The sequence below is a fragment of the Marivita sp. genome, assembly GCF_051859345.1.
Taxonomy (GTDB): domain Bacteria; phylum Pseudomonadota; class Alphaproteobacteria; order Rhodobacterales; family Rhodobacteraceae; genus Marivita.
Window position 1 is genome coordinate 112,328 of sequence record NZ_JBHYFV010000004.1, and the last position, 56,068, is coordinate 168,395.

At 61.0% G+C, this 56,068-nt stretch carries 54 protein-coding genes (2 of these 54 cut by a window edge); 21 read left to right on the plus strand and 33 right to left on the minus strand.

Annotation, left to right across the window (positions count from 1 at the left end; translation table 11 throughout):
* The 4 genes from ACTIEN_RS04570 to ACTIEN_RS04585 all read right to left on the minus strand — a co-directional run.
* Positions 1-130, minus strand: the 5' portion of a protein-coding gene (locus ACTIEN_RS04570) for an orotate phosphoribosyltransferase (RefSeq protein ID WP_439521926.1). Its footprint begins 545 nt before the window's first position; 130 of the gene's 675 nt are visible here — the first part of the coding sequence; the start codon lies at positions 128-130; its stop codon lies off the left edge, out of view.
* Positions 131-336: 206 nt separating this feature from the next.
* Positions 337-1,377, minus strand: coding sequence for a dihydroorotase (gene pyrC, locus ACTIEN_RS04575; RefSeq protein ID WP_439521927.1), 1,041 nt, complete (start codon positions 1,375-1,377; stop codon positions 337-339).
* Positions 1,378-1,409: 32 nt separating this feature from the next.
* Positions 1,410-2,360: a phosphoadenosine phosphosulfate reductase gene (locus tag ACTIEN_RS04580; protein ID WP_439521928.1), complete on the minus strand. Its 951-nt coding sequence runs from the start codon at positions 2,358-2,360 to the stop codon at positions 1,410-1,412.
* Between the two features lie 101 nt (positions 2,361-2,461).
* Positions 2,462-3,517 (minus strand): glycosyltransferase family 2 protein, encoded by a 1,056-nt coding sequence (locus tag ACTIEN_RS04585; protein WP_439521929.1) that lies wholly within the window; start codon positions 3,515-3,517, stop codon positions 2,462-2,464.
* A gap of 152 nt (positions 3,518-3,669) precedes the next feature.
* Here ACTIEN_RS04585 and ACTIEN_RS04590 point away from each other — a divergent pair, with 152 nt between their 5' ends.
* A complete protein-coding gene (locus tag ACTIEN_RS04590; RefSeq protein WP_439521930.1) occupies positions 3,670-4,578 on the plus strand; it encodes an AAA family ATPase in 909 nt (302 codons plus the stop codon).
* A 61-nt stretch (positions 4,579-4,639) separates the two neighbouring features.
* Positions 4,640-5,890, plus strand: coding sequence for a vWA domain-containing protein (locus tag ACTIEN_RS04595; RefSeq protein ID WP_439521931.1), 1,251 nt, complete (start codon positions 4,640-4,642; stop codon positions 5,888-5,890).
* 39 nt (positions 5,891-5,929) lie between these two features.
* On the opposite strand, the gene purL is transcribed toward ACTIEN_RS04595, so the two are convergent.
* A complete protein-coding gene (gene purL / locus ACTIEN_RS04600) occupies positions 5,930-8,089 on the minus strand; it encodes a phosphoribosylformylglycinamidine synthase subunit PurL (RefSeq protein WP_439521932.1) in 2,160 nt (719 codons plus the stop codon).
* 267 nt (positions 8,090-8,356) lie between these two features.
* Between purL and ACTIEN_RS04605 the strand changes: the two genes are divergently transcribed.
* Entirely contained in the window at positions 8,357-9,364 is a 1,008-nt protein-coding gene (locus tag ACTIEN_RS04605) for an HWE histidine kinase domain-containing protein (protein WP_439521933.1), read from the plus strand.
* A 178-nt stretch (positions 9,365-9,542) separates the two neighbouring features.
* Here the strand turns inward: ACTIEN_RS04605 and ACTIEN_RS04610 are convergent, their stop codons facing one another.
* Complete coding sequence (locus ACTIEN_RS04610) at positions 9,543-10,463, minus strand: LysR family transcriptional regulator (RefSeq protein WP_439521934.1); 921 nt, start codon at positions 10,461-10,463, stop codon at positions 9,543-9,545.
* Positions 10,464-10,628: 165 nt separating this feature from the next.
* On the opposite strand from ACTIEN_RS04610, the gene ACTIEN_RS04615 reads away from it, so the two are divergent.
* The 5 genes from ACTIEN_RS04615 to ccmE all read left to right on the plus strand — a co-directional run bounded on the left by ACTIEN_RS04615 (position 10,629) and on the right by ccmE (position 17,527).
* Positions 10,629-14,051: an indolepyruvate ferredoxin oxidoreductase family protein gene (locus ACTIEN_RS04615; protein WP_439521935.1), complete on the plus strand. Its 3,423-nt coding sequence runs from the start codon at positions 10,629-10,631 to the stop codon at positions 14,049-14,051.
* A gap of 132 nt (positions 14,052-14,183) precedes the next feature.
* A complete protein-coding gene (locus ACTIEN_RS04620) occupies positions 14,184-15,068 on the plus strand; it encodes a lysophospholipid acyltransferase family protein (protein WP_439521936.1) in 885 nt (294 codons plus the stop codon).
* Positions 15,069-15,092: 24 nt separating this feature from the next.
* Positions 15,093-15,905, plus strand: a complete 813-nt coding sequence (gene murI / locus ACTIEN_RS04625) for a glutamate racemase (protein ID WP_439521937.1) — start codon at positions 15,093-15,095, stop codon at positions 15,903-15,905.
* Positions 15,906-15,956: 51 nt separating this feature from the next.
* On the plus strand, positions 15,957-16,985 hold the full coding sequence (gene argC, locus ACTIEN_RS04630; RefSeq protein WP_439521938.1) for an N-acetyl-gamma-glutamyl-phosphate reductase: 1,029 nt from the start codon (positions 15,957-15,959) through the stop codon (positions 16,983-16,985).
* Positions 16,986-17,077: 92 nt separating this feature from the next.
* Positions 17,078-17,527, plus strand: coding sequence for a cytochrome c maturation protein CcmE (gene ccmE, locus ACTIEN_RS04635; RefSeq protein ID WP_439521999.1), 450 nt, complete (start codon positions 17,078-17,080; stop codon positions 17,525-17,527).
* 111 nt (positions 17,528-17,638) lie between these two features.
* On the opposite strand, the gene eno is transcribed toward ccmE, so the two are convergent.
* From eno to ACTIEN_RS04665, 6 genes are all read right to left on the minus strand, one after another.
* A complete protein-coding gene (gene eno / locus ACTIEN_RS04640) occupies positions 17,639-18,916 on the minus strand; it encodes a phosphopyruvate hydratase (protein WP_439521939.1) in 1,278 nt (425 codons plus the stop codon).
* Positions 18,917-18,995: 79 nt separating this feature from the next.
* Complete coding sequence (locus tag ACTIEN_RS04645) at positions 18,996-19,889, minus strand: DMT family transporter (protein WP_439521940.1); 894 nt, start codon at positions 19,887-19,889, stop codon at positions 18,996-18,998.
* Between the two features lie 71 nt (positions 19,890-19,960).
* Positions 19,961-20,371 carry a Fur family transcriptional regulator gene (locus ACTIEN_RS04650; RefSeq protein ID WP_439521941.1) on the minus strand — a complete coding sequence of 137 codons (411 nt, stop codon included), beginning with the start codon at positions 20,369-20,371 and terminating at the stop codon, positions 19,961-19,963.
* Positions 20,372-20,446: 75 nt separating this feature from the next.
* Entirely contained in the window at positions 20,447-21,292 is an 846-nt protein-coding gene (locus ACTIEN_RS04655; protein WP_439521942.1) for a DMT family transporter, read from the minus strand.
* Positions 21,293-21,307: 15 nt separating this feature from the next.
* Positions 21,308-22,099, minus strand: a complete 792-nt coding sequence (locus tag ACTIEN_RS04660) for a DUF533 domain-containing protein (RefSeq protein ID WP_439521943.1) — start codon at positions 22,097-22,099, stop codon at positions 21,308-21,310.
* A gap of 69 nt (positions 22,100-22,168) precedes the next feature.
* Positions 22,169-23,587, minus strand: a complete 1,419-nt coding sequence (locus ACTIEN_RS04665) for a protein adenylyltransferase SelO (RefSeq protein ID WP_439521944.1) — start codon at positions 23,585-23,587, stop codon at positions 22,169-22,171.
* 111 nt (positions 23,588-23,698) lie between these two features.
* Here ACTIEN_RS04665 and ACTIEN_RS04670 point away from each other — a divergent pair, with 111 nt between their 5' ends.
* A complete protein-coding gene (locus ACTIEN_RS04670) occupies positions 23,699-24,238 on the plus strand; it encodes a CBS domain-containing protein (protein ID WP_439521945.1) in 540 nt (179 codons plus the stop codon).
* An 8-nt stretch (positions 24,239-24,246) separates the two neighbouring features.
* On the opposite strand, the gene ACTIEN_RS04675 is transcribed toward ACTIEN_RS04670, so the two are convergent.
* The gene (locus ACTIEN_RS04675; RefSeq protein ID WP_439521946.1) at positions 24,247-24,693 is read right to left on the minus strand and encodes a GNAT family N-acetyltransferase; all 447 of its coding nucleotides are present in this window, start codon (positions 24,691-24,693) and stop codon (positions 24,247-24,249) included.
* Positions 24,690-25,631: a nucleoside hydrolase gene (locus ACTIEN_RS04680; RefSeq protein ID WP_439521947.1), complete on the minus strand. Its 942-nt coding sequence runs from the start codon at positions 25,629-25,631 to the stop codon at positions 24,690-24,692. Before ACTIEN_RS04680 ends, ACTIEN_RS04675 begins: the two co-directional genes overlap by 4 nt.
* 215 nt (positions 25,632-25,846) lie before the next feature.
* On the opposite strand from ACTIEN_RS04680, the gene zwf reads away from it, so the two are divergent.
* From zwf to pgi, 3 genes are read left to right on the plus strand one after another with little or no spacing between them, the layout of a single operon-like run.
* Positions 25,847-27,301, plus strand: a complete 1,455-nt coding sequence (gene zwf, locus ACTIEN_RS04685; RefSeq protein WP_439521948.1) for a glucose-6-phosphate dehydrogenase — start codon at positions 25,847-25,849, stop codon at positions 27,299-27,301.
* A complete protein-coding gene (gene pgl / locus ACTIEN_RS04690; protein ID WP_439521949.1) occupies positions 27,298-27,975 on the plus strand; it encodes a 6-phosphogluconolactonase in 678 nt (225 codons plus the stop codon). The genes zwf and pgl overlap by 4 nt, the downstream gene beginning before the upstream one ends.
* 5 nt (positions 27,976-27,980) lie before the next feature.
* Positions 27,981-29,564: a glucose-6-phosphate isomerase gene (gene pgi, locus ACTIEN_RS04695; protein ID WP_439521950.1), complete on the plus strand. Its 1,584-nt coding sequence runs from the start codon at positions 27,981-27,983 to the stop codon at positions 29,562-29,564.
* A 76-nt stretch (positions 29,565-29,640) separates the two neighbouring features.
* Here the strand turns inward: pgi and ACTIEN_RS04700 are convergent, their stop codons facing one another.
* Positions 29,641-30,123, minus strand: a complete 483-nt coding sequence (locus tag ACTIEN_RS04700; RefSeq protein WP_439521951.1) for an acyl-CoA thioesterase — start codon at positions 30,121-30,123, stop codon at positions 29,641-29,643.
* A gap of 12 nt (positions 30,124-30,135) precedes the next feature.
* Entirely contained in the window at positions 30,136-30,564 is a 429-nt protein-coding gene (locus ACTIEN_RS04705; protein WP_439521952.1) for a cupin domain-containing protein, read from the minus strand.
* A gap of 110 nt (positions 30,565-30,674) precedes the next feature.
* Here ACTIEN_RS04705 and ACTIEN_RS04710 point away from each other — a divergent pair, with 110 nt between their 5' ends.
* The 5 genes from ACTIEN_RS04710 to ACTIEN_RS04730 all read left to right on the plus strand — a co-directional run bounded on the left by ACTIEN_RS04710 (position 30,675) and on the right by ACTIEN_RS04730 (position 35,221).
* On the plus strand, positions 30,675-31,298 hold the full coding sequence (locus ACTIEN_RS04710; RefSeq protein ID WP_439521953.1) for a holin-associated N-acetylmuramidase: 624 nt from the start codon (positions 30,675-30,677) through the stop codon (positions 31,296-31,298).
* Positions 31,289-31,831 (plus strand): holin family protein, encoded by a 543-nt coding sequence (locus ACTIEN_RS04715; RefSeq protein WP_439521954.1) that lies wholly within the window; start codon positions 31,289-31,291, stop codon positions 31,829-31,831. The genes ACTIEN_RS04710 and ACTIEN_RS04715 overlap by 10 nt, the downstream gene beginning before the upstream one ends.
* A gap of 83 nt (positions 31,832-31,914) precedes the next feature.
* On the plus strand, positions 31,915-33,882 hold the full coding sequence (locus ACTIEN_RS04720; RefSeq protein ID WP_439521955.1) for a heme lyase CcmF/NrfE family subunit: 1,968 nt from the start codon (positions 31,915-31,917) through the stop codon (positions 33,880-33,882).
* Positions 33,879-34,358 (plus strand): cytochrome c-type biogenesis protein, encoded by a 480-nt coding sequence (locus ACTIEN_RS04725; protein WP_439521956.1) that lies wholly within the window; start codon positions 33,879-33,881, stop codon positions 34,356-34,358. Before ACTIEN_RS04720 ends, ACTIEN_RS04725 begins: the two co-directional genes overlap by 4 nt.
* Positions 34,359-34,444: 86 nt before the next feature.
* Positions 34,445-35,221 carry an enoyl-CoA hydratase-related protein gene (locus ACTIEN_RS04730; protein WP_439521957.1) on the plus strand — a complete coding sequence of 259 codons (777 nt, stop codon included), beginning with the start codon at positions 34,445-34,447 and terminating at the stop codon, positions 35,219-35,221.
* On the opposite strand, the gene ACTIEN_RS04735 is transcribed toward ACTIEN_RS04730, so the two are convergent.
* The 3 genes from ACTIEN_RS04735 to gltX all read right to left on the minus strand — a co-directional run bounded on the left by ACTIEN_RS04735 (position 35,218) and on the right by gltX (position 38,561).
* Positions 35,218-35,727 (minus strand): GNAT family N-acetyltransferase, encoded by a 510-nt coding sequence (locus ACTIEN_RS04735; RefSeq protein WP_439521958.1) that lies wholly within the window; start codon positions 35,725-35,727, stop codon positions 35,218-35,220. The genes ACTIEN_RS04730 and ACTIEN_RS04735 overlap by 4 nt on opposite strands.
* 42 nt (positions 35,728-35,769) lie before the next feature.
* Positions 35,770-37,065, minus strand: coding sequence for a citrate synthase (gene gltA, locus ACTIEN_RS04740; RefSeq protein ID WP_439521959.1), 1,296 nt, complete (start codon positions 37,063-37,065; stop codon positions 35,770-35,772).
* Between the two features lie 83 nt (positions 37,066-37,148).
* Entirely contained in the window at positions 37,149-38,561 is a 1,413-nt protein-coding gene (gene gltX / locus ACTIEN_RS04745; RefSeq protein WP_439521960.1) for a glutamate--tRNA ligase, read from the minus strand.
* 78 nt (positions 38,562-38,639) lie between these two features.
* Here gltX and ACTIEN_RS04750 point away from each other — a divergent pair, with 78 nt between their 5' ends.
* A complete protein-coding gene (locus ACTIEN_RS04750; protein WP_439521961.1) occupies positions 38,640-40,673 on the plus strand; it encodes a ComEC/Rec2 family competence protein in 2,034 nt (677 codons plus the stop codon).
* On the opposite strand, the gene lexA is transcribed toward ACTIEN_RS04750, so the two are convergent.
* The 7 genes from lexA to ACTIEN_RS04785 all read right to left on the minus strand — a co-directional run bounded on the left by lexA (position 40,667) and on the right by ACTIEN_RS04785 (position 46,257).
* A complete protein-coding gene (gene lexA, locus ACTIEN_RS04755; RefSeq protein WP_439521962.1) occupies positions 40,667-41,365 on the minus strand; it encodes a transcriptional repressor LexA in 699 nt (232 codons plus the stop codon). The two genes, ACTIEN_RS04750 and lexA, sit on opposite strands and share 7 nt — an antisense overlap.
* An 86-nt stretch (positions 41,366-41,451) precedes the next feature.
* A complete protein-coding gene (locus ACTIEN_RS04760; protein WP_439521963.1) occupies positions 41,452-42,621 on the minus strand; it encodes a molybdopterin molybdotransferase MoeA in 1,170 nt (389 codons plus the stop codon).
* Positions 42,618-43,094 carry a cyclic pyranopterin monophosphate synthase MoaC gene (gene moaC / locus ACTIEN_RS04765; protein WP_439521964.1) on the minus strand — a complete coding sequence of 159 codons (477 nt, stop codon included), beginning with the start codon at positions 43,092-43,094 and terminating at the stop codon, positions 42,618-42,620. Before moaC ends, ACTIEN_RS04760 begins: the two co-directional genes overlap by 4 nt.
* Positions 43,091-43,891: an indole-3-glycerol phosphate synthase TrpC gene (gene trpC / locus ACTIEN_RS04770; RefSeq protein WP_439521965.1), complete on the minus strand. Its 801-nt coding sequence runs from the start codon at positions 43,889-43,891 to the stop codon at positions 43,091-43,093. Before trpC ends, moaC begins: the two co-directional genes overlap by 4 nt.
* Complete coding sequence (locus ACTIEN_RS04775) at positions 43,888-44,535, minus strand: uracil-DNA glycosylase (protein ID WP_439521966.1); 648 nt, start codon at positions 44,533-44,535, stop codon at positions 43,888-43,890. The genes trpC and ACTIEN_RS04775 overlap by 4 nt, the downstream gene beginning before the upstream one ends.
* Positions 44,536-44,662: 127 nt before the next feature.
* Positions 44,663-45,679: an anthranilate phosphoribosyltransferase gene (trpD, locus tag ACTIEN_RS04780; RefSeq protein WP_439521967.1), complete on the minus strand. Its 1,017-nt coding sequence runs from the start codon at positions 45,677-45,679 to the stop codon at positions 44,663-44,665.
* Complete coding sequence (locus ACTIEN_RS04785) at positions 45,676-46,257, minus strand: aminodeoxychorismate/anthranilate synthase component II (RefSeq protein ID WP_439521968.1); 582 nt, start codon at positions 46,255-46,257, stop codon at positions 45,676-45,678. The genes trpD and ACTIEN_RS04785 overlap by 4 nt, the downstream gene beginning before the upstream one ends.
* Before the next feature lie 151 nt (positions 46,258-46,408).
* Between ACTIEN_RS04785 and ACTIEN_RS04790 the strand changes: the two genes are divergently transcribed.
* On the plus strand, positions 46,409-48,130 hold the full coding sequence (locus tag ACTIEN_RS04790; RefSeq protein ID WP_439521969.1) for a divergent polysaccharide deacetylase family protein: 1,722 nt from the start codon (positions 46,409-46,411) through the stop codon (positions 48,128-48,130).
* A gap of 61 nt (positions 48,131-48,191) precedes the next feature.
* Here ACTIEN_RS04790 and ACTIEN_RS04795 read toward each other — a convergent pair whose 3' ends face one another.
* From ACTIEN_RS04795 to ACTIEN_RS04805, 3 genes are all read right to left on the minus strand, one after another.
* Positions 48,192-48,833 (minus strand): DUF1638 domain-containing protein, encoded by a 642-nt coding sequence (locus ACTIEN_RS04795; RefSeq protein WP_439521970.1) that lies wholly within the window; start codon positions 48,831-48,833, stop codon positions 48,192-48,194.
* Positions 48,817-48,990: a hypothetical protein gene (locus ACTIEN_RS04800; RefSeq protein WP_439521971.1), complete on the minus strand. Its 174-nt coding sequence runs from the start codon at positions 48,988-48,990 to the stop codon at positions 48,817-48,819. The genes ACTIEN_RS04795 and ACTIEN_RS04800 overlap by 17 nt, the downstream gene beginning before the upstream one ends.
* Positions 48,991-49,085: 95 nt before the next feature.
* Positions 49,086-49,790 carry a corrinoid protein gene (locus ACTIEN_RS04805; RefSeq protein ID WP_439521972.1) on the minus strand — a complete coding sequence of 235 codons (705 nt, stop codon included), beginning with the start codon at positions 49,788-49,790 and terminating at the stop codon, positions 49,086-49,088.
* Positions 49,791-49,972: 182 nt separating this feature from the next.
* On the opposite strand from ACTIEN_RS04805, the gene ACTIEN_RS04810 reads away from it, so the two are divergent.
* Entirely contained in the window at positions 49,973-51,058 is a 1,086-nt protein-coding gene (locus tag ACTIEN_RS04810) for a PA0069 family radical SAM protein (protein WP_439521973.1), read from the plus strand.
* A 130-nt stretch (positions 51,059-51,188) separates the two neighbouring features.
* On the opposite strand, the gene ACTIEN_RS04815 is transcribed toward ACTIEN_RS04810, so the two are convergent.
* From ACTIEN_RS04815 to ACTIEN_RS04825, 3 genes are all read right to left on the minus strand, one after another.
* The gene (locus ACTIEN_RS04815) at positions 51,189-51,446 is read right to left on the minus strand and encodes an N-(5'-phosphoribosyl)anthranilate isomerase (protein WP_439521974.1); all 258 of its coding nucleotides are present in this window, start codon (positions 51,444-51,446) and stop codon (positions 51,189-51,191) included.
* Between the two features lie 51 nt (positions 51,447-51,497).
* The gene (gene bmt / locus ACTIEN_RS04820) at positions 51,498-52,514 is read right to left on the minus strand and encodes a betaine--homocysteine S-methyltransferase (protein WP_439521975.1); all 1,017 of its coding nucleotides are present in this window, start codon (positions 52,512-52,514) and stop codon (positions 51,498-51,500) included.
* A gap of 148 nt (positions 52,515-52,662) precedes the next feature.
* On the minus strand, positions 52,663-53,871 hold the full coding sequence (locus ACTIEN_RS04825) for a bifunctional alpha/beta hydrolase/OsmC family protein (protein ID WP_439521976.1): 1,209 nt from the start codon (positions 53,869-53,871) through the stop codon (positions 52,663-52,665).
* A 130-nt stretch (positions 53,872-54,001) separates the two neighbouring features.
* On the opposite strand from ACTIEN_RS04825, the gene ACTIEN_RS04830 reads away from it, so the two are divergent.
* Entirely contained in the window at positions 54,002-54,850 is an 849-nt protein-coding gene (locus ACTIEN_RS04830) for an endonuclease/exonuclease/phosphatase family protein (RefSeq protein ID WP_439521977.1), read from the plus strand.
* A 3-nt stretch (positions 54,851-54,853) separates the two neighbouring features.
* On the opposite strand, the gene dddP is transcribed toward ACTIEN_RS04830, so the two are convergent.
* Positions 54,854-56,068, minus strand: partial view of a dimethylsulfonioproprionate lyase DddP gene (dddP, locus tag ACTIEN_RS04835; RefSeq protein ID WP_439521978.1) — the 3' portion only. The gene runs 126 nt beyond the window's last position; the window shows 1,215 of its 1,341 coding nt (coding positions 127-1,341); its start codon lies beyond the right edge, outside the window; its stop codon occupies positions 54,854-54,856.

A 56,068-nucleotide genomic window follows, 5' to 3' on the forward strand; every position in this document is an offset into this window, starting at 1 on the left:
TGGCCGAAGGAAGGCCGGAGGCAAGAATAAAGGGATCCTCGGGCCGGAAATTCACCGCCCCGATTTCAAGCAGCATCCGCGCTGTCAGTCGGGCGATTTCTTCGGGCGTTGGATAGGCGGTCGGGATCATCGTCTGGCTCCGGCTTTTGGATGGCTTTAGCCGGTTTTCCGGACGAGGAAAAGAGCGCGCCAAGTGGACGGAGATCTATCGGAATGTCGGATCACAACGGGCCAGCGGCACAGAACCGAACGTATGTCCAACACGTCGCGCGTTGAGTCTTTTCGGGCGCAAAGGGCCATGTTGTCGACCGTCCAGGCACGGAACCCGGCAAACGATTACTCGGCCACCCTCCAATGCAGGGGCATCATCGGATCGAAGACCGTCACCGGGCCGTCTTCGGTTGCGATACTTTCAGGATAAGAGACCGGGTCGCCTTTGGTCAGGGTCATCGTGCCGGTATTCGCGGGCAGGCCATAGAACTTGGCACCGTTGATGCTGGTAAAGGACTCCAGCCGGTCCAGGGCATCGTCCTGCTCGAACACCTCTGCCAGGATGGACATCGTGTTGGTGGCGGTAAAGCACCCAGCACAGCCGCAAGGCAGCAGCTTGTTGGCATCGGTGTGTGGCGCGCTGTCGGTGCCCAGGAAAAACGTGGGATCGCCGCTTGTTGCTGCGCGGCGCAGCGCGATGCGGTGTTCTTCGCGTTTGGCGACCGGCAGGCAATAATAATGCGGCTTGATGCCCCCGGCGAGGATGTGGTTGCGGTTGATCACAAGGTGATGTGTGGTAATCGTCGCGCCGAGTTCGGGACCACCTTCGGTCGCGTATTCGACACCCTGCATCGTGGTGATGTGTTCCATCACGACCCGCAGGCCAGGGGTCGCGCGACGAATCGGATCAAGCACCCGTTCGATAAACACCGCTTCGCGATCAAAGATGTCGATGTCGCTGTCCACCACTTCGCCGTGAACACATAGCGGGCAACCGATCTCGGCCATACGGTCAAGCACCGCCCGCACCTTGTCGAAATCTGCAACTCCGCTTGCCGAATTGGTGGTTGCCCCGGCGGGATAAAGTTTGACAGCAGTGATGATCCCATCGGCATAGGCGCGCGCCAGATCGTCGGGATCCGTATCTTCGGTCAGATAAAGCGTCATCAGCGGCTGGAACGCGGATCCTTCGGGCAGGGCCGTCATGATCCGGTCGCGATACGCGGTGGCGTCGGCCGCGGTGACAACAGGCGGCACAAGGTTGGGCATGATGATCGCGCGGCCAAAATGGCGTGCGCTTTCGGGGGCCACGGCGCGCAGCATTGCGCCATCGCGCAGGTGCAGGTGCCAGTCATCAGGGGTGTGAATGGTGATCGTTTCGGTCATATGCGGCGCGTAGCATGCGGGCCGCACCGATGCTAGTCTTCCGCGTCGTCCGCAGCCGTGCCCTTTGCCTGCCGGATCGCCTTGAGCTTGCGCCGGTAACGGGGCGCGCCCCAGTTTTCGCAAATGTAGGAACAAACCGCCTCGGAAAGGGCAGGGCGGTCGGTCGCCTCGACAACCCCGAACAGTTTCTTGCAATACTGCACATAGCCACGCCGCTTGCGATAGAGCGCGGCATAGCTGACGTCATCCAGTGTTCCGGCCGCAGCCTGGTGCACCAGGTCGCTCAGCACATCCATCTGTTCGAAATGCGTCTGCATGCCGCTGCCCAGATGCCGGGCGCGAAAGCGGGTGTTGCCGGAGCGTTCGAAAAGCGCCGCATGCATCGCGCCAAGCGCCTCTTGCGGATCATAGAGGATGTAGGCCGCTTTCGCAGCTTCAAGCATGTCGGGCGCATAGCCATAGCGGTCTGTGAAATCGACCTTGCGCATATGGGTAAAACGATCGTCCCATTCGGTAACGCGCGGGTCCAGCGTGGCTTGTGGCTCAAGCGCGATCACGACCGCTCCGGGGGCTGCCACGGAAAAGGCGCAGGCGGCATAACCACAGGGGCCGGCCCCGTAAAAGATCACCTGATCGAAGTCTTCGAAGAATCCGTCATCGGTCATCTGGTCGAAAAAGCCGTACACCTCGCCGTCGCGGAACCAGGTGTCGCGATTGCTGATCACGGTCAGGCAGGACCAGCCCTTGTCACGGGCAAGATCAAAACCGATGGGGCGTGCATCGTCGGACAGCGCCTGGATCGCCGGAAGCGATTCAAAGCTGACCAGCAGGGTGTCGCCCTTTTCGACAAAGGCGGCATTGTGGTGTTTTCCAAGTGGTTCAAAAAAGCCGAATTCCGTCCCCAGCTCTTTCATCTCCTGAAGCCATTCAACCGGGCGCAGATCCGTCAGGGAAACTGTATATGGGTCGATATCGTCCTGCATGATCTACGTATCCTCGTTACCTTGCGCCCGCTGTCAGGTCATTGATTTGCGCAAGGTTTATCGGGGGATTTAGGCAGAATTGAGCCAAAATGCAGGGGACTCTATGAAGTTTGATCACCTCCCTGCGCCGCGATTTGCGCAGATTGTGTCAAGAGGGTCGCGGCCGCCACCGGGATCGGCTGTGAGGCAGGCGTCATCATGAGGCGACCATAGAGATCGCGGATGTGATCTTCCTGCAAAAGCGTGTCGAACCGGCTCCTGCGCCAGGCAACGGCGTTGTGATGCAAGGTCGCAAGGGTCGGGTCGCCAGCCAGTTCTGACCGGATCGGCCCTGCGCGTTCCCAAAGCGGCAGCGCGGTTGTGTCCTCTTCCGTGTTGAGGTTGCGTTCAACCCAGTAATCCAGCCCAAGCCTGTCGGCACTATGCACCGCGCGCCCCCGGTCGGATTTCAGCACATAGCTTTGAACAGCGCCCAACGGGTAATGGTTGAGCTGCACCAGCGCGTGCTGGGGAACGCGGTAGTCGGAAAAGACGCGTCCCGTGGCCATTTCAGGCGGCAGCGCGCGCCCTTCGCCATCGTACCAGCGGCTGTCGGGCAGACGCTCCTCCACCGGATTGCGGGGACGGTGGACGCCCAGATTGCGGTAGGTTTTGTCGTTGCGGAACAGGGTCTTGAACATCGACGCCCGCCATGGCCATGGCAACGGGTGCGGCGCGGCACGGGTGAATTGCACCGGCACGGGTGTATCGTCATAGGCGACAACACCCGCATTTCCGAAATTGCGCCAGGTGAGCGTGATTGCGGTTGCCTCGGGCAGTGCGCCGATCAGTGCGGGCAATGTCCGCGGGTCCACATGCACGTTGACGAACTCGTCGATATCCAGCGCAATCAGCCAATCGGCACGTTTCACCGCCTCCGCCTGTTTTGCCAGCTTGAGGCCGCTGAACTGAATCCCGCCCTTGCCGTAGGGCGGTGAATTGCGAAGGTGCGTCAGCCAGCCCAAGGCCTCCAGCCGATCCAGCATCGTGTCCGTGCCATCGTCGCAATCGTTGGACACCACGACAAAATCCGTCACACCCACAGTTCGGTGCCAGGCCAGCCAGTCCAGCAGAAAGGCCGCCTCGTTGCGGACACACAGAACGGCGGTGACAATCACGGCGACAAGGCCTTGTGGGCTAGGAAAATCAATGCGCTAACTGTGTCAGGTCGGCTCAGGTCCGTCAATTCGGATACGCCCCTTGCGACCTTGGCGCTATTGACCTTGGACGCGTGCACGGGGCAGCAAGGCCAGGGAAAGAGGAGGACTCCATGCAGACACCACAAAGCATCGACGCGGTTCAATCCATGCTGGCCGACACCGGCTATGTCTGCGGACGGGCGCTCGCCACCGTGGTGTTCCTGTCGCTGAAACTTGGCCGCCCGCTGTTCCTCGAAGGTGAGGCGGGTGTCGGCAAGACCGAGATCGCCAAGGCGCTGGCGGCCTCGCTGGGTCGCAAGTTGATCCGGTTGCAATGCTACGAAGGGCTGGACGCCTCCAGCGCCGTCTATGAATGGAACTTCCCGGCCCAGATGATCGCCATCCGCACCGCCGAAGCATCCGGCAATGCCGACCGCGAGATGCTGCAACGCGAGCTTTTCAGTCCGGATTTCCTTGTGGAACGCCCGCTTCTCGAAGCGATGCGCCCGGACGAGAACGGCGCTCCGGTACTGCTGATCGACGAGTTGGACCGTACGGACGAACCGTTCGAGGCGTTCCTGCTCGAAGCGCTGTCGGATTTCCAGGTGACGATCCCGGAATTGGGTACAATCCGCGCGCCCGAACCACCCATCGTGATCCTGACCTCGAACCGCACCCGAGAGGTGCATGACGCCCTGAAACGCCGCTGCCTTTATCACTGGGTCGACTACCCGGATTTCAACCGCGAACTCGAGATCCTGCACGCCCGCGCGCCCGAGGCCGCCGACACCCTCAGCCGCGAAATCGTTGCCTTCGTGCAGCGTTTGCGCACCGAGGACATCTTCAAGAAACCTGGCGTGGCGGAAACCATCGACTGGGCAAAATGCCTGCTCGCCCTCGACGTGATCGACCTGTCGCCCGAGGTGATTTCTGACACGTTGGGCGCGATCCTGAAATACCAGGACGACATCCAGAAGCTGCAGGGCTCCGAGGCCAAACGCCTGCTCGACGAGGCCAAGGCGTCGCTCGAACCGGCATGATGCTTCTTTGGGCTGAAAATACCTCGGAGGTCTGGAGGCAGAGCCTCCAGTCGGCCATGTAATGGCCGAATACATCCCTCTCGAACTGCCCGACGATCCCCGTCTGGCGCAGAACATCATCCATTTCGCCCGTGCGCTCCGCCGCGCCGGTCTGCCCATCGGGCCGGGCCGGGTGATCGACGCCATTCGCGCGGTTGAGGCGGCGGGGTTCACCGAACGGATGGATTTCTTCTGGACGCTGCACGCCTGTTTCGTGAACCGCCCCGAACACCGGGTGATCTTTGCGCAGGTGTTCCGGCTCTATTGGCGCGATCCGCGGTATCTCGAGCACATGATGTCCTTCATGTTGCCCGCCATTCGCGGCGTGCAGGAGGAAAAATCCGCCGCGTCCGGTGAAAAGCGCGCGGCACAGGCGCTGCTGGACGACAATCTTCCGGACGTGCCCGAGAACGAGCAGTCCGAAGAAGGCACCGAGATCGAGATAAAGTCGACCCTCACCATGTCGGCCGAGGAAAAGCTGCGCACGCTGGACTTTGAACAGATGAGCACCGCCGAGGTCGCCGAGGCCAAGCGCATGCTGGCCCGTCTGACCCTGCCGGTGAAACCGATCCCCTCGCGGCGCGGCAAGGCGTCGGTGTTGGGCAAGCAGGCCGATTACCGGCGCACCCTGATGAAATCCATGCGCCATGGTGGCGAGATCCGGTCCATCGCCCGCAAGACGCCCCGCCCGCGTTGGCCCAATCTGGTGGTGCTGTGCGACATCTCCGGCTCCATGAGCCAGTATTCCCGCATGGTGCTGCACTTCCTGCACGCCGTCGCCAATGAGAAAGGCGCGGGCTGGGCCAAGGTGCATGCGTTCACCTTTGGCACGCGCCTGACGAATATCACCCGCCATCTGGCAACCCGCGATGTGGACGCAGCCCTCAAATCCGCCGGGGCAGAGGCGCAGGATTGGGAAGGCGGCACGCGGATCGGGCAATGCCTGCACGCGTTCAACCGCGACTGGTCGCGGCGCGTCATGGGGCAGGGCGCGGTGGTGCTCTTGATCACCGACGGGCTGGACCGTGACGCAGCGGGCGCGCTGGAGAAAGAGATGGAGCGGCTGCACCTGTCGTCGCGCCGCCTGATCTGGCTCAACCCGCTTTTGCGTTGGGACGGGTTTGCGCCACGGGCCACCGGCATCCGCGCGATGCTGCCACATGTGGACAGCTTTCGCGCCGGGCATTCGATCCAATCGCTCGAAGAACTGGCAATCGCCATATCCCGCCCGGACGATCCGGGCGAAAAGACGCGGCTGATGGCGATGATCTAGGCACCCCGATGTGAACCGGAGTGCCAGGCGACGGTCAGCCTAGCCGAAATGGCCTGCAAAAGCCGATTTGTGCAGATCGACCAATTCGGCCAAAGGCGCCTGCGCGCTGCCGATCCTGACCGTATCGCCGGTAAAGCGGCCAACCGATGTGATGGGCACGCTGGCCTGTCCTGCGGCAATCATCAGCGCCTCGGCCTGATCGAAATTGCAGGCAACAAGGTAACGGCCCTGATCTTCGCCGAACAGCTTGGCCTGATCGGTGTCGTCAAGGACCACACCGACGCCTGATGCGCTTGCCATCTCGAACGCGGCCAGCATCAGTCCACCATCGCTCAGATCAGTGCAGGCCTTGATCAGATCGCGGTTGTCGCGGACGAAGTCGCCGTTGCGCCGTTCCGCGATCAGGTCGACCGCAGGTGCGTCGCCGTCTTCGCGGTTGAACACTTCGTACAGCAAGGCCGACTGCCCCAGATGGCCCTGGGTGTCACCGACCAGAAGCGCCACATGCCCGTCACGCGCACGGCCAAGGATTGGTTCTTCGCCAGCAGCGATCAGGCCAACTGCGCCGATGGTGGGGGTAGGCAGGATGCCCTGACCGTCGGTTTCGTTGTAAAGCGACACGTTGCCCGACACGATGGGCATGTCCAGCGCCTCGCAGGCGCGGCCGATCCCCTGCAACGCGCCGACGAACTGGCCCATGATCTCGGGCTTTTCGGGGTTGCCGAAATTCAGGTTATCTGTAGTCGCCAATGGCTTGGCGCCAACGGCGCAGAGGTTGCGGAACGCTTCGGCCACCGCCTGCTTGCCACCTTCGACCGGGTTCGCCTTGACGTAGCGCGGTGTCACGTCGGACGTGAAAGCCAGCATCTTGTCGGTGCCATGTACGCGGATCACACCCGCACCCCAGCCCGGGCCTTCGACCGTGTCGGCCATCACCATCGTGTCGTATTGTTCGAACACCCAGTTGCGGGCGCAGTAGTTCGGGCTGCCGATCAGCGCCTTGAGCGCGTCGATGGGATCGACGCCGGGCACATCGTCCAGCGGGGCGGGCGCTTCGGACGGGGTCCAGGGGCGGTCGTATTCCGGGGCGGATGAGGACAGGCGCGACAGCGGCAGGTCGGCCTTGACCTCGCCATTGTGCACGATGAGGAAACGATCTTCAGCGATTGTTTCGCCCACGATGGCAAAGTCGAGGTCCCATTTCTCGAACACCGCGCGGGCCTCGGTCTCTTTCGCCGGGTCCAGCACCATCAACATCCGTTCCTGTGACTCGGACAGCATCATCTCATAGGCGGTCATGTTGGTTTCGCGCTGCGGCACCTTTTCCAGATCAAGCCGGATGCCCAGCTTGCCCTTGTCGCCCATTTCCACCGCCGAACAGGTGAGACCCGCCGCGCCCATGTCCTGAATCGAGATCACCGCGCCGGTCTGCATCAGCTCCAGTGTGGCCTCCATCAGGCGTTTTTCGGTGAACGGGTCGCCGACCTGAACGGTGGGGCGTTTTTCCTCGATGCTGTCGTCGAATTCGGCAGACGCCATCGTCGCACCGCCGACGCCATCACGCCCGGTCTTGGCGCCCAGATAAACAACAGGTCGCCCGACACCGCTGGCAGCAGAGTAGAAAATCTTGTCCGCATCCGCCAAACCGGCGGCAAAGGCGTTCACAAGGCAGTTTCCGTTATAGGCCGGGTGAAAGCGCACTTCGCCTCCAACTGTCGGCACGCCGAAGCAATTGCCGTATCCGCCGACCCCTTCGACCACGCCATGCACAAGGCGGCGCGTCTTGGGGTGGTCCTTTTCACCGAAGCTTAGTGCGTTCATCGCTGCGATGGGGCGCGCGCCCATGGTGAAGACGTCGCGCAGAATGCCGCCAACCCCGGTCGCCGCACCCTGGTAGGGCTCAATGTAAGACGGGTGGTTGTGGCTTTCCATCTTGAAGACCACCGCCTGACCGTCGCCAATATCCACCACACCGGCGTTTTCGCCGGGGCCGCAGATCACCTGCGGGCCTGTCGTGGGCAGGGTGCGCAGCCATTTCTTGGAGGATTTGTAGGAACAATGTTCGTTCCACATCGCCGAAAAGATGCCCAGTTCGGTGAAGGTGGGTTCACGGTTCATGATCCGCAGAATTTCCGCGTATTCGTCGGCATTGATGCCATGAGCGGCGATCAGGTCTTCAGTGATGGCTGGGTCTTGCATGGTGGCATCCGGCAGCAAAGGGGCGTCGGGCGTGTCATATGCGATGGGCGCGCGGGAAGAAAGGGGCCAGCCGGAATTCCACAGCGATTGCGACTGGTCCCGTTCCCGGCAGAACCAGTTGTGCCTTGTTTCGGGATGGCGGAATTTTCTGATCTCAAGGCACCGGATTTCCTGATCTTGGGTCCGATGACGCGGATGGTCTGTTCACTCGCGCGTGAGAAGGGTAAAATCATCCTGAAGGTAAAAGGCCACGGAGGGCCACAACCCATGACGAAGTTTGTGGTGCCTGAGTACAGCCACTTGTCTCAGGCGGAAATGGAAGTTGGTCTGGAAGTCGCCCGTGTTGGAATCGGACGCGTTGATTATGTGCAGGACACCATCACGCTTGACGGATTGGCGGGAAAGATGTTCGGCCTGCCTGCGGGCAAGACAATTGCAAGGCCCACGTTCCACGCCTGCATCCATCCAGAAGACTGGCCCACGGTCGAGCGTGATGTCGAACTGTTGTTGATCCCCGATGATCCGGATGTAATCGACCTTACACATCGAATTGTGCGGCCTGACGGTGAAACGCGCTGGATCAGTGCGCGCAAGCGGGTGACGTTTGATCCCGAAATCTGCACGGATCGCCCCATCAACGGGGTCTTCGCTGCGGTCGATGTGACCGAATCAAAGCTGGCGCAGGAAGAAACGCGGCTCTTGATCGGTGAGTTGAATCACAGGTCCAAGAACCTGATTTCAGTCATCGACGGAATCAGCCGCTTGTTGGCCAGATCCGTCGCGCCCGAAGAGTTCCCCGAGAAACTGAGCGAACGGTTGATGGCCTTGTCGCGCAATCAGGATGCGATGGTGCAGGGCATTGGCGGGATTTTTGACATGCACGACCTGCTGCGTTCCCAAATTGCGCCTTTTGACGAGGATTTGCGATCCCGCGTCAAGATGGCCGGTCCCCCGTTGCGCGTGAAAGCCGCCGTTGCGCAGGTTCTGGGTATGGTGGTGCATGAGCTTGCCACGAATGCGGTAAAATACGGAGCGCTGTCGTGTGAGACGGGTGAGGTGACCGTCAATTGGTCGCACGCCCGGCATGGCGGTCTGGCCTCCCTGTCCTGGCTAGAGCAGGGCGGACCGGATGTCGTCGCCCCGACACACGCCGGCTTCGGATCGAAGGTGCTTCAGACCCTGCCCAAGCTGTCTTTGGACGCGGACGTGAACGTCGCCTACGATCACGGTGGTGTTCAGTATCTGCTCAAGATGCCACAAGACGCCGCTTGCTGACCGCAGCCCAAAAAAAAGGCCGAGCAATAAGCTCGGCCGAAGTCCAACAGGGAGGTATGAAGATGATGCGCAAATCAGCGTTCCATCTCATATCTGCTAAATATGTCAGCGCTCGGTTGCATGGCAAGAGGTATAGCCTACGACTTAGGTCATTCCCGTTATGCGTGAGGCGCATGGGTCACACATTCCCGACGCCCTCTGCCTCGAGCGCCTTGCGGGTCTGGCGGTGTGTGAAAATCTCTTCCTGAACGAAATCGCGGAATGCAGCGATACGCTTGGATTGGCGCAACTCTTCCGGATAGGCAAGGAAAACAGGGACTTCGACGGATTCGATGTTGGGAAAGACGCGCCTTACACTTGGGAAGTCCTCGATGATGTAATCGGGCAGGACACCGATCCCAAGTCCGGACAGCACACTTTGAAGCACACCGAAGTAGTTGTTGACGGTCAGCGTCGACTTGATGTCGTAGGTCAGCAATTCCTGAACCAGCATCATGCCCGCGCTGACCTGTGCGGCGCGGGGATTCTGGCAAATCAGACGATGGTTCGCGATGTCCTCGATATTCACAGGTGTGCCGTTCTGCGCCAGGTATTCCGGAGACGCGTAAAGCCGCATGCGAATGGCCATCAGTTTCTTGCGGATCAGGTCCGCCTGGCTGGGTTCCTTCATGCGCACCGCCACATCAGCCTCGCGCATCGGCAGGTCAAGCACACGTTCCTCGAGCATCAGGTCGATATTGAGGTCCGGGTATTTTTCATAAAGCTTGGGCAGGCGCGGGGCCAGCCAAAGCGACCCGAAGCCGATGGTTGTGGTGACACGCAGTTCGCCGAACACTTCTTCTTCGCTGTCGCGAATGCGGGCGGTTGCCGCCTCGATCCGTTTGTTCATGGATCGCGTCGCATCGAACAGCAATTCACCTTGTTCAGTGAGAATCAGTCCCCGCGCATGGCGGTGAAACAGGACCGTGTTCAGCGATTCTTCCAGCGCACGAATCTGCCGCGACACTGCCGACTGCGACAGGTGCAGGGCATCGCCAGCATGGGTGAGGCTGCCAGCGTCAGCCACAGCGTGAAATATTCTGAGCTTGTCCCAGTCCATAATAATCACTTTCAATCGTTAGCCGCCGTTTACATGACACAAACGCATATATGAACGACAACTTCATGTATCACTGAAAATTCAAGAAAAACCTGTGGTAAGGTCAGCAATTATGACCTAAATTTGTGCTAAACTAAAGGGACATTCCGCGCAGGGAGGCGTCGCATGACCAAATCCGAGATTACGCTGAACGACCGTTTCGATCTGAGCAAATCACCCGTTTTGCTGAATGGAACTCAGGCGCTGGTGCGGCTGATGCTGATGCAGAAGGCGCGCGATGTCGCTGCGGGGCTGAACACGGCTGGGTATGTGACGGGCTATCGTGGTTCGCCGCTTGGCGCTGTCGATCTGCAGATGAACAAGGCCGCGCGCTACCTGAAAGCCGCCGATGTCACGTTCAAGGAAGGTCTGAACGAGGATCTGGCCGTGACCGCGCTTTGGGGCGCGCAGCAAGCCGAACTGCGCGGCGAGGGCACGCATGACGGTGTCTTCGGCCTGTGGTACGGCAAGGGGCCGGGGGTGGATCGGTCTGGTGATGCGATGCGCCATGCCAACATGGCGGGGTCTTCGGCACATGGTGGTGTGCTGATGGCGATGGGCGATGACCATACGGGGGAATCCTCGACCGTGCTGCACCAATCCGAATGGGCGATGGTGGATGCCTACATGCCGGTGGTGTCGCCTGCCGGGGTGCAGGAAATTCTTGATTACGGGCTCTACGGATTTGCGCTTTCGCGGTTTTCCGGCCTTTGGGTCGGTCTGAAGACGATGAAGGACACGGTTGAGGCGACAGCGGTTGTCGATGCTCGCCCGGACCGGATGTCGTTTGTGGTGCCGCCATTTGACATGCCCGAAGGCGGGTTGAACATCCGTTTGGGCGACACACCGCACGCGCAGGAAGCGAGGATGATCGACCATAAGCGCTTTGCCGCCGAGTCGTTCTCGCACGCCAACAAGATGGACAAGCGGATGTGGGGCAAGCCGGGGGCAAAGATCGGCTTTGTCGCGGCGGGCAAGAACTGGCTTGATCTGGTGCATGCGCTGTCATTGCTCGGCATCGACGCAAACGAAGCCGAACGGCTTGGCGTCACCACTTACAAGGTGGGGCAGACCTGGCCGCTTGACATGAAGGGGTTCCACGACTGGGCCGAAGGACTCGACCTCATCGTTGTGGTTGAAGAAAAGCGCAAGCTCATCGAGGTGCAGATCAAGGAGGCGATCTTTGACGATCGCCAGGGGCGCCGTGTCTGGGGCTGGCACAAGGGCGGCGGGGCCGGGTCGATGCACGGGCCGGAACTGTTCCCGACGCGCGGCGCGCTGGACCCTATCCTGATTGCGCAAAAGCTGGGCGAGATCCTGATCGAGGAAGGTCGCGACACCGATCGCATCAAGGCCGGCATGCAAGCCCTTGATGAGGCTCGCAAAGCCGACAACGCCGAAGAGATCGCGGCGCGTCTGCCGTATTTCTGTTCCGGCTGTCCGCACAACTCATCGACCAAGGTGCCCGAGGGCAGCCGCGCCTATGCCGGGATCGGCTGTCACTACATGGTGCAGTGGATGGACCGTGAAACGCAGGGCTTTACCCATATGGGGGCCGAAGGTGCCAACTGGATCGGGGAATCCCTGTTCTCCAAAACTCCCCATGTTTTTCAGAACCTTGGCGACGGAACCTACAACCATTCCGGGGTGCAAGCCATTCGCGCAGCCATCGCGGCAGGCACGACGATCACCTACAAGATCCTCTATAACGACGCCGTCGCCATGACGGGTGGGCAGAAGAACGATGGTGGATTGTCACCGCAGCAGATCGCGGCAGAACTGCGCGCCATGGGGGTGCAACATCTTGCCGTCGTCTATGACGAGAAAGAGGATGTGGACTTCAAGGCGTTCCCGCAAGGCATTGAAATTGCAGAGCGGGCAGATTTGCAAACCGTGCAGGAGACCTTTGCAAAGACCCAAGGCGTGAGCGCCATCGTCTACATTCAGACCTGCGCCGCCGAAAAGCGCCGCCGCCGCAAGCGGGGTCAATTCCCCGATCCCGACAAGCGCGTGTTCATCAACACCGATGTCTGCGAAGGCTGTGGCGATTGTGGTGTGCAATCCAACTGCGTGTCCATCGTGCCAAAGGAAACCGAACTGGGCCGCAAGAGGGCGATTGACCAGTCGTCTTGCAACAAGGATTTCTCTTGTCTCAAAGGGTTTTGCCCGTCGTTCGTGACCTTGGAGGGGGCGCAGGTGAAAAAGGCGGCGACCGCGGATATCACCCTGCCGGACATGCCCAACCCCGATCTACCCGCCATTGACGGCACCTGGAACATGGTCGTCACAGGCGTCGGCGGAACCGGGGTCGTGACCATCGGCGCGGTGCTGGCGCAGGCGGCGCAGATCGACGGCAAGGGCGCGGGCATGATGGAAATGGCGGGCCTCGCACAGAAGGGTGGCGCGGTGCATATCCATTTGCGGCTGGCAAACCGTCCCGAGGACATCAACGCCATTCGCGTGGCGACGGGTGAGGCGGACGCGCTGATCGGTGGCGATCTTGTCGTCAGCGCCGGAGCAAAGACCCTGGGCCTGATGCGCACGGGGCGCACGGGTGGCGTTGTGAACAGCCACGAAATCATCACCGGGGATTTTACGCGCAACACGGATTTCGCCCTGCCGACCGACCGGCTGAAAGTCTCGCTCGAGGCGCGGCTACGGGAACGTCTGGATCTGTTCGATGCGTCCGAACTGGCCAATGCGACGCTGGGGGATTCGATCTTTTCGAACATGATGATCCTGGGTGCCGCATGGCAGCGCGGGCTGGTGCCGCTGACGCGGGACGCCATTGTGCAAGCGATTGACCTGAACGGGGCGGCTGCGGAAAAGAACATCCGCGCGTTCGAGGTCGGCCGTTGGGCGGTGCTGCATCCAGAAGACGCAAGGCGCGTGGCAGAACCCAAGGTGGTGGCCATGCCCAACACTCTGGAGGAGAAGGTCGCGTACAGATTTGACCATTTGGTAAAATATCAAAGCAAGCGCTATGCAAAACGGTATCGCAAACTGGTGGATCAGGTATCGGATGCACACCTGAAAGAGGCCGTGGCCAAGGGGTATCACAAGCTGCTGGCCTACAAGGACGAATACGAAGTGGCGCGGCTTCACCTTGAAACACGGCAAAAGGCGCAAGAGCAGTTTGGCGGTGACTTCAAGATGTCGTTCCACCTTGCGCCTCCGATCCTGAGCAAGACAGGTCCCGACGGGCGACCTGTGAAAAAGCAATACGGGGAAGGGATGCTGACCGGGTTCGGCATTCTGGCCAGACTGAAGGCGCTGCGCGGCACGCCTCTGGACCCGTTTGGCCGCTCGGACGAACGCCGCATGGAGCGAGCGCTGATCAAGCAGTACGAGGCGGACATGGCACACTGGCTGCCCAAGGCGCGTCCCGAAACAATGGATGCGCTTGTCGCGCTCGCGGAATTGCCGCTTCAGATCAAGGGCTTCGGCCCGGTGAAGGACGCCAACGCGGCAAAGGCCGAAAAGCGGCGAGAGAACATTCTGGCCATGTTGCGCGATGGCGGTGCAGGGCTGAAACAGGCGGCAGAGTAAGGGTTCGGGGACGTGACAGGCGCGGATGGTCTGCGCCTGTGCGTCACATGAGCTTTACACACCTGTTACATCTATGCGGGTAAGACGAAGCACGTTAGCACGCCCTGACTCATCCCTGACGGAGCCGCCTCGGTGACCTCTTCCGCTGCCCGCGATATATCCTACGCGTATTCGGCACGCTCCAAACCGGGGCGTGCGATGATACGCCTGATGGAAAACGCAACCGGTCGTCTTGACCTGATCAGGCGAGCTGAGGGCTATGAGCACGAAGTCGCGCTTGGCCGTGATTTCTGGGAAGTGATGGTCGACCGCTATGGGCTCAGCCTTGATGTTGTGGGCGGCGCGCTGGACAATATTCCCAAAGACGGGCCGCTGATCGTGATCGCCAATCATCCCTACGGCATTCTTGACGGGTTGATCCTTGGCCATATCCTGTCGGTCAGGCGGGGCGATTTCCGCATTCTGGCGCATCAGATCTTTCGCAAGGCTGAAGAGCTGAACAAGATCATCCTGCCTGTCAATTTTGATGAAACCAAAGACGCCGTCGCTCGGAACATCATGACGCGCAAAGCAGCGTTCAAGTATCTCGCGCAGGATGGCTGCATCGGTGTGTTTCCGGGGGGTACGGTTTCAACGGCGGCCAAGCCGTTCTCGACACCGATGGATCCCGGATGGCGTGCGTTTACCGCCCGGATGATTGCGAAATCAAACGCCACGGTGGTGCCGATCTATTTCGACGGCCACACCAGCCGGCTGTTCCAGTTGGCCAGTCATCTGCACTTCACGTTGCGCATGGGCCTTTTGATCAAAGAGTTCCGCAAACGCGTTGATACGCCGGTGCGTGTCGTCATCGGAGATCCGATTTGCGCGCACGAGATCGACGCGCGCAAAAAAGACGCGCGAGAGCTGATGGATTTCCTGCGAAAAGCGACGTATGAGCTGTCTCCAACACCCTTTCCGTCGTTGGATTACGGGTTTGAATTTGAAGATCGGCATCGGGTGCGCGGCCAGACGTGACCCAGCCAACAGGGCGAGGGCGCAATGGCGGTAGGCGTATTTGACAGCGGGTTGGGCGGGCTGACGGTGCTGGACGCGGTGTCCCGGCGTTTGCCGGATGTGCCGTTTGTGTATCTTGGGGATAACAAGAACGCGCCTTACGGGGTCCGCGACGCGGATGATGTCTACGCTCTGACCTGTACTGCAACAGAACGTTTGTGGGACGCGGGCTGCGACCTTGTGATCCTTGCGTGCAACACCGCCTCGGCGGCGGCGCTCCGGCGGATGCAGGAAAGCTGGATACCCCGCAACAAGCGGGTTCTGGGCGTCTTTGTTCCGCTGATCGAGGCGCTGACCGAACGGCAATGGGGCGACAATTCCCCGCCGCGCGAAGTGGCGGTTCAGCATGTGGCCCTGTTTGCCACCCCGGCAACGGTGCGCAGCCGTGCATTTCAGCGCGAACTCGCGTTCCGTGCAATTGGCGTCGATGTCGAGGCGCAGGCCTGCGGCGGGCTGGTCGATGCCATCGAAGAGGGCGACATGATCCTGGCCGAGGCACTGGTGCGCAGCCATGTCGATGCGCTCAAGCGCAAGATGCCGACACCGCAGGCCGCGATCCTGGGCTGCACGCATTATCCGCTGATGCAAGAGGTGTTCCAGGATGCGCTGGGGCCGGATGTGGCCGTCTATTCCCAGGCGCGTCTGGTGGCGGAATCGCTGGCGGATTACCTTGTGCGGCACCCGACGATGCTGGGCACAGGGGATGCGTCGATGTTTCTGACCACGGGCGACCCGAAACGTGTGTCGGATCACGCGACACAGTTTCTGCGACGACAGATCCGCTTTGACTCTGCCTGAGCCTGACCATCCTCGATTATTCCGATCCAAATTTGTCACGGGAGTGACCTCATGACCTGTAAAATCGCCATCATCGGTGCCAGCGGCTATACCGGAGCCGAATTGTTGCGCCTGATCGCCACCCATCCCGACATGGAGATCGCCGCACTGGCCGCGAATTCCAAAGCCGGACAAAGCATCGCGCAGGTGTTCCCGCATTTGCGCCACCTTGATCTGCCGCAGCTTGTGACATGGGAAGAGATTGATTTTTCCGGGATCGACCTGTGTTTCTGCGCGCTGCCGCACAAGACCAGCCAGGAGGTGATCTCAAAGCTGCCAACACATCTCAAGATCGTTGATCTGTCGGCGGATTTCCGGCTGCACGACCCGACGGAGTACGAAAAATGGTATGGCAACCCGCACGCGGCAGTCGAGATGCAGAAAGAGGCGGTCTATGGTCTGACCGAGTTCTACCGCGATGCCATCCGGCAGGCGCGTCTGGTCGCCGGGACAGGCTGCAATGCGGCGACAGGGCAGTTCGTTCTGCGGCCGCTGATTGCGGATCGGGTTATCGGGTTGCAGGACATCATTCTGGACTTGAAATGCGCCGTGTCCGGCGCTGGTCGGTCGCTCAAGGAAAACCTTCTGCATGCGGAATTGTCGGAAGGCACCAATGCCTATGCGGTTGGTGGAACCCATCGGCATCTTGGAGAATTCGATCAGGAATTCAGTGCTTTGGCGGGCGAAGAGGTGCGCATTCAGTTCACGCCGCATCTGATCCCCGCGAACCGGGGAATTCTTGCGACGTGTTATGTCAGAGGTGACGCTCAGGCGGTCCATGCCTCGTTGGGCAAAGCCTATGTGGATGAGCCCTTCATCGAAGTGCTGCCCTTCGGCGAAACCCCTTCGACGCATCATGTGCGTGGATCGAACTTTTGTCATATCGGGGTGACAGGGGACCGGATCGCGGGCCGCGCGATCGTGGTGGCAGCGCTTGACAACCTGACCAAGGGGTCGTCGGGGCAGGCGGTACAGAATGCCAACCTGATGCTGGGGCTGAAGGAAACGGCCGGCCTGATGCTCGCGCCATGTTTCCCATAGTGGTTTTGTAACAATGTGATTTGTCGCAGTTCTCATAACTCGGTTCTGTGCTTATATAAAGGCATCGCAAGAGTTAAGAGGATGCCATGGCGCTGAAATCGCTCAAGAAACAAAGACGGATTCAGGTGATTGCGCTGGCTACGGTGGCGCTTGTGTTGTCGACGGCGCTGATCGGATACGGAATGCGCGACGGCATCAACTTTTTCCGGTCCCCCAGTCAGGTGATGGCAGAGCCGCCAACTCCAAACGAGACATTCCGCATTGGCGGGCTCGTGGCGGAAGGGTCAATCGTGCGCGGGCAGGGGTCCACCGTGTCGTTCAGCGTGACAGATGGCGGCGCGACGGTGCCGGTTGTCTATTCCGGCGTGCTTCCCGACTTGTTTTCGGAGAATGAGGGCATGGTCGGCACGGGTCGCTACATCAACGGTGTCTTCGAGGCGTCCGAGATTCTGGCCAAGCACGATGAGGAATACATGCCGACCGAGGTTGTGGATGCCTTGAAGGAACAGGGTATCTACAAGGATCCGAAGGCAGGAAGCTGACGCCTCGGGGTGATATCCTGCGGATCCTGATCTTCTTCTTTTTCCAAATATGCAAAAAACCGGGCGCGCAGCGCCCGGCCTGTCGGATTTTCCGAAGGAAAATTCGAAACCTTATCCCCGCAGGATTGACCGCCCGGCGTACTCGGCGGTCTCTGCCAGCATTTCCTCGATCCGGATCAGCTGGTTGTACTTGGCCAACCGGTCGGACCGCGCGAGCGACCCGGTCTTGATCTGTCCGCAATTGGTGGCAACGGCCAGGTCCGCAATGGTGGCGTCCTCGGTTTCGCCCGACCGATGCGACATCACGTTGGTGTACCGTGCGCGGTGGGCCATATCGACGGCTTTCAACGTCTCGGTCAGGGTGCCGATCTGGTTGACCTTGACCAGCATCGAATTGGCGCAGCCGCGCGCGATGCCATCGGCAAGCCGGACCGGGTTGGTCACGAAAAGATCGTCCCCCACCAGTTGCACCTTGTCGCCCAGTACTTCGGTCAACGTCGCCCAGCCGTCCCAATCGTCTTCGGACATCCCGTCTTCGATGGACAGGATCGGGTAGTCGTTCACGAGCGCCTGCAGATAGGCGACGTTTTCGTCCGAGGTGAGCGTCTTGCCTTCGCCAGCATAGACGTAGTTGCCGTCCTTGTAGTATTCGGTCGCGGCGCAATCGAGGGCGAGCATGATGTCGTCGCCCGGCGTGTAGCCGGCTTTCTCGATGGACTTGAGGATGAAATCAAGCGCCTCGCGGGTCGATCCCAGTTCCGGGGCAAAACCACCTTCATCGCCAAGGCCGGTGGACATACCCGCCGCTGACAGTTCCTTTTTCAGAGTGTGAAACACTTCGGAGCCCATGCGCACCGCGTCGCGGATGTTTTCTGCCGCCACGGGCATGATCATGAATTCCTGGATGTCGATCGGGTTGTCGGCGTGTTCCCCGCCGTTGATGATGTTCATCATCGGGACCGGCAGGATGCGGGCAGAGGTGCCGCCGACATAGCGGAACAGCGGCTGCGCCGAGAAATCGGCGGCGGCTTTTGCAACGGCAAGGCTCACACCCAGAATGGCGTTTGCCCCAAGGCGGCCCTTGTTGTCGGTGCCGTCGAGTTCGATCATCGCCATGTCGATGCCGACCTGTTCGGTGGCATCCATGCCGACGATTTCATCGGCGATCTCTCCGTTCACGGCGGCGACTGCTTCGAGAACACCTTTGCCCATGTAGCGGCTCTTGTCGCCATCCCGCTTTTCAACGGCCTCGTATGCGCCGGTGGATGCGCCCGATGGCACGGCGGCGCGGCCGATGGTGCCGTCTTCCAGAAGGACGTCGACTTCGACAGTGGGGTTGCCCCGGCTGTCGAGGATTTCGCGGGCGTGGATGTCGATAATGGTGCTCATTGCGCTCTGGTCCTGATGAAGCTGCAGTTACGCGGCGGTATAGCAGGGACGGACGCAAAGTAAACTGGGGGTGATAGCGCTAACGCGCCGCTTTTTCGCCCGTTTGTCTATTTGCAATTGCCAGTTGCCGTTCGCGGTAGAGCGCATAAAGCCCGGCAGCGAGGATGATCGCGGCCCCAAGCAGGGTCAGGCCATCTGGCCGTTCGCCGAAGATGAGGATGCCAAGGCTCATGGAAAAGATCAGCCGTGTGTAGCGGAAAGGCGAGACAATTGCCGCCGGCGCCATGCGCATGGCCTGCGTGACGGCGTAATACCCCAGGGCGGTCACCACGACACCGATCCCCATGTACCAAGTGGATGTGGGGGTCATCTTTTCCGGCGCGTCAAGCAGCAGGACAAGGGCAAGGCCAACGGGAATGGTTGACGCGAACCCCCAGGTGGCCAGCGAGATCGAGGGAATATGCGCGGGGGCCAGCCGGGTGATCAGATCACGCAGACCCAGCCCACAGACGCCCATCACCGCAAAAAGGGCGGCGGGTTGAAATCCTTCGGCTCCGGGGCGGATCACCAGCAGCATGCCGATGATCCCGATGAAGATCGCAAACCAGCGGCGGGGTCCAACCGGTTCCTTCAGAAACACGGCAGCCCCCAGCGTGACGACAAGCGGAGCCATCTGCATGATGGCTGCAAAAAGTGACAGGGGGATCACGCCGATTGACCAGACCAGCCCCAGCCCCCCGATGACCTCGAGCCCGCTGCGCGCCAGAACCCACGGGTGGAACATATCGCGACTGAGAAGGTTTGCGCCCTGCCATTTGGCGATCAGCATAAAGCACAAGGTGCCGCCCGCGCTGAGATAAAACATCACATATCCCGGCGGCAAGGTGCGGGAGGACAGTTTGATGAACACATCGCTGAGCGCCAGAAGCGCCATTGCTAGGATCATCAGGAAAATGGCGCGAATGATGTGCATGGCGTTGGGCTACGCCTCTTTTCGGGCATAGGCCAGAGCGTTTGCGCCTGCAAACCTGCGGAATGCCGGTGTTATTTCTTGATCGGCACGCCGTAGAGTTCAAGCTTGTGACCCTTTAGACGATACCCCAGCTTGGCCGCGATCTTTTCCTGCAGGGCTTCGATATCCGGGTCGACAAATTCGATCACCTTGCCGGTCTGCAGGTCGATCAGGTGATCGTGATGGTCGCGTTCCGCGTCTTCATAGCGTGCGCGGCCATCGCCGAAATCGACCTTTTCCAGAATTCCGGCCTCTTCGAACAGCTTGACCGTGCGATAGACCGTGGCAATCGAGATGTTGGGATCAATACCCGAGGCGCGGACATAGAGTTCCTCGACATGGGGATGGTCCTTAGCATCTTCGAGCACCTGCGCGATGGTGCGGCGCTGCTCTGTGAGGCGCAGCCCCTGCGCTTCGCAGCGCGAGATGATGGTGTCGGACATCGCCGGTCCTCTTGTCGTGGTGCAGCGAGGTTTATCCAACTGCGCCGGTCATGGCCATAAGGCGGGTGGTAAAAATTACGCGGTGCGGCGAAGGTGCCAGAGGTAGAGTGCAAGTGATGCGACCACGATAGCCCCGCCTGTCATCATGCTGGCGGTCGGCGTTTCCCGGATCACCGCCCAGACCCAAAGAGGGCCAAGCACGGTTTCCAGAAGAAGCACCAGGCTCACATTGACCGAGGCAGTGTGCCGCGAGGCTTCGGACATGAGGTAGAAGGACAGGGGCAAAACCACAAAGCTGGCCGTCGCAATGGCCCATGTGGTGCCGGAGGCCATCACCTCGGGCGTGGTGAGGCCAACGGCGCTGAGACCTGCCAGCAGGGATCCGGCCCCCACCGCGGTCAGCAATGGCATCTCGGGGTTGTGACGCAACAGCGTAAAGCTGAGCGACAGGCTGAGGGCCACGCCAAGTCCGCAGGCCACGCCGATGACCGAATTTGTCGTGAAGGCCACGTCGCTTTTTCCGGACATGGCGAGGATAATCCCCGCGCTCACGATGACGATGGTCACCCATGTCGCGGGGCGGGTGGGTTGTTGGTAGAGCAGCCAGGACAGGATGGCGGCCCAGATCGGCACCGTGGCCACGGCAATCAGGACAAGCGCCACCGGAGCAAGCGAAATGGCGGGGGCAAACAGGGCTGCATTGGCCCACTGGGACAGCACCAGGGCGATGCCCGCACCCGACGCAAGCCGTGGAAACAGGCGCAGCTGGCCCGTCAGCGCGGCGGCGATGAGGAACAGCGTCCCCATCGCCAGACCACGCCACGCCACCAGCGGTGCCGCCTCAAGCCCGGACAATCGAATAAGCAGCGCGTCCGGTGTCAGGATCAGGACACCGAGAACGGCCAGAAGAATCCCTTTCATGAAGGTCTGTCAGGTTCAGCTGTAAAGTGGCTGGACCCCCATCTGCATGTGCAGGGTGTTGACCGTGGGTTGGTCAAGCTCCATTGCCTGCGCCAGTTCGTGCAGGTACTGCGCCTCGGCCTCTGAATCGAGCCGGATGGTCATTAGCGATGCGCCGTAAACTTGTGTGCGCAACGCGGCGGGGGTGTCTTTGGCAAGGCCTTGCACATCGACCGGCGCGGCAAGCTGTTCCTGAACGAATGCGATGTCTTCGGCATCGGCGTCTTCGCCCACGGTTGCAAGGATCTTCGCGCGTTCCGCCTCGTCGATCCCGCCATCGGCCTTGGCGGTCTGGATCATCGCCCGCAGCATCAGCGCCGCAGTTTCTTCGGCCTGCGGAGCGGCGGCCCCGGATTGGGCGAATTGGTCCATCAGCCCGCCCATGTTCTTGCCACCCATCGCTGCCATGCCACCGGCTGCGGCAAGGATACCGGCCAGACCCGCGCCACCGCTGCCGCCGAGCTGGGACAAAAGTCCGCCCTTGTCGGTCGCAGACTGGTTGGTCTGGCTTGTTCCGCCACCCATGACAGACGACAGGTCAAGCCCACCGGATTGAAGTTTGTCCATGATGCCGGCAAGCGGGTTTTCGCCTCCGGCACCACCCATCATCTTGCCCATCTGGGCCTGGATTTTCGCCATCGGATTGTCACCGGGCACCTGTGCGCCCCCCATGAGGCCACCAAGACCCTTGCCGCCCGAAAGCTGATCAACGCCACGCGCAGTTGCATAGCCGATGGCCACTTTGGCCAGTGTTCCCATGAGACTCATATCCGTACTCCAAATTTGTTCAGCGCCACGATGACAGATTCGTGAGACCGAGGCGACTGTTCTGGTCGCTCAGGTTCCGCAGAATGTGGCCTGAACCACCTCGTTTGGCATTGGAGGTTCGCGCAGGTCCGACATGTGGGAATCGTCCGCATAGGGTGTCGCATATGCCGTGTTCAGCCGGTGGAACAGACTGTCGTCGCCCGCGACCGCTGCTGCGATCATCTCTTCGATGCGATGATTGCGCGGGATCAGCGCCGGGTTGACCTGTCGCATTACGTCCATCGGGGTGTCCTCGGACTCAAGGCGGGCGTTCCATACGTCGGCCCATTGATCGAACCCGGTGGAATCCGCGAACTGATCGCGCGCCGTGCCTTCACAGAGATCCCGGAACGTGTTGGTGAAATCGGCCTCGGAATCCTGCATCAGGGTCAGAAGGTTGGTGATCAGTGTCGCGTCCTCCTGTGTTGCATGGGCAAGGCCGATCTTTTTGCCAAAGCGGGACAGCCATTCGGCGCGGATCATTTCCGGCATGGTGTGGATTTGCGCGGTGAACGGTTCGACCGCCGCTTCGGGGTCAGGCATCAGCGACAAGAGCGCGGTGGCCAGTTGCGCCATGTTCCAGACGATGATGTCGGCCTGCGCCGCATAGCTGTAGCGCCCGAAGCGGTCGATCGAGGAATAGACCGTTTCGGGATGGTAGCTGTCCATGAAGGCGCAGGGGCCGTAGTCGATGGTTTCGCCCGCGATGCTGCAATTGTCGGTGTTCATCACACCGTGGATAAAACCAAGGCTGAGCCATTGAGCCACCAGCGCTGCCTGTTTGCGCATGACTGCATCAAGAAACAGCGCCGGATCGGTGGCGTCGGGATAGTGGCGCGCGACCGCGTAGTCGAACAGGGTTTGCAGGGCCTGCGTGTCTCCGCGTGCGGCAAAGACCTGAAACGTGCCGACGCGCAGATGGCTGTGCGCCACGCGGGTGAGGACAGCGCCGGGCAAGGGTTGTTCCCGTACGACACGTTCTCCGGTCCGCACGGCTGCAAGCGCGCGCGTGGTCGGTACGCCAAGCGCATGCATCGCTTCGCTGACCACATATTCGCGCAGCACCGGCCCCAGCCAGGCACGACCATCGCCGCCGCGCGAATAGGGTGTGCGCCCCGATCCCTTGAGCTGAATGTCGCGGCGGGTGCCGTCCTGTCCGATGGTTTCGCCCAAAAGCACCGCGCGACCATCGCCAAGCTGCGGGTTGTACTGGCCGAACTGGTGGCCGGCGTAAAGCTGCGCCAGAGGTGCGGCTCCTTCCGGCAGCGCATTGCCGGAAAAAAGCGCGGCAAGGTTCGGGTCATCCAACCCGTCAATCCCGAGATCACGCGCCAGGTTGGCGTTCACGGCAATCAACGACGGAGTCTTGACAGGTTCCGGGGATACCCGCGCAAAAAAGCCGTCGGGCAGGGTGGCGTAGCTGTTGTCGAAGGGAATGTGCAAGGTCATGCGTTGGATATAGGGGCCGCTGCCCGGCGTCGCCAGTGGCTTGTCCCAGTGGCTTGTCTTTGTGAGATCGGCGCTAGGATTTTAGGGAGGCTGAAAAAAGGAGTATTCCGCATGGCTGCCTCAGACACCTACGGCATGACACTCAAGGATCGTCCAGAGTTTGCCTCCAAACCCAAACCGCTGTGTTTCCCGCCAACTGCCACAGTGGCCGAAGCCGTTGCCGTGATGAGCGCCAAGGATTTCGGGTCGGTCGTGATTGTCGATCCGGATGACAAGGTCATCGGTATTGCAACCGAACGGGACGTCATGAAAAAGCTGGTCAATCCAGGCAAGGATGCCAAGACCACCAAGCTTTCCGAGATCATGACCAGTGATCCGAAACTTGCGCGCGAAACCGATGACGTGGTGGATTGGCTGCGCATTATGTCGAACGAGCGTTTCCGCCGCTTGCCCGTGGTGGACGACGAGGGACGGGTGAAGGTGATCTTCACGCAAGGCGATTTCGTCAGCTACACATGGCCGGACCTGCTGTATCAGGCCAAGGAGTTGGCCAAGGCCAGCGTCGGGCGCAACTATCCCGTCTGGCTGATCGGGGGCGGCATCATGCTCTATTCGCTGTTAATGATCATCGTCGTGACGTCGATGACCTAAGAAGCTGGTCAGAGTTCGCGCGACATGTAGGCATAGCCTTCGCGGGTGAAGAATTTTGAGCGCTGGTAGAACCGTTTGAGGGTGTCGTCGTTCTGGTCCGCCTCAAGGTGCAGGGCGCGAATGCCACCTTCCTTGAGCGCCTTTGACAGCCCGTTCAGTGCATCCGATCCCATTCCGCGTTTGCGCACGGCGCTTCGCACGAACAATTCGTCCACGATGGCGTCCATGCCGCCATATTCGACGGACCAGCCGAAGGATACGACCACATATCCCACCGGCGCCCGTCGCGGCCCGATGAGCCAGACGGCCCCATGCGGGCTGCCTTCGAGCAGCGGAAGGATGGCGTCGCGCTGATGCTCGGGTGTGGTGTTGAAACCCTGATGGTCGTGAAACGCCGCCACCAAAGGCAGCAATTTCGGCAAATCCTCGGGCGCGGCCAGATGCAGGGATCTCATAGTCGGGCCAGTCGTTCGGTGAGCAGGGCAAAGAACCCGTCAGCGTCGATTTCGCCCATGAAGGTTGCGTTGGCCGGGCGGTCTGTCACGCCCCACCAGTCGGCCACTGTCATGCCAAGGGTCAGGTCGGACCCTGTTTCGATTTCGACATTGATGTGGCGCCCGGTGAAAAGGTCAGGTTTGATCAGATAGGCTGTCACACAAGGGTCATGCAACGGCGCGCCGGCGCTGCCGTATTTTTCCTTGTCGAACCGCTCGAAGAAGTCGGTCATTTCGGCCACCGCAATGCCGACGGGTGTGCCGATGGCGCGGAAAGCGTTGTTGCGTGCCGATGTGACAAGCGCTTTGTGGGTGACGTCAAGTGGCATCACGGTGATCGGCGCGCCGCAGTTGAAAACGATCTTGGCCGCCTCGGGATCGACGTAGATGTTGAACTCCGCCGCCGGGCTGATGTTGCCGACTTCAAAATAGGCCCCACCCATCAGGACGATTTCCTGAATGCGCTCGGCAATGTCGGGTGCGCGTTCCAGCGCAACCGCGATATTGGTAAGCGGGCCAAGTGGGCAGAGCGTGACCGTGCCCGTTGGCTCTGAGCGCAGCGTATCAATGATGAAATCGACGCCGTGCTGTTCTTGCAGGGGCATGGTGGGGTCGGGCAACGTGGGACCATCAAGGCCGGTCTTGCCGTGGACATGTTCCGCAGTGATCAGTTTGCGCGCAATCGGTGTATCACACCCGGCAAACACCCGTGTTTCGGTCTTGCCAGCCAGTTCGCACACGATCCGGGCATTCTTTTGTGTGAGCGGCAGCGGCACGTTGCCAGCCACCGCTGTGATGCCCAGAACGTCGACTTCTTCGGGGGACGCCAGAGCCAAGAGGATGGCGACCGCGTCGTCTTGTCCGGGGTCGGTGTCGATAATGATTTTGCGGGGTGCCATCGGTGACTCCTTGGTTGGCCGCGTGGTGACATGCGGCTGGCGCGGGATCAAGCGTGTTGATCGGTGCGGGCGGGGCTTTGCCTGTTCCGTCGGTAATCCGATTGCAGACGCAAATCGGAATGTTAGACTGCCGCCATTCGTTGCGAAATAAGTTTACATCTGGGTCGTTAGCGCTAACAAGACGCGGAGCGAAGCAGAATCGGAAGGACCGCGCCATGGTGTCTCGCGTTATTCCCGTTGATCCTTTTGACCTTGTGATCTTTGGCGGCACGGGGGATTTGGCCCGCCGCAAGATCCTGCCGGGATTGTTCCGGCGCTTTTGCGCGGGGCAAATGCCCGAGGGATCGCAGATCATCGGCGCGGCGCGTTCTGAAATGGACGATTCCGAATACCGCGAAATGGTCTCTGATGCGGTGGCCGAATTCGGCGGTGGCCGGACCTGCGAGGCCGGCACGCTTGAGGCCTTTCTGGCGACGGTGTCCTATGTCACCACCGATGCCAAAGGTGATGGTGGTTGGGTCGACCTGAACGGCAAGATGCGCGAAGACCGTGTACGGGCGTTCTATTTCTCGGTCGGTCCGTCGTTGTTTGGCGATCTGGCCGAGCGGTTGCACCGGTTTGGTCTGGCGACCCCGGAAAGCCGCATCGTGGTGGAAAAGCCGTTCGGCCATGACCTTGAAACCGCGAAAGCGCTGAATGCCACGCTGGCACAGCATTTCGACGAAACGCAGATTTATCGGATCGACCACTATCTGGGCAAGGAGACGGTCCAGAACCTGATGGCCGTGCGCTTTGGCAACATGCTGTTCGAGCCGCTTTGGAATGCGCAATATGTCGATCACATCCAGATCACCGTGGCCGAAACCGTGGGCGTTGGTGGTCGTGGCGCGTATTACGATCATTCCGGCGCAATGCGCGACATGGTGCAAAACCACCTGATGCAGCTATTGTGTCTGATCGCGATGGAGCCTCCGGCGAAGTTCGATCCCAACGCGGTGCGGGATGAAAAGCTCAAGGTGATCCGTGCGTTGGAGCCTGTGGACTGGCACCATATCGTGCGCGGCCAATACGGCGCCGACGAGAACGGACAGAGCTACCGCGAGGATGTCGAAGACCCCAAGTCGCGCACCGAAAGCTTTATCGCCATGAAGTGCCATATCTCGAACTGGCGCTGGGCGGGGACACCGTTTTATCTGCGCACGGGCAAACGGCTCAAGGCGCGGGCGTCGGAAATCGCGGTGGTGTTCAAGGATGCGCCGCATTCGATCTTTGGTGCGGATGCAGGTCGGCACCGCAATGTGCTGGCGATCCGGTTGCAGCCAAACGAAGGCATGACGCTGGATGTGACAATCAAGGAACCAGGGCCGGGTGGTATGCGTCTTCTGGATGTACCGCTCGACATGAGTTTCGCCGAGGCGCTGGGCCCCGACGCCGAGGAAGCGACGGAAGCTTATGAACGCCTGATCATGGACGTGATCCGGGGCAACCAGACCCTGTTCATGCGCGGTGACGAGGTCGAGGCCGCATGGGCCTGGACCGACCCGCTGATCGAAGGCTGGCAGGCGCGCAATGATGTGCCCAAGCAATATGATCCGGGAAGCTCGGGGCCGGAAGACGCCCTGATGCTGATGCATCGGGACGGCCGAAAATGGCGAGAGGTGAAGGCATGAGCTATGAATTGCAAACCTATCCAGACCGCGAATTGCTGGCGATGGACCTGGCCAACCAGCTGTCCGGCGATCTGCGCACCGTTCTCAAACACGAAGAGCGGGTGGTGCTGGCCGTACCCGGAGGGACGTCTCCGGGGCCGGTGTTCGATGACCTTTGCGCGGCGGTTCTGGATTGGTCGCGGGTTGACGTGATGCTTACCGACGAACGCTGGGTGCCCGAGGACAGTGCCCGTTCCAACACCCGGCTGATCCGCGAACGGCTATTGGTCGAACGCGCCGCCGAGGCCCGGTTTCTGCCGCTTTACGTTTCGGCACATGAACCAGAGGATGTCCTTGCGGAACTGGAAGCCCAGATCGTGGATGAATTGCCGCTTGCGGTTGTCCTTCTGGGTATGGGGACCGACTTGCATACAGCGTCGATCTTTCCCGAGGCGGATCAATTGAACAAGGCATTGGCACCGGATGCACCGATCCTGGTGCCGATGCGTGCGCCGGGTGCCGCGGAACCGCGCATCACACTCAGCGCGCGGGTGCTCAATGATGCCATCCGCAAGCATGTGCTGATCTTTGGACAGGACAAGCGCGATGCGTTGGAAAAGGCCAAAGGCATGACGCCCGAAGAGGCCCCGATCAACGCCGTGCTTGACGGTGCAACAGTCCATTGGGCGGAGTGACGATCATGTGGCATGGGCTGAAAGCGGCGGCAGATGCAGGGAAGGACCGGTCGATCCTTGGATTGTTCGAACGTGATGCCGACCGGGCGGATGCCTTCAGCGTAACGGCGCTGGATCTGCTGTTCGATTACTCGAAAACGCAGATTGACTCGGCGACGCGCGATGTGCTGATCGACCTCGCGCTGGCGGCGGATGTGGCCGCGCGCCGCGATGCGATGTTCGCCGGTGACAAGATCAACCAAACCGAAGGGCGGGCCGTGCTGCATACGGCGCTGCGCAATCTGGATGGTCCTGCCGTCATGGTGGATGGACAGGACGTCATGCCAGAGGTTCTGGACACTCTGACACGGATGGAGTCGCTGGCGGCGGATGTCCGCGGATCCGATGTCACCGATGTTGTGAATATCGGCATCGGCGGGTCAGACCTTGGCCCCGCGATGGCCTATCTGGCGCTGTCGCCCTATTGCGACGGACCGCGTTGCCATTTCGTATCGAACGTGGATGCGGCGGATATTGCCGACACGCTGCGTGGATGTGATCCGGAAAAGACGCTGTTCATCGTGGCGTCCAAGACCTTTACCACGATCGAGACCATGACCAACGCGCGCACCGCGCGGGCGTGGTTGCAGGACAGTGGCGTGTCCGCGGACGGGCGTTTTATCGCTCTGTCGTCGAACGCCGATGCCGCGGCGGAATGGGGTATCCCGTCCGGGCGCGTGTTGGGTTTTGAGGATTGGGTTGGTGGACGCTATTCGATGTGGGGGCCGATCGGCCTGGCGCTGATGATCGCGATTGGTGCCGACGGGTTCAAGGCATTCCTGCGGGGTGGGCAGGCGATGGACCTGCACTTTCGATCTGCGGACCTGCACGAAAACATGCCCGTCCTGCTTGCACTCGTGGGCATCTGGCACAATCAGGGGCTCGGCCACGCCACTCGCGCAGTGCTGCCCTATGACAATCGCTTGTCACGGCTTCCAGCCTACCTTCAGCAGTTGGAAATGGAATCGAATGGCAAATCGGTGGCGATGGACGGATCGGCGCTGTCGGTCAATTCGGGACCGGTGGTCTGGGGTGAACCCGGAACCAATGGACAGCACGCCTTTTACCAGCTGATCCATCAGGGCACACGGGTGGCGCCGTGTGAATTCATGGTGGCGGCCGAAGGTCACGAACCCGACCTGCGCCACCATCACGAGCTGCTGATCGCCAATTGCCTTGCCCAGTCCGAGGCGCTGATGCGCGGCCGGTCGCTGGATGAGGCGCGCAGGATCATGGCCGAGAAGGGCCTGACCGGAGACGCGTTGGACCGGCAGGCGCGACACCGGGTGTTCCCCGGAAACCGGCCATCAACCACGCTGATGATGCCACAACTCACACCAGAGGTGCTGGGCCAGATTATCGCACTTTATGAACACCGGGTGTTTGTCGAAGGGGTGATTTTGGGCATCAATTCGTTCGATCAATGGGGTGTGGAACTGGGCAAGGAACTGGCCACGTCGCTGGGGCCGTTGGTCAGTGGCGATGCCTCTGCCAAAAGCAAGGATGCCAGCACGCGCGCGCTTCTGGATTATGTGAAACGGCATTCGTGAGCCGGGAAGACTGTTCGAAAAATCCTGGTCACACGGTTTCGAAACCGGTTCTTCAAGCGCGTTCGAACGGGCTTTCTCAAGGCGTTTCCACCCCGTCCACCTGGTGAAAATGTTCAATGATGCGTTTCGGGATCGGCATGCGCCCGCTGCCATCCGGATAAAGCAGAACGATCACACATGTGAAGTCCGCCCGCTTGGTGCCACCTGACCAGACTTCCTGTTTCAGCGTGAAACTGGTGCTGCGATACGCGACAGTTCGTGACCGCACCACATACTCTTCGTCCGCCCGCATTTCCTGCAGCCACTCCATTTCGCCACGCCGGATAACGATGCGCGGCTCTTCGGCACCGTCGTCATAACTCGAAAGTCCGATGTGTTTGAAATACGTGACCCGTCCGATTTCGAACCAGATCAGGTAGGCCACGTTGTTGACGTGGTTGAGGGGATCGAGCTCTGAAAACCGGACTCGGTCGGCGATGGCCAGGGGCCAAGCCTCTGTCAGACCCAAGCTGCGTTGCTGATCCGGTGAGAGCGGTGTGAGATAGGGCAGGTCTGTCATGTGCGCTCCCTGTCAATCGGCGCGGGGAATGTCAAACCCCGGTGGCGCCAGATCGAACCCGTCGAATTGAAAGGCGGGGCTGACGGTGCAGCCCACAAGTGTCCAGTCGCCGGTGCTTTGGGCGGCCTGCCAGTGATTGACCGGAACGATGACCTGCGGGCTTTGACCGTCAAAAAGATCCGGACCCAAGAGGGCATCCCGCGCCGGGCCTTCTTCGGTGGCTGACACCGACAGGATCAGCGGCGCACCGGCATAGTGATGCCAGATCTCGGTGGCATCGACCCTGTGCCAATGGCTGCGCGCGCCCTTGTCCAGAAGGAAGTATATACATGTACCCGCGGGGCGGCCATCGCCTTCTGCGATCCAGGTCTGGCGGTAATATCCGCCTTCGGGATGTGGGCTGAGGTCCAGATGGCGAATGATGTCGGCGGCTGTTTTCAAAGTAAAATCCGTCTGTTGTGCGACGACGATGCTGCATCGGCCGCCGTCTTGTCGCTTCGTTAACCACAGCTTTGCAGTCTTTGCCACAGGGAGCAATCGGTGGAGTGCAGATGGAGCGGCTGAAGCAGAATGTGCGCGGGATTGCACAGCAGATCGTGGCGCGTGAAGGCGGTTATGTGAATGACCCGGACGATCCGGGCGGGGCGACCAATCATGGTGTGACGATCCACACGATGCGTCGTCTTGGTCTTGATCTGACGGGTGACGGACAGGTGACCAGCGCTGATGTGCGGCGTCTGTCCGAGGATCAGGCGGTTTCCATATTCATGGATCATTATTTTGCCCGACCCCGAATTGACGATCTGCCGGACCCTCTGCAACCCAGCGTGTTCGACATGTATGTGAATGCTGGGGCCAACGCTGTGAAAATTTTGCAAAAGCTCTTGGGCAAGATGGGATTCGCCGTGACGGTGGATGGTGTGATCGGTCCAAAGACAATCGCAGAGACGGCGCGGGCTTATGCCGGTGCGCCGGATCATCTGGTGGATGCCTACGGGATAGAGCGCCGAAACTATTATTTCGATCTGGCCGACCGTCGTGCGCAGAGCCGAAAATACGCGCGCACCCGGAAGGGCGGCAAAGGCGGATGGATCACGCGGGCCGAGGAGTTCATGGCACCGCGCTATCATCTGGGTACAGAGGCGTTTCAGCAAAGGGTGGCGGCATGGGATTGATCGAACAGGTGTTTTCACTGATTTTTGGATCGGGCCGCAACGTGTTGCGCGAAACCGCAGAGGTCTTTCGCCCGAACGCCGAAGCACAGGCACAACGCGATCACGGGATGCAGGACGCCGCCCTGCGCCAGTTCGCGCGCGAGTTTCACACACCCCAACGCGGGTGGTTCGACCGTTTGATGGATGCGCTCAACCGGGTGCCGCGCCCTGCGATGGCGTTGGGCACGATGGGCCTGTTCATTGCAGCGATGGTCGATCCGGTCTGGTTTGCCGCCCGCATGACCGGACTCGCTTTGGTGCCAGAGCCGCTTTGGTGGTTGCTCGGGGCGATAGTCAGCTTTTACTTCGGGGCACGCCATCAGGCAAAAGGGCAGGATTTTCAACGTGATCTTGCCACGCAACTGGCAGTATCGGTGCCGGATGTGGTGCGTCGCGTTCAAACGCTTGAAAGCCCGTCTGAACCTACAGAGCCCGTTCGCACAGACGGCAATGCGGCGCTGGATGAGTGGCAGAGGCTGCGACAGAATCGCTGATCTGCCGTGATTGCGACAATGTGAACCGTGTCGATGGGCGAAACGCATTGGCCAAGGCACGCGCTGCGCCTATAGTCCAAGCCATGGTTACAGAACTCGGTCACTTCGCCCTCATCCTCGCGTTTCTTGTCGCGATTGTGCAATCCGTAATCCCCATGGTGGGCGCGCACAAGCGCTGGCCGGGATGGATGGCCGTGGCCGAACCGGCTGCGACCGTTCAATTCCTGTTGACGGCATTTGCCTTTGCGGCGCTGACACATGCCTTTGTCACCTCTGACTTTTCGCTCAGGCTGGTCTATCTGAACAGCCATTCGGCCAAGCCGATGCTTTACAAGATCAGCGGTGTCTGGGGGAATCACGAAGGCTCGATGCTCCTTTGGGTGCTTATCCTGACCCTGTTCGGAGCAATGGCAGCCTGGTTCGGCAAAGCGTTGCCGCCGACGTTGCGGGCGCGCGTGCTTGCTGTGCAATCGGCCATTGCGGTCGCGTTCTTTGCCTTCATTCTCTTTACCTCCAACCCCTTCATGCGCCTTGCTGTGCCGCCCTTTGATGGGCAGGATCTCAACCCGCTGTTGCAGGACCCCGGTTTGGCGTTTCATCCGCCGTTCCTGTATCTGGGGTATGTCGGTCTGAGCATCTGCTTCAGCTTTGCCGTGGCTGCCCTGATCGAAGGCCGGGTGGATGCCGCCTGGGGACGCTGGGTGCGTCCGTGGACGCTGGCCGCATGGACCTTCCTGACCATCGGTATCGCGCTTGGGTCCTGGTGGGCCTATTACGAACTTGGCTGGGGTGGGTTCTGGTTCTGGGATCCGGTCGAAAACGCAAGTTTCATGCCGTGGTTGCTGGCGGCGGCGCTGCTGCATTCGGCCATCGTGGTGGAAAAGCGCGAGGCGCTGAAAAGTTGGACCATTCTGTTGGCGATCCTGGCGTTCGGGTTTTCGCTGATCGGGACATTTATTGTCCGCTCGGGACTTCTGACCTCGGTGCATGCCTTTGCAAATGACCCGGAACGCGGCGTGTTCATTCTGATGATCATGGTGTTCTTCACCGGCGGGGCGCTGACGCTGTTTGCGGCGCGCGCCAGCACAATGGAGGCCAAGGGCGTCTTTGGCGTGGCCAGTCGGGAAAGCGCGATTGTCGCGAACAACGTGATCCTCGCGGTTAGCTGTTTCGTGGTCTTTGTCGGCACGCTCTGGCCCGTGGTGGCCGAAATGTTCTTTGATGCCAAACTCAGCGTCGGCGCGCCGTTCTTCAACATGGCGTTTACACCGTTCATGGTGGTGCTTGGGCTTCTGCTGCCACTGGGCTCCATGCTTAGCTGGAAGCGGGCCAAGGTGGGCCGCACGCTCAGACAACTGGCACCCTTGTTCATTCTGGCGATTCTGATGATGGGTTTGTTCTGGACCTTCCAGACCGGGAAAAGCCTGTTGGGCCCGGTTGGTGTGTTCCTTGGGGTCTGGATCGTGAGCGGTGCAGCGCTTGATCTGTTGAACCGGACTGGCCAGAAACGTGACGTTTCCCGTTTGTGGCGCTTGCCGCGTGCGGATTGGGGCAAAGCGGTCGCGCATACCGGGATGGGGATCACCATGGTCGGGATCGCGGGCCTGATGGCCTGGCAAGAGGAAGACATCCGTGTGGCGCAGATCGGTGAGCCGTTTCAGGTTGGCGCGTTCGAACTTGAGTTGACTGCGGTCAACGAGGCGCGTGGTCCGAACTATTTCTCGACCATGGGCGACGTGATCGTGCGCCGCAATGGAGAGCAGATTGCCGTCCTCAATCCGGAAAAACGCAACTACCCGGTGGCACAGATGCCCACGACCGAAGCCGGGATTGATTACCGCTTCCTGCGCGACATCTACGTTGTGATCGGCGATGCTCAGGACAATGGAGGCTGGGTGATGCGCACCTATATCAAGCCACTTGCGAACTGGATCTGGGGGGGCGCGATCCTGATGGCGCTGGGTGGTGTCCTGTCTCTGTCCGATCGGCGCTACCGTGTGGCCGCAGGCGCACGCAAGCAGTCCGCACCGCAAGGCGTTCCGGCGGAATGACCCTGCTGCGTGTCCTCAAAGCCGGGCTGCTGTCCCTGATGCTGGCGACCATGGCGTTGCCTGCATTCGCTGTGCAGCCTGACGAAGTGTTGGACGATCCGGTGCTCGAAAACCGGGCGCGCGACTTGTCCAAAGGGCTGCGCTGCCTGGTCTGCCAGAACGAAAGCATCGACGAATCCAATGCCGATCTTGCCCGCGAATTGCGGCTTGTGGTGCGCGAGCGGCTGGTCGAAGGCGATAGCGATGAACAGGTTCTGAACTATCTTGTCGAACGTTACGGTGAATTTGTGCTGCTCCGGCCGCGCGTGGACGGCTGGAATATCGTGCTGTGGCTATCAGGGCCGGCGTTGTTCCTGCTCGCCCTTGGGGTGGGTGTCACCTATGTCCGTGGTCGGTCACGGGCTGCCGCACCGGGTGAGGCGGGGCTGTCGGATGAGGAACAGGCGCGGCTGAACGAAATCCTGAAAGACACCTGACTCCGAATTTGTGACGCCGCGTTGACCTTTGCCAAACCGGCCGCTTCGGTGTTTGATGCGCGTATCAGCCCTAGGAGTGCCGGCGCATGAATTACGACACCATCACCATCGACATCACTGACGACATCGCAACGGTCACGTTGAATCGTCCCGAAGTGATGAACGCGCTCAACACGCAGATGCGCGCCGAGATCACCGATGCGGTGCTTGAGGCAGGGCGCAAGGCGCGTGTTGTGGTTCTGACCGGTGAGGGCAAGTCGTTTTGTTCGGGGCAGGACCTCGGGGATCGCGCCAACGCGGCCAATCTTGATCTGGAACGCACGCTGCGTGACGAATACGTTCCGATGCTCCGCGCGATCTATGACTGCCCGGTGCCGACGATCAGCGCCGTCAACGGGGCGGCGGCTGGGGCAGGGGCCAACCTCGCGCTGGCGGCGGACGTGGTCATCGCCACCGAATCCGCCTTCTTCCTGCAAGCCTTCACACGGATCGGCCTGATCCCTGATGCGGGCGGCACTTATTACCTGCCCCGCCAGATGGGGCTGGCCAAGGCAATGGGAGCGGCGCTTTTTGCCGAAAAGATCACCGCGCGACAGGCCGATGACTGGGGCATGATCTGGGAAGCGGTGCCGGACACAGGATTTTCCGATCACTGGAAATCCCGCGCACGGCACCTCGCCAAGGGGCCGACCGCTGCTTACCAGCGAGTCAAGGCTTCGATCCGCGCTTCGTTTGACAATGATCTTGAAGATCAGCTTGCGCTGGAAGCAAAACTGCAAGGCGAATGTGGCAAAACACGGGACTTCAAGGAAGGCGTTGTCGCGTTTCTTGAAAAACGGCCAGCGCAGTACGAAGGACGCTAAGCCGCGCTGTGGTCGGGCTTGAGCGTGAAATACACGCTGTCTGACCACACCCCATCGACGCAATAAGTGTTCCTGGCCTCTTTGGTTTTTTCAAACCCGGCGGCCCGCAAGGTTGCGACGGATGCGGCGTTCGATGGGTCAGCGTCCGCCGTCAATTGCGGGTATCGCAAGACCTCGAAAAAATACGGAACTAACGCGGTTAGCGCCTCGGACATCAGCCCCTGCCTCCAGTGATCTGCGTGCAGCAGAAAGCCGATTTCGTCCCCCATATGCACCCCTGCGCAGCCAATGGCCTGACAATCGCGCTCAATGACAAAATACGTCACAACCGGGTCGGAGGAAGCGATTAGCCGCTCAAGGTTGCGGCGGGTGAGTGCGATGTCACCATGCGGAGGTGTTGACCAATAGCGCATCACGCGTGGGTCACTGTAGACGGCGTGAAGATCGTCAAGATCATCAATCCGTGCTTTTCGCAGGACCAGGCGTTTTGTGTGCAATGTCGTCATAGCAAACGGACCGCCCGAAGGCGGCCCTTCTTTCCTGATGTATCAGCGCTTTTCGATATCGACGTAGTCGCGCATCGTCTCACCGTGATAGAGCTGGCGGGGGCGGCCAATCTTCATCTGCGGATCGGCAAGCTGTTCTTTCCATTGGGAAATCCAGCCGACAGTCCGGCTCAGCGCGAAGATCGGCGTGAACATGGAGGTCGGGAAACCCATCGCTTCAAGGATGATACCCGAGTAGAAATCCACGTTCGGGAACAGCTTTTTCTCGGCGAAATAAGGATCGGCAAGAGCTGCTTTTTCCAGTTCCTTCGCGGTCGCGAGGACGGGGTTGTTTTCGACACCCAGGAGGTCAAGCACTTCGTCGGCCGACTGCTTCATCACGGTCGCGCGCGGATCGAAATTCTTGTAAACCCGGTGGCCAAAACCCATCAGGCGGAACGGATCGTTCTTGTCCTTGGCGCGGGCGATGTATTCGGGGATATTTTCCGGTGATCCGATTTCCTTGAGCATCTCGAGGCAGGCCTGGTTCGCCCCACCATGCGCCGGACCCCAAAGGCAGGCGATGCCGGCAGCGATACAGGCAAAAGGGTTGGCCCCCGAAGACGACGCAAGACGCACGGTCGAGGTAGACGCGTTCTGTTCGTGATCGGCGTGCAGGGTAAAGATGCGGTCCATCGCGCGGGCGAGGATCGGATCGACCTGGTATTCCTCGGCCGGGACGGCAAAGCACATGTGCAGGAAGTTGGCCGCGTAATCCAGATCGTTGCGCGGATAGACGAAGGGCTGGCCGATGGAATACTTGTAGGCCATCGCGGCAATCGTCGGCACCTTGGCGATCAGACGGTGCGACGCGATTTCACGCTGGCGCGGGTCGTTGATGTCGGTGCTGTCATGATAGAACGCCGCCATCGCGCCCACGACGCCCACCATCGTTGCCATCGGGTGTGCATCCCGACGGAACCCACGGAAGAAGTTGTGCATCTGTTCGTGGATCATCGTGTGATGCGTGATCGTGGTTTCGAAATTTTCGAGATCCGACGCCGACGGCAGTTCTCCGTAAAGCAGCAGGTAGCACACTTCGAGGTAATGCGATTTGCTGGCCAACTGGTCGATCGGATAGCCACGGTGCAGCAATTCGCCCTTGTCGCCATCAATAAAGGTGATGGTGCTGTCGCAGGCCGCCGTCGATGTGAAACCGGGATCGTAGGTAAACACACCCGCCTGGCCATAAAGCTTGCGAATGTCGATGACATCCGGTCCGGCTGTGGGCGAATAGATCGGCAACTCGTAGGTGTCGCTGCCAATGGTCAATGTCGCGTTTTTAGAGGTGTCTGACATACGTGGTCCCTTCGTCTCAATGCTTTGAACGGAGGTTCAAAGCCAGCTATCCCAAGCCGCCGGGGATAAACACCCTTACGGTGTCAGGAATCCCCTGCGGCAGCTGCTTCTGTCAGGCGGGCGACGGTTTCATCGCGCCCCAGAACCAGCATCATATCGAACACACTCGGCGTCACGGCCCGACCTGCCAGCGCCGCCCGCATCGGACCCGCCAACTTGCCGAATTTGGTCCCGTGCTCTTCTGCAATTCGGGATGTGACGGCTTCAAGCTCGTCGCGCGTCCAGCTAGCATTTTGCAAGTGCGGCGTCAACGATCCCAGTATACCACGGGATACCGTATCAAGCTGCTTCGCGGCTTTCTCATCCTGTGCAATGGGCCGTTCCGTCAAAACAAAATAAGCCTTTTCAAGTAGTTCCGGGAAGGTGCGCGCCCGCTCCTTGAGGCAATACATCGCACGAAACATCCCGTCAGCCTGAGTTTCCGTAAGGGCAGCTTCACCCGCCGCTGCCAGATACGCCTGCAATTCATGCAGCAGTGCAGCATCGTCCGACACAGCCATATGTTGCCCGCTCAGATTCTCCAGCTTCTTGAAATCGAACCGCGCAGGCGACTTTCCGATTCCGTTCAGGTCGAACCACTCTTTTGCCTGATCATCGGTAAAGAATTCGTCATCGCCGTGACTCCAACCAAGACGGGCAAGGTAATTGCGCATCCCCGCCGCCGGATAGCCCATGACCTGGTACTCATCGACTCCCAGCGCGCCATGCCGCTTGGACAGCTTCTTGCCATCCGGGCCGTGGATCAGCGGAATATGCGCCCAGACCGGGATGTCCCAGCCCATCGCTGTGTAAATCCCCATCTGGCGCGCGGCGTTGTTCAGGTGGTCATCCCCCCGGATCACATGGGTCACTCCCATGTCATGATCGTCGACAACAACTGCCAACATGTAGACCGGTGTGCCGTCCGAGCGTAACAGAACCATGTCATCCAGCTGATCGTTGCGGATGGTGACATCGCCCTGCACTTCATCGCGGATCACCGTGGTGCCGTCTTGAGGAGTTCGAAGACGGACGACGTAAGGCGCGTCCGGGTGCGTGCTAGGGTCGGCATCGCGCCACGGGCTTTGGAACAGTGTCGATTTGCCCTCGGTGCGCGCTGCCTCGCGGAACGCCTCGATCTCACCTTGCGTCGAGAAACACTTGTAGGCGGCACCTTTGGCCAACAGGTCATGCGCCACCTCGGCATGCCGCGCGGCACCCGCCGCCTGGCTCACCACCTCGCCGTCATGGTCCAGCCCAAGCCAATCCAGCCCTGTAAGGATCGCCGCCGACGCCTCGGGTGTTGATCGCGCCTTGTCCGTGTCTTCGATCCGCAAAAGAAACTTGCCGCCGCGACCACGTGCATAAAGCCAATTGAACAGCGCCGTGCGCGCCCCGCCGATATGCAGGTAGCCGGTGGGCGAAGGGGCGAAACGGGTGACGATCTGGCCGGACATTGGGCGCATTTACCTTTCGATAACGGTCTTGGGGATAGATTAAGGCTCTCTTAACCAGCACCATCCACGGGGGCAAGTATGGCGCGTGTCTGGTCGGTCTTCCCCGACATGCTTTTGACACAGCGCGGGACGCTGTTTCCCTTTGTTCCGATCTTCCTTGGGGTCGGCATCGGCCTCTATTTCTCACTGCGGATCGAACCGCCCGTTTGGGCGCTGATGATATGCGCCGCCCTGGGTCTGCTTGCGCTTGTCTGGCACCTGCGCAGCCGATCCGCCTTTGCGCCGCTGATCTGCGCGCTGGCGATGGTGGCTCTGGGTCTGGCGCTTGCGGGCACGCGGGCGCATCTGGTGGCGGGGCCTGTGATCGACTGGCGCTACTACGGCCCTGTGACGGGACGGGTGGTCGCCATCGACCGCTCGGCCTCGGACGCGCTGCGCATCACGCTGGATCATGTCTGGCTGACCGATGTGCCGCTGTCCGAAACGCCGACGCGAGTGCGTCTGTCGTTGCACATAAAGACGGAAAGCCTGGTGCCGGAGCCGGGCATGACGATCATGACAACCGCCCATCTTGGCCCACCCGGTGGTGCAGTCGAACCGGGCGGTTTTGATTTCCGCCGTCACGCATGGTTTCTGCGTCTGGGTGCGGTGGGGTATACCCGTGTGCCGCTTGTTCTGTGGCAAGAGGCTGACCGCGACCGGTGGCTTTTTCAGACCCGCATGGCGATCTCGTCGCGCGTTCAGCTTGCCTTGCCGGGGGAAACTGGTGCCGTGGCCACAGCCATCATCACCGGGGATCGCAGCGCCATCCCCCAGTCCGTGTTGCAGGCTCTGCGCGACACCAACCTTGCGCATCTTCTGGCGATCTCCGGGTTGCATATGGGGTTGGTCAGCGCCTTTGTCTTTGCCGCCCTGCGTCTGGGCCTGCTGCTCACACCGGTCGGTTTGCGCTGGCCGATCAAGAAGATCGCGGCTGGGGGCGCGCTGGTTTTTGCTGCCATCTACCTTGCGCTTTCGGGGGGGAATGTCGCCACCGAACGGGCCTTCGTCATGGTTGCGGTGATGCTCTTGGCCGTCATGGTCGACCGTCGCGCGATTTCGCTGCGCGCCGTGGCGCTGGCCGCTTTGATCGTCTTGGTCCTGCGGCCAGAGGCGTTGATGGGGCCGGGGTTCCAGATGTCATTCGCCGCCACTACGGCACTGGTTGCCGTGTTCGGTGCGATCCGGGACAGCGCGCATGATCTTCCGCGCCATCGCCTGTTGCGTGGCGTGGCTTCCGTGGTCTTGTCCTCTGCCGTCGCGGGAGCGGCCACAGCCCCGTATGCCATGGCGCATTTCAACCAGATCGCCCAGTTCGGTCTGATCGCGAACCTGTTGAGTGTTCCTCTCATGGGAATTCTCGTCATCCCGGCAGCCGTTCTGGGTATCGGTTTGATGCCCTTTGGTCTGGAAGGAATCGGCCTGACCGCGATGGGCTTTGGCCTCGAGTGGATCTTGTACGTCGCACAGGAAATGGCGGACTGGACCGGAGCCGTCCGCCCTGTGATGACTCCCGATCCGGTTGTTCTGCCGATCATTTCGCTGGGCGCGCTGTTTGTCATCCTCTGGCAGGGCCACGGACGCTGGATCGGGCTTGGACCCGTTGTGGGCGCGCTCCTGCTTTGGGGGCAGGCGGAGCGTCCCGACATTCTGGTTGCCGAAGGTGGCGCGCTGGTCGGCGTCATGACAGATCAGGGGCGTGCCGTGTCACGGTCAACGGGGTCCGGGTTCATCGCGGATGTCTGGCTTGAAAATGACGGACAAGGGCTGGGTCAGGCACACGCCGCTGCGATCTGGGAGGCGACCAACACACCGATGATCCGGCACATTCATGGCAAGCGGGCGGCCGAGGGGTTTGACAGCTGCGCTGACGGCGCCCTGATTATCGCAAGCGCCGATCTTCCAGACCTGTCAAGGCTCTCCAATTGCACCGTTTTTGATGCAGCCACGCTCAGGGATTTGGGCAGCCTTGCCATTTCACGCCGGGACGGCGGGGCATGGCACATCGAAAAAGCGCGCGACCGGTCGGGCGCGCGCCTCTGGAATGACAGAACTGTGCGAAACGCTCAGTAAGTTCGGATCAGCCCGACCAGACGGCCCTGCACCTTGACCGCGCCAACCGGAAGGATGCGCGGCTCATACGCCGGGTTCGCCGCCTCAAGCACGATGCTTTCGCCCTTGCGCTTGTAGCGCTTGAGCGTCGCCTCGTACCCTTCGACCTGCGCCACGACGATGTCGCCATTGTCGGCCGACGATGTTTCACGGATCACCACGATATCACCGTCGTTGATCCCGGCCTCGATCATGGAATCGCCTTTGACCTCAAGCGCATAGTGCTTTCCGCTGCCCGACAGCATGGCACCGGGAATGGCCACGGTCGGTGGAACGTCATTGATCGATTCGATCGGCACACCAGCGGCAATCCGGCCCATCAGGGGCAGGTCCAGAGCATCGACGGTTTCAATCGGAACGGCATTGGCCGGGGCCGGCATGTCCGGCAGATCGCCATCAATCACCTGCGGCGCAAAGCCCGGCTGCTTGGCCGCAAGCGTATCGGGCAGCTTCACAATTTCGATCGCCCGCGCCCGGTGGGCCAGGCGCCGGATAAATCCACGCTCTTCCAATGCGGTGATCAGGCGGTGAATGCCCGATTTGGAGCGCAGGTCCAGCGCTTCTTTCATTTCGTCAAAGCTGGGTGGCACACCATCGCGCGCCACGCGTTTGCTGATGAAATCCAGCAGGTCGAGTTGTTTCTTGGTCAGCATTTTCTGCCTCCGCTCGCATGATCCTCACCGTTTGTTCTACTGTTGTTCCTGTTTTGTGTCAAGAATCTGTGAACAAGCACAGGATTTTAGCGAAGAGGCAGATATTCCACGAAGTCACCCACGCTGCGCGGCCCGTCTTTCGGGGCCCGAACGATCAGCGCATCTGCCTTGCCCAGAATGCTGAGCAGCGAACTGTCTTGTGATCCGAAGGCCACCAGCCCACCATCTTCGAACCGCGCCCGCATGTAATGTTCGCGGGGGCCATTGGCGGGCAGATCCTGCGCCAGAACACCCCTCCTGCGCGACGCAGCCCCGGCGGCAAGACCCAGCATCGCGCGCACCACGGGGGCGACGAACACATGCCCACAGACCATGGCAGACACCGGGTTGCCCGGCAGCCCGATCATCATAGCTGCGCCAAACCGTCCTGCCATCAAAGGTTTACCGGGACGCATTGCAACCTTGTAAAAGCTTTGGTCAAACCCAAGCTGCGGCGCGAGATTGGCCACAACGTCGTGATCCCCGACCGACGCACCGCCGATGGTGACGATCAAGTCAGCTCCCTGCGCCAGATCGAAGGCGGTCTTCAAAGATGCCTCGTTGTCCCGCGCAATCGGAAGCAAGCGCGGCTCCGCTCCCAGATCGCGCATCAGCGCGTGCAGACCAAAGGTGTTGGACGCGATGATCTGGTCGGGGCCGGGGATGTCACCGGGCATGACCAATTCATCCCCGGTCGAGATCAAAGCCACCACGGGCCGGCGCGCCACAGGCACCACTGCAATGTTCATCGACGCCATCAACGCAATGTCATTCGGCCCGATCACGCGGCCTGCGCTGATTGTGTCCCCGATGCGGAAATCGCCCCCTGCGGGTCGGATATGTGGATTGTCCTCGGGCGTGTCGCCAATGGTGATCCAGTCGCCATCGCGGGTGACATCTTCTTGTATCACAACCGCTTTTGCGCCTTCCGGCACCGGCGCGCCGGTGAAGATCCGCACCGCTTCGCCATTTTTTACCGTTTGGTCAAATCCGTGCCCGGCCGCCGCCTCACCGATCACCCGCAGCCGCAACCCGGGTGCTACCTCTGTCACCGCATAGCCATCCATGGCAGACCCATCAAAGGGCGGCTGATTGCGCGTCGCCGCCACATCCTGCGACAACACCCGGCCATGTGCCTGCAACAGCGGCACCGTCTCGACTCCAAGCGGGCGCGCCAGTGCGAACAGGTGATCCAGCGCCTCTGAAACCGAGATCATGGCGCCTCGTACCGTCCTGATTTTCCACCATCTTTCAGCATCACGCGGATGCCGGTAATCTCCATCGCCTTGTCGACCGCCTTGGCCATGTCATAGACCGTGAGCGCCGCCACCGACACGGCGGTAAGCGCCTCCATCTCGACCCCGGTCTGGCCGGTGGTCTTGACCGTCGCCTCGATCCGAAGACCGGGCAGGTCCGGTGCATGGGTCAGCTCGACCGCCACCTTTGTGACGGGAAGCGGATGGCAGAGCGGGATCAGGTCGGGGGTCTTCTTGGCCCCCATGATCCCGGCCAGCCGCGCCACACCGATCACGTCGCCTTTCTTGGCACGACCTTCTGTAATGATATCAAAGGTCTCCTGCGCCATCCTGATGTAGCCTTCAGCCACAGCCACGCGCGAGGTGACGGCCTTGTCTGACACGTCCACCATGTGGGCGTCTCCCTTGGCGTCGAAATGTGACAACCCGCTCATGCCGCCACCGGATCGGCCAGAAGCGCCCGTGTGGCCGCCGTCACATCCGCCTGCCGCATCAGGCTTTCGCCGATCAGGAAGCTCCGCGCGCCTTGCGCCGCCATGTCAGCAAGGTCGGCAGGGGTGAAAAGACCGGATTCCGAAATCAGCATCCGGTCCGAGGGGACGTGTTTGGAAAGGTCGCGTGTTGTCTCAAGATTTGTCTCGAAGGTCTTGAGATTGCGGTTGTTTACGCCGATCAAGGGAGACTTCAATTCCAGCGCGCGATCCAGCTCTTCGCGGTCATGCACCTCAATCAACACATCCATGCCCCAGGCGGTGGCGGCTTCCTCCAACTCGGCCGCCTGTGCATCCGACACGCTCGCCATGATGATCAGGATGCAATCCGCGCCAAGGCTGCGTGCCTCGGCCACCTGATAGGTGTCGTACATGAAATCCTTGCGCAGCGCTGGCAGCGATGTGGCGGCGCGCGCCACCACGAGGTAGGACTTGTCGCCCTGGAAGCTCGGTGTGTCGGTCAGGACCGACAGGCAGCTTGCTCCTCCCGCCTCGTAGGCTTGGGCCAATGTCGCCGGTTCGAAATCCGCCCGGATGAGCCCCTTGGACGGCGACGCCTTTTTGACTTCGGCAATCAATCCGTACCCCGTCACCTGCGCAGTGCGCAGCGCCGCCCCGAACGGGCGCACGGGATCGGCAGCCTGGGCTGAGGCCTCAACGGCGGAGAGGGGCACGCGGGCCTTGTCCGCTGCGACTTCCTCGAGCTTGTAGGCTTTGATCTTGTCAAGAATGGTTGTCATGGCGTCGTCCAGTTGATCGGGTCATGTCCCTGATCTCTAAGCCAAGCGTTCACGGTGGAAAAGGGGCGCGACCCGAAAAACCCGCGCCGCGCCGACAGCGGCGATGGATGCGCTGATTGCAAGACCAGATGCCCATGCCCGTCCAGACGGGACGCATGCGCGCGCGCATCGTTGCCCCAAAGCACAAACGCGCGCGGCGCGTCGTGCAACGCATCAAGAACCTGCGGAACAAGCCTCTGCCACCCGATCCGGCGATGCCCACGCGCCGCTCCTGCAGGCACGGTCAACACATCATTCAAAAGCAGAACGCCCTGATCCGCCCAGAACCGCAGATCGCCATTGGGCGGCGCAGTTCCAAGATCGTCTGCCAGTTCCCGAAATATATTGCCCAAGGATCGGGGGAAGGGCCGCACATCAGGGGCCACCGAAAACGCCAGCCCATGCGCATGACCTGGGGTCGGATAAGGATCCTGACCAAGGATCACGACACGCACATCCTGCGGTGCACAGGCGTCAAGCGCTGCAAAGACCCGGTCCGCGGGCGGCAACACCTCTCGTGTTTCAAGCGCCAGTTTCGCGCGGATCGCAGGCAAGTCGCACTGAAAAAACGGCAAATGAGTCCAGGCAAGCGGCGGTGTCAACATGACTCGCGTCCCATGCGTCTCTGGTCCAGAAATATCCCGCAGGTTTTGGGGCTGGCCCCCAAGGATTTACCGCCAACGGAAAATCGACGATGCGTCGGCGCATCGTGTCCCGCCCGGAATGCAGACCTCACGCCGATTGGGTCACTCGCGCCAGCACGTCGAGCCGCGCCTTGGCTGCGCCACTGTCGATGCTCACGGCGGCCATCTCTGCCCCGGATTTCAGATCCGACACCTTGTCTGCCACCACCAGCGCCGCAGCTGCGTTCAACAGAACGGCGTCCCGATAGGCGCTTTTCTCACCATTCAGCAGGGCGCGAAACGCCTGAGCATTCTCGGCCGGAGTGCCGCCCATGATTTCGCGGAAGGGATGTACCGGCAGACCGGCGTCTTCGGGATGCACCTCGCGTCCGCGCACCTTGCCGTTCTCCAGCACCGCTACCTGCGTGGGGTCCGAGATCGAGATTTCGTCCGTTCCGTCACCGCCATGCACCAGCCATGCCTTTTCCGACCCAAGCTCCTTGAGCGTTTCCGCCATCGGGAAGATCAGGTCGATGGCAAAAGCCCCGGTCAATTGCCGCTTGACCCCGGCGGGGTTGGTCAGCGGGCCAAGAATGTTGAAGATCGTCTTTGATCCAAGTTCCTGGCGCACCGGCATCACATGTTTCATCGCGGGATGGTGCATCGGTGCCATCATGAAGCCGATCCCGGCCTCGATCAGTGACCGTTCCACAATCTCGGGACTGACCATCACGTTCACGCCCATCTCGGTCAGCGCATCTGCGGCGCCCGATTTGGACGACAGGTTGCGATTGCCGTGTTTGGCCACCGGCACACCTGCACCAGCGACCACAAAGGCCGTCGCGGTCGAGATGTTGAGCGTGCCTTTGCCGTCGCCACCGGTGCCGACGATATCCATGGCCCCCTCGGGCGCCTTGACCGGAGTGCATTTGGCGCGCATCACCGCAGCGGCGGCGGCATATTCCGAGACCGCTTCACCGCGCGCGCGCAAGGCCATGAGCAAGCCGCCGATCTGTGCCGGTGTGGCCTCTCCCTCGAAGAGGATTTCAAACGCCTGTTCTGCCTGTGACCGGCTCAGCGGCCCCTCGGAAGCGGCGTAGATCAGGGGCTTCATCAAGTCGCTCATGCGGGCACCTTCAATTCGTTGACAAAATTCTGCAGCAGCGCGTGCCCATGTTCCGATGCAATCGACTCCGGGTGGAATTGTACACCCTGCATCGGCAGCTCTTTGTGGCTCAGGCCCATCACCGTTCCGTCCTCGAGCCATGCGGTCACCTCAAGGCAATCGGGCACGCTGTCCTTGTCCACAACGAGGGAATGATAGCGCGTCGCCTCGAACGGAGAGGGCAGCCCTTGGAACACACCTGTGCCGGAATGGTGCATCACACCCATCTTGCCATGCACGATTTCGGAATGGCGAACGACCTTTCCGCCAAAGGCCTGTCCCAAGGTCTGGTGGCCAAGGCAGACGCCCATCAGCGGCGTTTTCGTTTCGGCAGCGGCCAGCGTCAGGGCAAGACAGATCCCGGCCTGATCCGGGTCGCAGGGACCGGGGGACAGCAGGATGCCCGCAGGGTTCAGCGCCACCGCTTCCTGCACGGTGATCGCGTCGTTTCGGACAACTTTCACATCGGTGCCGAGTTCGCCCAGATAATGCACGAGATTGTAGGTAAAACTGTCGTAATTGTCGATAAGCAGCAGCATGGGTGTTTCTTCTCAGACGGGGCTGGCGGGGCAGGGGTCAATCGCGGTATACATGCGCAGGCAGACCAAGGCGCGTCAAGGGCGCGGGTGGGTCAACCGGCGCGGATGAGACGCCGGGGTCGCATGAGACGGCAAGGCGAGGGCAAAGAGCATGGCAAGAGGGTTTTTGTCAGGGGCCATACTGGGCACCATCGTGTCCGTGGGCGGTTTGGGTGCGGTGTCGGTGCTGGTGCCCGATCCGGGCAACACGCCGCCGGTGGTCCCGGAACAGATCGTCGAAGACGCGCAGCCAGAGATCGCAGAGACTCCACAAACCCAGGAGGACGAGGCAGCGGAGCTTGCCCCTTCGGACACGCCGGCAGCGGAACCGGAACCGGCCATGCCCGATTCCGAACCTGTGCCGGATGCTCCGCAAGAGCCTTCTGTTTCCGACAGCGCCACAGCGCCGGAAAGCGACATTGCTGTGCCGGAATCCGCTTCGGAAATATCGCCGGAGACGACCCGCGAAGACGCCGTTCCTGAGACCGCAGAAGCCGAACCTGCGCAACCGGCCCGTCGCCCGGTCGACGTGACCGAGGTATTGCCCGATGCACAGACGCCGCAACTTGGCACACCGCCGGACGCACAAGACAGCGCGCCGCAAGACACAGCAGCTGCGCCCCTTCCGGCCCCTGAGACCGGGGACAGCATCGCGGCACTCTCCGTACCAGATGCGACTGACGCCCCTGATGCGCCGATGCGCTCGACCGGGGATAGCGCGCCACAAGCCCCTTCAGCACCGCCGCTCGATACACCCGAGAGGGAAGAGGCCGGGCTGAATATCTCGACCGATCCTGCGCAGCCGCCGACCCCACCGGTGCCAGCCGTCGAGACGCCCCTGGCTCCGGATCCTGCCCCCGCTCCTGACACATCCGCGCCGACAGAAGAGACCGCCGATTCTGACCCCGCTGCGACCGGTTCCCCGGATGAGGCAGAGCGTCCGCAAGTGCGCCGTCTGATACCGGACACGCCAGACACCACCAACGACACGCCGACCGCAGAGACAGCAGACCTTCCGCGCCCCGCCATTGGGCGCCCCGCCGCGTCCCTGACCGACCGCAATCCAGGCAATTCGGCACGGATCCCCTCCATCAGCGGTGGCACGGCAGAGGCACCCACAACGGCGCCCGCAGACACTCCGGACGCCGACGCGTCACTGCCGCCGCTGCGCCGCTTTGCGGTGTCGGTCGACAGCGATCCGTCCCTGCCTCAAATGTCCATTGTGATGATCGATGACGGAACCGGTCCGCTTGGACCAGAGACGCTGGACACCTTCCCCTTCCCGGTGACCTTTGCGCTGGATCCCGGACACCCCGACGCGGCGGCGCGTATGTCTGCCTACCGCGCGCTTGGTTACGAGGTTGCGGCCCTTGTCGAACTGCCGCCTGCCGCACAGCCGACCGATGTGGAACAGATCCTTGCCGGTGCCGTTGCCGCCCTTCCCGAAGCGGTCGCCCTGATCGAAGCGCCGGGGGGCAATTTACAAAGCGTGCGAGACAACACGGAACAGGCGACCAGCTTTGCCGCCGATAGTGGCCATGGGTTGGTGTTTCTTCCCAACGGGCTGAACACCGCGCAGGCCATAGCACGCGGTGAGGGTGTCCCGGCCGTCAGCATCCTGCGTGATTTCGATGGAGAGGGTCAGGACGCCCGTACCAAGCGCCGCTTTCTGGATGGGGCTGCGTTTCGGGCCCGTCAGGACGGGTCTGTTGTGATGCTGGGCCGTCTGACGCCCGATACCCTGTCAGCCTTGCTTCTCTGGAGCCTGCAGGATCGCGCGGCCAGCGTGGCGATGGTGCCGGTGTCTGCGGTTCTGATCGACCGATCCGAATGACGCGCAAGCGGACGCGTCGACGCGTCCGACATGTTCCGTTGACGGAACATCCGCCCCGGTGTCAGGTGTTGGCCCAGTCACTCATGTGGCGCTCCAGATCCCCGTAGCCGGTAAAACGCCGCTCAAACGCCAGTCCCAGCCGTTCAGCACAGCGTCTGGCGATGTCGGTCAAGGCGGGATCATCGGTCTGGGCCTGGTACACCAGCGTTTCGTAATGCCCGAAATACATGTCCCGCAAATCCGGGTGCCGGTCGAGCCCCAGCGGTTTCCACACAAACGCATCAAACTGGCGCACCAGAAAATCGGTGAGGTAAAACGCGGTGATCTCGTCACGGGCTGCAAAGGCGTCATTGCCTTCGAAAAAGCTGTAACAATGCGGCCCGGCGATCATCGGCACCCCCATCTCGGTACAGGCTGATTCGAGCAATCCGCCAGTGCCGCAATCGCCATAGGCGATGAAGATCTCGTCATAATGCGCACGGTGCTTCGTCACGGTGTCGCGGACCGCTCCGACGATCTTTTCGGGATGGTTGTGAAGTATGGCGGGCAGGCAGGTCAGATCCAGATGCGTCCACCCGTTTGCATCCCGCAGAGCCAGGATTTCGCGGGCCAGCGCGCCACAGGCGACAATCAGCACACGGCCGTTGCCGCGCGCTTGCAATCCCGCATCTGTCAAAGTGGTGTCGTCAGGCAGGCTCGTCATCACCGGGCACATGGGCCAAACCCCACCGCGCGAGAAGCGCCAGCGCAATCAGCGCAGGCAGCACCTTGAGGATACCGAATTGGGCAAAGGCCCAAACCGTCAGACCGGATGCCGCAATCACGGCAAGGATCATTGAGACGAAGGTGGTCACTGGCATGTTGATCTCCTTGTCCTGAAAATATGGGGCAGATCGGGCCATATGAAAAGGCCTCGCCGTGGGGCGAGGCCGAAAAAGCGCCTTTTTGCGCAAATTTAGCCTGCCGCAAGCTGATTGTGCTTCCGCCCGACATAGGTTTTCGCCGTTTCCACGGCCACAGCCGCGTCACGGCAATAAGCGTCGGCACCAATGGCTTTGCCGAATTCCTCGTTCAGGGGGGCGCCACCGACCAGGACGATGTAATCGTCGCGGATGCCTTTCTCGACCAGCGTGTCGATCACCACCTTCATGTAGGGCATGGTTGTGGTCAAAAGCGCGGACATGCCAAGAATGTCCGGTCCCTCTGCCTCGATCGCCTCAAGATAGCTGTCGACCGAGTTGTTGATCCCCAGATCGACCACTTCGAACCCGGCGCCTTCCATCATCATCGACACAAGGTTCTTGCCGATATCGTGGATGTCGCCCTTGACGGTGCCGATCACCATCTTTCCGACCCGCGGCGCGCCGGTTTCGGCAAGCAGTGGCTTGAGGATGAACATGCCACCCTTCATCGCGTTCGCCGCCAGCAGAACCTCTGGCACAAACAGGATCCCGTCACGGAAATCGTGGCCGACGATGGTCATGCCACCGACCAGCGCCTTGGTCAGGATGTCATAGGGCTGCCAGCCGCGTGCCAACAGGATGTTGACCGATTCCTCGATCTCTTCCTTGAGACCGTCGTAAAGATCGTCGAACATCTGCTCGACAAGTTCCTCGTCATTCAGATCGGCGAGGATGATATCGTCTTCTTGGTCAGCCATGTATGTCACTCCAGACGCTGGCGTCGCCGCCAGTGATTGTTTTTCGACTAATCGTCGTTTTGCGACGATGCCACTTGGTGAAATCCGACATGCGCGCGAACACTACCGACGCACGCGTCAATGCATGCCGTGGAAAAGCGCATTGCCTTGTCTATGTTCCGCTTTCGTTCTATGATGTGGGAATGAGCCAATCCGACCGATATGTCGCCCCCGATCAACGACGCGGACGCGGCGCGCAAAGCCGTGATAGCGGACGGTATGAACAGTTTCGCCAGGTCGATGAAGCGGATGATTGGGACATCCCCGAAGACGCGTCCGTTCTGCGCACACAGGTGTCCGAGGAACGGCCACGCAGCCTGATCAACTATGTCTCGTCGCCCGACCTGTCTTTTGACCGGACGATCAACCCGTATCGTGGGTGTGAACACGGCTGCATCTACTGTTTTGCCCGTCCCAGCCATGCGTGGTTGGGCCTGTCGCCGGGGCTGGATTTTGAAACCCGACTGATCGCGCGCCCCGATGCGGCGGACGTCTTGAATCACGAATTGCGTGCCCGGCGCTACCGGGTCGCGCCGATTGCCATTGGAACCAACACCGATCCCTATCAACCCATCGAGCGGGATCGCGGGATCATGCGCGATTGCCTTGCGGTCCTGCAGGCCTTTCGCCATCCGGTCATGATCGCGACCAAGGGCACGCTGATCGAACGCGACATCGACATTCTGGCGGGTATGGCGGCGCAGAACCTTGTTCGCGTCGGCGTCTCGATCACCACGCTCGACCCGGAGTTGAACCGTCGGATGGAACCCCGCGTGCCCAGCCCCGCGCGCCGACTGGTCACGATCCGGCGTCTGACGGATGCCGGCATTCCGGTGCGGGTGATGGTGTCGCCAATCGTACCGGGTCTGACCGATCCCGAGATCGAACCGATCCTGACGGCGGCCCGCGACGCCGGAGCCTGTGCAGCGACCTGGGCGATGCTGCGCCTGCCGCTTGAGGTGGCCCCGTTGTGGGAGGCGTGGATGGACGAACACTATCCCGAGCGCAAGAATCGGGTGATGTCCAAGCTGCGTGAGATGCATGGGGGCAAGGTCTACGATGCGCAGTGGTTCAGCCGCGGTCGTGGCGCGGGAGCCTATGCCGCGCTTATTGCGCAGCGGTTCACCAAGGCCCGCAAGCGTTTGGGTCTTGATGGCGATCTGGCCGCGCTTGACTGCACTTCGTTTCGACCGCCACCCCGTGTGGGAGATCAGTTGAGCCTGTTTTGATGTGGGCCAAAGACCCTTCGAAGGGTCTTGTCCCGTCCTTCGAAGGACGGGAGACGCGCCACTTTGTTCCCCCGCGATGACCAAAGCCTTCAAAGGCTTTGGCCCGTCTTTTCGAAAAGACGGGTGCGCCCTACTCGAAGACGTGTACGGGTTCCACGTTGCAGAACACGACAACCTGTCCACCATTGACCACCGCGCGGTATCCGCGTCGTCGCAGTTCCGCGCGAAAGCGGTCCCACCCCAAGATGCGTTCCACATCACGGGCCTGACGGCGGACAACACCACCTTTGGCTGCGGCTTGTGATGAAAAGACATGGGCAATCCATTGATCCGGCTCCAGGGCAGGTGGAGGACGACGGGGCGGGGTGGGGGCAAAGATGTCTCGCATGACCCCACGTCTGACACATCAATGGTTAACCTTGCGTAAAGCGCTGAACCGTCAGGCGCGGCGGCGACCGCGTCGCTCGCGCTTGGGGGCGCCGCTCTGATCGCCGGTGCCATCGCTGTCGGAACTGAAGGGTCCAATATCCGCAACAATCTCATCCAGCGTCGGTGCCGCAGCTTTCGGCGTTGTTTCGAGCGCCTCTCGCATGGCGCGCAGGTGCTCTGGCATGGTGCCACAGCAGCCACCGATGATCCGGGCTCCGGCGTTGCGTGCAAGGATCGCATAGCGTGCCATCAGTTCCGGTGTTCCGTCATAATGGATGTGACCATCGACATATTTCGGAATGCCCGCATTGCCCTTGGCGATGATCGCCCGCTGTGTTCCCGTGGCCGCAAAACCCAGAACGGTGCGCAACAGGTCCGATGCGCCAGTGCCGCAATTGGCACCGAAGGCCAGTGGTGGGTTGGGCAAGGTCTCGACCATCTCGGCCATGGCCTCAGAGGTCATGCCCATCATCGTGCGTCCTGCGGTGTCGAAACTCATCGTGCCGCACCAGGGCATGTCGGCAAGCGCAAAGGCCTCGGCGGCGGCGCGGTATTCTTCCGGGGCGCTGATCGTTTCAACCCACATCACATCTGCCCCGCCAGCCTTGAGCCCTTCGGCCTGTTCGTGGAACATCTCGACCGCGCGGGCGTGGGACAGGGGTCCGACCGGCTCCATGATCTCACCGGTTGGACCCACCGACCCGGCCACGATCACAGGACGTCCAGCGGCATCAGCAATGTCGCGCGCGATCTCGGCCCCGATACGGGACAGTTCGTGGGCACGGTCGGCGGCATTGTGCAGCTTGAGCCGCGAGGCATTGGAGCCAAAGGTGTTGGTCAGGAAAAGATCACTGCCCGCATCGACCGCCCCACGATAAAGCGCGCGGATGTTGTCGGGTTTGGTCTCGTTCCAGAATTCGGGGGGATCGCCGCTTTCCAGGCCCATGTTGAACAGGTTGGTGCCGGTGGCCCCATCGGCCAACAGCCAATCGCGCGTGGAAAGAAGGTCGAGCAGGGGATTTGTCATGGCTGGCCTGTGAGTCCGGAGATTTTGTCCTGCCTGACATATTGTAGGTGGTGAGACAAATTCATAATTCTCAACACCATTATGAACGAGGCGCCTGAAATCCGTCGACGGATTTCGACAAACACGTCGACGTGTTTGTGCGCGCGGCTCAGACCAGTTCGGTTTCCACCTGACTGGACGCCTCCAATGTCTTGTGTACGGGACATTTATCCGCGATCTCCAGCAGCTTCTGTCGCTGATCCACACTCAGATCCCCCGTCACCGTGATCCGCCGCCGAAACAGGTCGATATTGGCAATTGTGGGCGTGTTGGCGTCTTGTGCATGCACCTTGTCGTGGCTCACATCCACGGACACATGCGTCAGCTTCCATCCCTTGCGCCGCGCATACATGCGCAGGGTCATGGACGTGCAGGCCCCAAGCCCAGCCGCCAGCAGGCCATAGGGCGACGGTCCCCGGTTGGTGCCGCCATAAGCCAAAGGCTCATCCGCCCGTAAATGATGGGGTCCGGCCTGCACGTCCTGCAGGAACCCGGCGGTATCGGCCTCGGACACCCGGACAATGCCTTCCGGTGCGCCGATGGGCGGGGCGGGTGGGGTGAGATTCAGATAGCGTCCGACCCACGCCGCGATCACGTCTGCCGCGTATTCGGCATCCTTGGCCTTCGTGATCAGATGATCGGCATCATCCAGCGTGACAAAGCTTTTGGGGTGGCGGGCGGCCATGAAGATATTGGTCGCGTTTTCGATGCCCACAACGCCATCGCGGGGCGCATGCATCACCAGAAGCGCCGCTTTCAGGTCGGTGATCACCGGGCCGAGGATTTGCGCCTTTACGTCCTCGACAAAGGCCTTTCCGATGGTGAAAGGCCGTCCACCCAGATCAACCTCGGCCTTGCCCTGCGTCTCGATATCCTCAAGTGCATCGGCAAAATTGTGGGTCACATGTTCGGGATCATAAGGCGCACCGATGGTCACAACCGCCTTGATCCCGGCCATGTCACCCGCGGCGCGCAGCACCGCCGCCCCACCCAGCGAATGCCCGATCAGCATGGTCGGCGCCATGCCGCGATCCGCCAGATAATCCGCCGCCGCATGCAGGTCGCCGACATTTGACGTAAAGGTCGTGTTGGCGAATTCGCCTTTGGAATGGCCCAACCCGGTAAAGTCGAACCGCAACACCGCAATGCCCATTGCCGCCAGACGTGCGGCGATCCGCCGTACCGCCGGAATGTCCTTGGAACAGGTGAAGCAATGCGCAAAAAGGGCGGTGCCCAGATGCGGCCCATCGGGCAGGTCGAGCCGCGCCGACAGGATGTCATCGGAATGGCCGGGAAAAGTGATGCGTTCAGTTGTCATGTGGCAGATCCTCGGGGCCGGGGCGGGGCAGGCCCTTTGGCGTTTCGTCGGCTATCAAAGTGTGGGGCCTGTGACCCATTGGCAAGCATTGTGTCGGGAGCGTCACAGGATGGTGAGAGCGATGCCGGGAATGGTGAGTATTGTTGCATGCCTGCTGGCCGCCGGGTTCTTCGGCAGCTTTGCCGGGGCGCTGCATCCGTTGGGTGACAGCCTTGCGGTGTTCCGCATTCCCATCGCGGTCGTCTTTGCGCTTTGGGTGATCTGGTCCCCTTGGCCCGCATTTGTCCGCTGGTTGACGGCGGTGCTCTGCCTTGCGGCGATGGGGCAGATCGTGGCGCAGAAATACGTCTCGCACCCGCCGGGTCCGGTCACGATCTATCAGAAAAACCTGCGCTTCGAGAACGATCAGGTTGCAGCGCTTGCCGATGATATCCGCGCGGCCAATCCCGACATCGTTGCGCTGCAGGAACTGACCTCGCGCAATGCGCCGCTGGTGCGCGACCTGCGCGCCGAATTCCCCTATCAGGCAAGCTGCGCACTGGTCGACTGGGCACGGGTCGCGATCCTGTCGCGCTGGCCGATCGAGGGAGAGGTTTGCGTGCGAGGTCAGGGGTTTGTCGGCATACAGGTTGCCTCACCAGAGGGTCCGTTCTGGGCTTTCAGCTTGCATGCGTTCTGGCCATGGCCACACGGACAGGCGGCACAGTTTGACCGTCTTGCGCCGATCCTGGCAGAGCTTGACGGCCCTGTTGTCCTTGCGGGGGATTTCAACATGGTGCCTTGGTCGTTTGCACTTGGACGACTGGCCAACAGCACCGCCACCACGCGCGCAGGTCCGCTGTTTTCGACCCTGAGCAAACTGGGCGCGCCGCTGCCGATTGATCATGTTTACGCACCGGGTGGGGGGCGCGCGTCTGTCCGGCCGCAATTGGGGTCCGACCATGTTGGTGTTCTGGCCGAAGTGACGGTTTTTGACTGAGCGCTATTGCCCCATAAGTGCCGCATCGAAAGGGTATCTGGACAGGTTCTCGAACCCGTCTTCGGTGATCAGCACCTGGTCTTCCAACTTGATCGAGAAATCACCCCCCTCGGGGCTGACCAGTGCTTCGACGCAAAGGGTCATTCCCGCCTCAAGCGGATAGTCGAACGCGCCAGGAACCGCGTGATCGGGGTACGCCACCAGCGGCCATTCATCACACAGACCCACGCCATGCATCAGGCAGCCGTATTTCTGCACCTGGTATCTGTCGTGCAATACATGTGTGTTGGCCGTCAGGTCGGGGATCATCACGCCGGGTCTGAGCATCTCCATGTTGGTCATGATATGCTCATGCGCGTGCTGCATCGCCGCGATCATGTCGGGGCGGGGGGCTGTGTCGCCGATCCACCATGTCCGGCTGACATCGGTGCAAATGCCATAGCTGCCGATCAGGTCGGTATCGAAAGCGACGATCTCGTTCATCTGTACAATCCGCCCGCCGCATTCCTGAAACCACGGGTTGGTGCGCGGGCCGGAGGCCAGCAGCCGCGTTTCGATCCATTCGCCGCCGAGTCGGATATTCTCGGCATGCAGCACCGCCCAGATGTCGTCCTCAGACACGGTGCCGCCGGGGACGTGCGTGCGGGCAAAACGCTCCATCTCAGCCATGGCGACCTCGCAGGCATGAACAGAACAGCGCATCGCCTTGATCTCGTCCGGGCCTTTGATCGACCGCGCCTTTTCGGTGACCTCTTCACCCTCCATGATCTGCAAGCCCTGCGCCTGGAGTGCGCGCAGACCGTGCAGCATGATCTTGTCCACCGCCAGCCGCATATTGGCGGGCGCGTGTTCCGCGAGGATGCCGCGCACCTCGTTCGAGAACACATCCGCCGCCACATCCACCTTGTCGCCGCGATCAAAGTAAAACAGGTCCGCGCCTGACCGGGCCTCGCGCACCAGCGGGTTGAACTCGGACAGGAAGGGCGCGTTCTTGTAGTCCCAGATCACCATGTAACCATCGGCACAAAGCAGCACCGCGCGGAACGGGTTGTGCGTGTTCCAGAGCTGCATGTTGGTGCTGTCCGTGGCGTAGCGGATGTTGAGCGGATCGAACATCAAAAGCCCGCCATACCCACGATCCACGACATGCTGCGTCAGACGTGCCCAGCGATAGCGGCGCATTTCCTGCAGGTCAGGAAGCGCCAGCCCGGTTGCGGC

Excerpts from the sequence above, each read along its gene's own strand:
- pyrC (WP_439521927.1), bottom strand. The coding sequence starts at position 1,377 with ATGACCGAAACGATCACCATTCACACCCCTGATGACTGGCACCTGCAC.
- ACTIEN_RS04580 (WP_439521928.1), bottom strand. The coding sequence starts at position 2,360 with ATGCAGGACGATATCGACCCATATACAGTTTCCCTGACGGATCTGCGC.
- ACTIEN_RS04590 (WP_439521930.1), top strand. The coding sequence starts at position 3,670 with ATGCAGACACCACAAAGCATCGACGCGGTTCAATCCATGCTGGCCGAC.
- ACTIEN_RS04595 (WP_439521931.1), top strand. The coding sequence starts at position 4,640 with ATGGCCGAATACATCCCTCTCGAACTGCCCGACGATCCCCGTCTGGCG.
- purL (WP_439521932.1), bottom strand. The coding sequence starts at position 8,089 with ATGCAAGACCCAGCCATCACTGAAGACCTGATCGCCGCTCATGGCATC.
- ACTIEN_RS04605 (WP_439521933.1), top strand. The coding sequence starts at position 8,357 with ATGACGAAGTTTGTGGTGCCTGAGTACAGCCACTTGTCTCAGGCGGAA.
- ACTIEN_RS04610 (WP_439521934.1), bottom strand. The coding sequence starts at position 10,463 with ATGGACTGGGACAAGCTCAGAATATTTCACGCTGTGGCTGACGCTGGC.
- ACTIEN_RS04615 (WP_439521935.1), top strand. The coding sequence starts at position 10,629 with ATGACCAAATCCGAGATTACGCTGAACGACCGTTTCGATCTGAGCAAA.
- murI (WP_439521937.1), top strand. The coding sequence starts at position 15,093 with ATGGCGGTAGGCGTATTTGACAGCGGGTTGGGCGGGCTGACGGTGCTG.
- argC (WP_439521938.1), top strand. The coding sequence starts at position 15,957 with ATGACCTGTAAAATCGCCATCATCGGTGCCAGCGGCTATACCGGAGCC.
- eno (WP_439521939.1), bottom strand. The coding sequence starts at position 18,916 with ATGAGCACCATTATCGACATCCACGCCCGCGAAATCCTCGACAGCCGG.
- ACTIEN_RS04645 (WP_439521940.1), bottom strand. The coding sequence starts at position 19,889 with ATGCACATCATTCGCGCCATTTTCCTGATGATCCTAGCAATGGCGCTT.
- ACTIEN_RS04650 (WP_439521941.1), bottom strand. The coding sequence starts at position 20,371 with ATGTCCGACACCATCATCTCGCGCTGCGAAGCGCAGGGGCTGCGCCTC.
- ACTIEN_RS04655 (WP_439521942.1), bottom strand. The coding sequence starts at position 21,292 with ATGAAAGGGATTCTTCTGGCCGTTCTCGGTGTCCTGATCCTGACACCG.
- ACTIEN_RS04660 (WP_439521943.1), bottom strand. The coding sequence starts at position 22,099 with ATGAGTCTCATGGGAACACTGGCCAAAGTGGCCATCGGCTATGCAACT.
- ACTIEN_RS04665 (WP_439521944.1), bottom strand. The coding sequence starts at position 23,587 with ATGACCTTGCACATTCCCTTCGACAACAGCTACGCCACCCTGCCCGAC.
- ACTIEN_RS04670 (WP_439521945.1), top strand. The coding sequence starts at position 23,699 with ATGGCTGCCTCAGACACCTACGGCATGACACTCAAGGATCGTCCAGAG.
- ACTIEN_RS04675 (WP_439521946.1), bottom strand. The coding sequence starts at position 24,693 with ATGAGATCCCTGCATCTGGCCGCGCCCGAGGATTTGCCGAAATTGCTG.
- ACTIEN_RS04680 (WP_439521947.1), bottom strand. The coding sequence starts at position 25,631 with ATGGCACCCCGCAAAATCATTATCGACACCGACCCCGGACAAGACGAC.
- zwf (WP_439521948.1), top strand. The coding sequence starts at position 25,847 with ATGGTGTCTCGCGTTATTCCCGTTGATCCTTTTGACCTTGTGATCTTT.
- pgl (WP_439521949.1), top strand. The coding sequence starts at position 27,298 with ATGAGCTATGAATTGCAAACCTATCCAGACCGCGAATTGCTGGCGATG.
- pgi (WP_439521950.1), top strand. The coding sequence starts at position 27,981 with ATGTGGCATGGGCTGAAAGCGGCGGCAGATGCAGGGAAGGACCGGTCG.
- ACTIEN_RS04700 (WP_439521951.1), bottom strand. The coding sequence starts at position 30,123 with ATGACAGACCTGCCCTATCTCACACCGCTCTCACCGGATCAGCAACGC.
- ACTIEN_RS04710 (WP_439521953.1), top strand. The coding sequence starts at position 30,675 with ATGGAGCGGCTGAAGCAGAATGTGCGCGGGATTGCACAGCAGATCGTG.
- ACTIEN_RS04715 (WP_439521954.1), top strand. The coding sequence starts at position 31,289 with ATGGGATTGATCGAACAGGTGTTTTCACTGATTTTTGGATCGGGCCGC.
- ACTIEN_RS04720 (WP_439521955.1), top strand. The coding sequence starts at position 31,915 with ATGGTTACAGAACTCGGTCACTTCGCCCTCATCCTCGCGTTTCTTGTC.
- ACTIEN_RS04725 (WP_439521956.1), top strand. The coding sequence starts at position 33,879 with ATGACCCTGCTGCGTGTCCTCAAAGCCGGGCTGCTGTCCCTGATGCTG.
- ACTIEN_RS04730 (WP_439521957.1), top strand. The coding sequence starts at position 34,445 with ATGAATTACGACACCATCACCATCGACATCACTGACGACATCGCAACG.
- ACTIEN_RS04735 (WP_439521958.1), bottom strand. The coding sequence starts at position 35,727 with ATGACGACATTGCACACAAAACGCCTGGTCCTGCGAAAAGCACGGATT.
- gltA (WP_439521959.1), bottom strand. The coding sequence starts at position 37,065 with ATGTCAGACACCTCTAAAAACGCGACATTGACCATTGGCAGCGACACC.
- gltX (WP_439521960.1), bottom strand. The coding sequence starts at position 38,561 with ATGTCCGGCCAGATCGTCACCCGTTTCGCCCCTTCGCCCACCGGCTAC.
- ACTIEN_RS04750 (WP_439521961.1), top strand. The coding sequence starts at position 38,640 with ATGGCGCGTGTCTGGTCGGTCTTCCCCGACATGCTTTTGACACAGCGC.
- lexA (WP_439521962.1), bottom strand. The coding sequence starts at position 41,365 with ATGCTGACCAAGAAACAACTCGACCTGCTGGATTTCATCAGCAAACGC.
- ACTIEN_RS04760 (WP_439521963.1), bottom strand. The coding sequence starts at position 42,621 with ATGATCTCGGTTTCAGAGGCGCTGGATCACCTGTTCGCACTGGCGCGC.
- moaC (WP_439521964.1), bottom strand. The coding sequence starts at position 43,094 with ATGAGCGGGTTGTCACATTTCGACGCCAAGGGAGACGCCCACATGGTG.
- trpC (WP_439521965.1), bottom strand. The coding sequence starts at position 43,891 with ATGACAACCATTCTTGACAAGATCAAAGCCTACAAGCTCGAGGAAGTC.
- ACTIEN_RS04775 (WP_439521966.1), bottom strand. The coding sequence starts at position 44,535 with ATGTTGACACCGCCGCTTGCCTGGACTCATTTGCCGTTTTTTCAGTGC.
- trpD (WP_439521967.1), bottom strand. The coding sequence starts at position 45,679 with ATGAGCGACTTGATGAAGCCCCTGATCTACGCCGCTTCCGAGGGGCCG.
- ACTIEN_RS04785 (WP_439521968.1), bottom strand. The coding sequence starts at position 46,257 with ATGCTGCTGCTTATCGACAATTACGACAGTTTTACCTACAATCTCGTG.
- ACTIEN_RS04790 (WP_439521969.1), top strand. The coding sequence starts at position 46,409 with ATGGCAAGAGGGTTTTTGTCAGGGGCCATACTGGGCACCATCGTGTCC.
- ACTIEN_RS04795 (WP_439521970.1), bottom strand. The coding sequence starts at position 48,833 with ATGACGAGCCTGCCTGACGACACCACTTTGACAGATGCGGGATTGCAA.
- ACTIEN_RS04800 (WP_439521971.1), bottom strand. The coding sequence starts at position 48,990 with ATGCCAGTGACCACCTTCGTCTCAATGATCCTTGCCGTGATTGCGGCA.
- ACTIEN_RS04805 (WP_439521972.1), bottom strand. The coding sequence starts at position 49,790 with ATGGCTGACCAAGAAGACGATATCATCCTCGCCGATCTGAATGACGAG.
- ACTIEN_RS04810 (WP_439521973.1), top strand. The coding sequence starts at position 49,973 with ATGAGCCAATCCGACCGATATGTCGCCCCCGATCAACGACGCGGACGC.
- ACTIEN_RS04815 (WP_439521974.1), bottom strand. The coding sequence starts at position 51,446 with ATGCGAGACATCTTTGCCCCCACCCCGCCCCGTCGTCCTCCACCTGCC.
- bmt (WP_439521975.1), bottom strand. The coding sequence starts at position 52,514 with ATGACAAATCCCCTGCTCGACCTTCTTTCCACGCGCGATTGGCTGTTG.
- ACTIEN_RS04825 (WP_439521976.1), bottom strand. The coding sequence starts at position 53,871 with ATGACAACTGAACGCATCACTTTTCCCGGCCATTCCGATGACATCCTG.
- ACTIEN_RS04830 (WP_439521977.1), top strand. The coding sequence starts at position 54,002 with ATGGTGAGTATTGTTGCATGCCTGCTGGCCGCCGGGTTCTTCGGCAGC.